Origin of the sequence: Robertmurraya mesotrionivorans, assembly GCF_050971805.1 — a bacterium.
Classification (GTDB): Bacteria; Bacillota; Bacilli; order Bacillales; family Cytobacillaceae; genus Robertmurraya_A.
The window spans coordinates 57,672-115,342 of the sequence record NZ_JBPCCH010000006.1 but is presented as its reverse complement, the minus strand read 5'-3'; the positions used below and the strand labels follow the sequence as shown (position 1 = coordinate 115,342).

The 57,671-nt window shown below is 39.3% G+C and carries 52 protein-coding genes (1 of these 52 only partly in view); 40 read left to right on the top strand and 12 right to left on the bottom strand.

Features of this window, described 5'->3' with window-relative positions; translation table 11 throughout:
• Nucleotides 1-13: 13 nt before the first annotated feature.
• The 4 genes from ACRX5O_RS12235 to ACRX5O_RS12220 all read left to right on the top strand — a co-directional run bounded on the left by ACRX5O_RS12235 (nt 14) and on the right by ACRX5O_RS12220 (nt 7,299).
• On the top strand, nt 14-1,351 hold the full coding sequence (locus ACRX5O_RS12235) for a glycoside hydrolase family 30 protein (RefSeq protein WP_433906211.1): 1,338 nt from the start codon (nt 14-16) through the stop codon (nt 1,349-1,351).
• A 288-nt stretch (nt 1,352-1,639) separates the two neighbouring features.
• Nucleotides 1,640-4,582, top strand: coding sequence for a carbohydrate binding domain-containing protein (locus tag ACRX5O_RS12230; protein ID WP_433906210.1), 2,943 nt, complete (start codon nt 1,640-1,642; stop codon nt 4,580-4,582).
• A gap of 460 nt (nt 4,583-5,042) precedes the next feature.
• Complete coding sequence (locus tag ACRX5O_RS12225) at nt 5,043-6,767, top strand: methyl-accepting chemotaxis protein (protein WP_433906209.1); 1,725 nt, start codon at nt 5,043-5,045, stop codon at nt 6,765-6,767.
• Nucleotides 6,768-7,128: 361 nt separating this feature from the next.
• Complete coding sequence (locus ACRX5O_RS12220) at nt 7,129-7,299, top strand: hypothetical protein (RefSeq protein ID WP_433906208.1); 171 nt, start codon at nt 7,129-7,131, stop codon at nt 7,297-7,299.
• 228 nt (nt 7,300-7,527) lie between these two features.
• On the opposite strand, the gene ACRX5O_RS12215 is transcribed toward ACRX5O_RS12220, so the two are convergent.
• The 4 genes from ACRX5O_RS12215 to dcuS all read right to left on the bottom strand — a co-directional run bounded on the left by ACRX5O_RS12215 (nt 7,528) and on the right by dcuS (nt 11,957).
• On the bottom strand, nt 7,528-7,740 hold the full coding sequence (locus ACRX5O_RS12215) for an alpha/beta-type small acid-soluble spore protein (protein ID WP_251521977.1): 213 nt from the start codon (nt 7,738-7,740) through the stop codon (nt 7,528-7,530).
• 581 nt (nt 7,741-8,321) lie between these two features.
• On the bottom strand, nt 8,322-9,518 hold the full coding sequence (locus ACRX5O_RS12210; protein ID WP_433906207.1) for an NAD(P)-dependent malic enzyme: 1,197 nt from the start codon (nt 9,516-9,518) through the stop codon (nt 8,322-8,324).
• A gap of 121 nt (nt 9,519-9,639) precedes the next feature.
• Entirely contained in the window at nt 9,640-10,353 is a 714-nt protein-coding gene (locus ACRX5O_RS12205; RefSeq protein WP_433906206.1) for a response regulator, read from the bottom strand.
• On the bottom strand, nt 10,350-11,957 hold the full coding sequence (gene dcuS, locus ACRX5O_RS12200; protein ID WP_433906205.1) for a DcuS/MalK family sensor histidine kinase: 1,608 nt from the start codon (nt 11,955-11,957) through the stop codon (nt 10,350-10,352). Before dcuS ends, ACRX5O_RS12205 begins: the two co-directional genes overlap by 4 nt.
• A gap of 252 nt (nt 11,958-12,209) precedes the next feature.
• Here dcuS and ACRX5O_RS12195 point away from each other — a divergent pair, with 252 nt between their 5' ends.
• The 19 genes from ACRX5O_RS12195 to ACRX5O_RS12105 all read left to right on the top strand — a co-directional run bounded on the left by ACRX5O_RS12195 (nt 12,210) and on the right by ACRX5O_RS12105 (nt 34,264).
• On the top strand, nt 12,210-13,472 hold the full coding sequence (locus ACRX5O_RS12195) for a dicarboxylate/amino acid:cation symporter (RefSeq protein ID WP_433906204.1): 1,263 nt from the start codon (nt 12,210-12,212) through the stop codon (nt 13,470-13,472).
• Nucleotides 13,473-14,391: 919 nt separating this feature from the next.
• Nucleotides 14,392-15,054, top strand: a complete 663-nt coding sequence (locus ACRX5O_RS12190; protein WP_433906203.1) for a DNA-binding response regulator — start codon at nt 14,392-14,394, stop codon at nt 15,052-15,054.
• A gap of 578 nt (nt 15,055-15,632) precedes the next feature.
• Nucleotides 15,633-15,908, top strand: coding sequence for an inner spore coat protein YmaG (locus tag ACRX5O_RS12185; RefSeq protein WP_433906202.1), 276 nt, complete (start codon nt 15,633-15,635; stop codon nt 15,906-15,908).
• Nucleotides 15,909-16,124: 216 nt separating this feature from the next.
• A complete protein-coding gene (locus tag ACRX5O_RS12180) occupies nt 16,125-17,435 on the top strand; it encodes an MFS transporter (RefSeq protein WP_433906201.1) in 1,311 nt (436 codons plus the stop codon).
• Between the two features lie 214 nt (nt 17,436-17,649).
• Nucleotides 17,650-18,684, top strand: coding sequence for a LacI family DNA-binding transcriptional regulator (locus ACRX5O_RS12175; protein WP_433906200.1), 1,035 nt, complete (start codon nt 17,650-17,652; stop codon nt 18,682-18,684).
• Between the two features lie 76 nt (nt 18,685-18,760).
• A complete protein-coding gene (locus ACRX5O_RS12170) occupies nt 18,761-20,956 on the top strand; it encodes an alpha-galactosidase (RefSeq protein WP_433906199.1) in 2,196 nt (731 codons plus the stop codon).
• A 236-nt stretch (nt 20,957-21,192) separates the two neighbouring features.
• Complete coding sequence (locus tag ACRX5O_RS12165; protein WP_433906198.1) at nt 21,193-22,365, top strand: hypothetical protein; 1,173 nt, start codon at nt 21,193-21,195, stop codon at nt 22,363-22,365.
• A 138-nt stretch (nt 22,366-22,503) separates the two neighbouring features.
• Nucleotides 22,504-23,451 carry an NAD-dependent epimerase/dehydratase family protein gene (locus tag ACRX5O_RS12160; RefSeq protein WP_433906197.1) on the top strand — a complete coding sequence of 316 codons (948 nt, stop codon included), beginning with the start codon at nt 22,504-22,506 and terminating at the stop codon, nt 23,449-23,451.
• The gene (locus ACRX5O_RS12155) at nt 23,435-24,376 is read left to right on the top strand and encodes a lysylphosphatidylglycerol synthase transmembrane domain-containing protein (RefSeq protein WP_433906196.1); all 942 of its coding nucleotides are present in this window, start codon (nt 23,435-23,437) and stop codon (nt 24,374-24,376) included. Before ACRX5O_RS12160 ends, ACRX5O_RS12155 begins: the two co-directional genes overlap by 17 nt.
• Nucleotides 24,373-25,830: an alkaline phosphatase family protein gene (locus ACRX5O_RS12150; protein ID WP_433906195.1), complete on the top strand. Its 1,458-nt coding sequence runs from the start codon at nt 24,373-24,375 to the stop codon at nt 25,828-25,830. Before ACRX5O_RS12155 ends, ACRX5O_RS12150 begins: the two co-directional genes overlap by 4 nt.
• Before the next feature lie 2 nt (nt 25,831-25,832).
• Nucleotides 25,833-26,633: a glycosyltransferase family 2 protein gene (locus ACRX5O_RS12145; protein WP_433906194.1), complete on the top strand. Its 801-nt coding sequence runs from the start codon at nt 25,833-25,835 to the stop codon at nt 26,631-26,633.
• 63 nt (nt 26,634-26,696) lie between these two features.
• Nucleotides 26,697-27,458: an MCP four helix bundle domain-containing protein gene (locus ACRX5O_RS12140; protein WP_433906193.1), complete on the top strand. Its 762-nt coding sequence runs from the start codon at nt 26,697-26,699 to the stop codon at nt 27,456-27,458.
• A gap of 27 nt (nt 27,459-27,485) precedes the next feature.
• A complete protein-coding gene (locus ACRX5O_RS12135; RefSeq protein ID WP_433906192.1) occupies nt 27,486-28,397 on the top strand; it encodes an FTR1 family iron permease in 912 nt (303 codons plus the stop codon).
• Nucleotides 28,398-28,467: 70 nt separating this feature from the next.
• Nucleotides 28,468-29,937: a hypothetical protein gene (locus ACRX5O_RS12130; RefSeq protein ID WP_433906191.1), complete on the top strand. Its 1,470-nt coding sequence runs from the start codon at nt 28,468-28,470 to the stop codon at nt 29,935-29,937.
• A gap of 268 nt (nt 29,938-30,205) precedes the next feature.
• Entirely contained in the window at nt 30,206-31,090 is an 885-nt protein-coding gene (locus ACRX5O_RS12125) for an AraC family transcriptional regulator (RefSeq protein ID WP_433906190.1), read from the top strand.
• An 88-nt stretch (nt 31,091-31,178) separates the two neighbouring features.
• Nucleotides 31,179-32,504, top strand: a complete 1,326-nt coding sequence (locus tag ACRX5O_RS12120; RefSeq protein WP_433906189.1) for a prolyl oligopeptidase family serine peptidase — start codon at nt 31,179-31,181, stop codon at nt 32,502-32,504.
• Nucleotides 32,505-32,593: 89 nt separating this feature from the next.
• On the top strand, nt 32,594-33,148 hold the full coding sequence (locus ACRX5O_RS12115; RefSeq protein WP_433906188.1) for a thioredoxin family protein: 555 nt from the start codon (nt 32,594-32,596) through the stop codon (nt 33,146-33,148).
• 59 nt (nt 33,149-33,207) lie between these two features.
• On the top strand, nt 33,208-33,456 hold the full coding sequence (locus ACRX5O_RS12110; protein ID WP_433906187.1) for a GlsB/YeaQ/YmgE family stress response membrane protein: 249 nt from the start codon (nt 33,208-33,210) through the stop codon (nt 33,454-33,456).
• Between the two features lie 340 nt (nt 33,457-33,796).
• The gene (locus ACRX5O_RS12105) at nt 33,797-34,264 is read left to right on the top strand and encodes a hypothetical protein (protein ID WP_433906186.1); all 468 of its coding nucleotides are present in this window, start codon (nt 33,797-33,799) and stop codon (nt 34,262-34,264) included.
• A gap of 45 nt (nt 34,265-34,309) precedes the next feature.
• Here ACRX5O_RS12105 and ACRX5O_RS12100 read toward each other — a convergent pair whose 3' ends face one another.
• From ACRX5O_RS12100 to ACRX5O_RS12075, 6 genes are all read right to left on the bottom strand, one after another.
• A complete protein-coding gene (locus ACRX5O_RS12100) occupies nt 34,310-35,221 on the bottom strand; it encodes a LysR family transcriptional regulator (protein WP_433906185.1) in 912 nt (303 codons plus the stop codon).
• 200 nt (nt 35,222-35,421) lie between these two features.
• On the bottom strand, nt 35,422-36,882 hold the full coding sequence (locus ACRX5O_RS12095; protein ID WP_433906184.1) for a DHA2 family efflux MFS transporter permease subunit: 1,461 nt from the start codon (nt 36,880-36,882) through the stop codon (nt 35,422-35,424).
• Nucleotides 36,883-36,894: 12 nt separating this feature from the next.
• Nucleotides 36,895-37,476 carry a TetR/AcrR family transcriptional regulator gene (locus ACRX5O_RS12090; RefSeq protein ID WP_433906183.1) on the bottom strand — a complete coding sequence of 194 codons (582 nt, stop codon included), beginning with the start codon at nt 37,474-37,476 and terminating at the stop codon, nt 36,895-36,897.
• Between the two features lie 699 nt (nt 37,477-38,175).
• A complete protein-coding gene (locus ACRX5O_RS12085; protein ID WP_433906182.1) occupies nt 38,176-38,310 on the bottom strand; it encodes a hypothetical protein in 135 nt (44 codons plus the stop codon).
• 23 nt (nt 38,311-38,333) lie between these two features.
• Nucleotides 38,334-38,498 (bottom strand): hypothetical protein, encoded by a 165-nt coding sequence (locus ACRX5O_RS12080; RefSeq protein WP_433906181.1) that lies wholly within the window; start codon nt 38,496-38,498, stop codon nt 38,334-38,336.
• 75 nt (nt 38,499-38,573) lie between these two features.
• Nucleotides 38,574-38,873, bottom strand: coding sequence for an ArsR/SmtB family transcription factor (locus ACRX5O_RS12075; protein WP_433906302.1), 300 nt, complete (start codon nt 38,871-38,873; stop codon nt 38,574-38,576).
• A gap of 296 nt (nt 38,874-39,169) precedes the next feature.
• On the opposite strand from ACRX5O_RS12075, the gene ACRX5O_RS12070 reads away from it, so the two are divergent.
• The 7 genes from ACRX5O_RS12070 to ACRX5O_RS12040 all read left to right on the top strand — a co-directional run bounded on the left by ACRX5O_RS12070 (nt 39,170) and on the right by ACRX5O_RS12040 (nt 44,948).
• A complete protein-coding gene (locus tag ACRX5O_RS12070; RefSeq protein WP_433906180.1) occupies nt 39,170-39,520 on the top strand; it encodes an ArsR/SmtB family transcription factor in 351 nt (116 codons plus the stop codon).
• A 12-nt stretch (nt 39,521-39,532) separates the two neighbouring features.
• The gene (locus tag ACRX5O_RS12065) at nt 39,533-40,831 is read left to right on the top strand and encodes an arsenic transporter (protein WP_433906179.1); all 1,299 of its coding nucleotides are present in this window, start codon (nt 39,533-39,535) and stop codon (nt 40,829-40,831) included.
• 15 nt (nt 40,832-40,846) lie between these two features.
• Nucleotides 40,847-41,266, top strand: a complete 420-nt coding sequence (gene arsC / locus ACRX5O_RS12060) for an arsenate reductase (thioredoxin) (RefSeq protein ID WP_433906178.1) — start codon at nt 40,847-40,849, stop codon at nt 41,264-41,266.
• A 90-nt stretch (nt 41,267-41,356) separates the two neighbouring features.
• Nucleotides 41,357-41,710, top strand: a complete 354-nt coding sequence (arsD, locus tag ACRX5O_RS12055) for an arsenite efflux transporter metallochaperone ArsD (protein WP_433906177.1) — start codon at nt 41,357-41,359, stop codon at nt 41,708-41,710.
• A gap of 20 nt (nt 41,711-41,730) precedes the next feature.
• The gene (gene arsA / locus ACRX5O_RS12050; RefSeq protein WP_433906176.1) at nt 41,731-43,497 is read left to right on the top strand and encodes an arsenical pump-driving ATPase; all 1,767 of its coding nucleotides are present in this window, start codon (nt 41,731-41,733) and stop codon (nt 43,495-43,497) included.
• Between the two features lie 319 nt (nt 43,498-43,816).
• Entirely contained in the window at nt 43,817-44,245 is a 429-nt protein-coding gene (locus ACRX5O_RS12045; RefSeq protein ID WP_433906175.1) for a protein-tyrosine phosphatase family protein, read from the top strand.
• 190 nt (nt 44,246-44,435) lie between these two features.
• Nucleotides 44,436-44,948, top strand: a complete 513-nt coding sequence (locus tag ACRX5O_RS12040) for a DoxX family protein (RefSeq protein ID WP_433906174.1) — start codon at nt 44,436-44,438, stop codon at nt 44,946-44,948.
• Between the two features lie 38 nt (nt 44,949-44,986).
• Here ACRX5O_RS12040 and ACRX5O_RS12035 read toward each other — a convergent pair whose 3' ends face one another.
• Entirely contained in the window at nt 44,987-45,295 is a 309-nt protein-coding gene (locus tag ACRX5O_RS12035) for a winged helix-turn-helix transcriptional regulator (RefSeq protein WP_433906173.1), read from the bottom strand.
• A gap of 193 nt (nt 45,296-45,488) precedes the next feature.
• Between ACRX5O_RS12035 and ACRX5O_RS12030 the strand changes: the two genes are divergently transcribed.
• From ACRX5O_RS12030 to ACRX5O_RS11990, 9 genes are all read left to right on the top strand, one after another.
• On the top strand, nt 45,489-46,340 hold the full coding sequence (locus ACRX5O_RS12030; RefSeq protein ID WP_433906172.1) for a VOC family protein: 852 nt from the start codon (nt 45,489-45,491) through the stop codon (nt 46,338-46,340).
• A gap of 256 nt (nt 46,341-46,596) precedes the next feature.
• Nucleotides 46,597-47,979 (top strand): Na+/H+ antiporter NhaC, encoded by a 1,383-nt coding sequence (gene nhaC / locus ACRX5O_RS12025; RefSeq protein ID WP_433906171.1) that lies wholly within the window; start codon nt 46,597-46,599, stop codon nt 47,977-47,979.
• 42 nt (nt 47,980-48,021) lie between these two features.
• Nucleotides 48,022-48,567 carry a cysteine hydrolase family protein gene (locus tag ACRX5O_RS12020; RefSeq protein WP_433906170.1) on the top strand — a complete coding sequence of 182 codons (546 nt, stop codon included), beginning with the start codon at nt 48,022-48,024 and terminating at the stop codon, nt 48,565-48,567.
• A gap of 132 nt (nt 48,568-48,699) precedes the next feature.
• The gene (locus tag ACRX5O_RS12015; protein ID WP_433906169.1) at nt 48,700-49,458 is read left to right on the top strand and encodes an NUDIX domain-containing protein; all 759 of its coding nucleotides are present in this window, start codon (nt 48,700-48,702) and stop codon (nt 49,456-49,458) included.
• Between the two features lie 12 nt (nt 49,459-49,470).
• Entirely contained in the window at nt 49,471-50,151 is a 681-nt protein-coding gene (gene pnuC, locus ACRX5O_RS12010) for a nicotinamide riboside transporter PnuC (RefSeq protein WP_433906168.1), read from the top strand.
• Between the two features lie 3 nt (nt 50,152-50,154).
• The gene (gene nadR, locus ACRX5O_RS12005; RefSeq protein WP_433906167.1) at nt 50,155-51,171 is read left to right on the top strand and encodes a multifunctional transcriptional regulator/nicotinamide-nucleotide adenylyltransferase/ribosylnicotinamide kinase NadR; all 1,017 of its coding nucleotides are present in this window, start codon (nt 50,155-50,157) and stop codon (nt 51,169-51,171) included.
• A gap of 86 nt (nt 51,172-51,257) precedes the next feature.
• A complete protein-coding gene (locus ACRX5O_RS12000) occupies nt 51,258-51,749 on the top strand; it encodes a MerR family transcriptional regulator (RefSeq protein WP_433906166.1) in 492 nt (163 codons plus the stop codon).
• A gap of 53 nt (nt 51,750-51,802) precedes the next feature.
• Nucleotides 51,803-53,098, top strand: coding sequence for a hemolysin family protein (locus tag ACRX5O_RS11995; RefSeq protein WP_433906165.1), 1,296 nt, complete (start codon nt 51,803-51,805; stop codon nt 53,096-53,098).
• A gap of 66 nt (nt 53,099-53,164) precedes the next feature.
• On the top strand, nt 53,165-53,980 hold the full coding sequence (locus ACRX5O_RS11990; RefSeq protein WP_433906164.1) for an undecaprenyl-diphosphate phosphatase: 816 nt from the start codon (nt 53,165-53,167) through the stop codon (nt 53,978-53,980).
• Between the two features lie 625 nt (nt 53,981-54,605).
• Here the strand turns inward: ACRX5O_RS11990 and ACRX5O_RS11985 are convergent.
• Nucleotides 54,606-56,045 carry a glycoside hydrolase family 1 protein gene (locus ACRX5O_RS11985; protein WP_433906163.1) on the bottom strand — a complete coding sequence of 480 codons (1,440 nt, stop codon included), beginning with the start codon at nt 56,043-56,045 and terminating at the stop codon, nt 54,606-54,608.
• Between the two features lie 591 nt (nt 56,046-56,636).
• Between ACRX5O_RS11985 and ACRX5O_RS11980 the strand changes: the two genes are divergently transcribed.
• Nucleotides 56,637-57,671 carry the 5' portion of a beta-glucoside-specific PTS transporter subunit IIABC gene (locus ACRX5O_RS11980; protein WP_433906162.1) on the top strand. 879 nt of this gene lie beyond the right edge of the window, so only the first 1,035 of its 1,914 coding nucleotides appear in the window; its start codon is at nt 56,637-56,639; its stop codon lies beyond the right edge, outside the window.

The window sequence follows — 57,671 nt, the reverse complement described above, 5'->3', positions numbered from 1 at the left end:
GGGGTGCAGATGGATGGAAATCAAGATGATTCAAACTGCAAAGAATACTGGAGAGCGTTTCACTGACAAAGGAAACCTAACGTGTACGGCTGAAACAGATGAGCAAGCAATCATGCTTAAGCTTGATCCTGAACAGACGTTTCAACGCTTTATGGGATTTGGAGGAGCCTTCACAGAAGCAGCAGCCTATACGCTTGCACAAATTCCCGAAGCAGACCGGGCAAGGGTGATCGATAGCTATTTTAACCCTGAAACAGGACTAAACTATAGCTTGGGCAGAACCCATATCCATAGCTGTGATTTTGCATTAGAGAATTACACGTATGTGGAAGAAAATGATACGGAGCTTAAAAGCTTTTCCATTGAGCGTGAAAGAAAGTATGTACTACCGCTCATTAAAGATGCTGTGAAAACAAGGGGAGAGGAATTGACGATTCTATCTTCTCCTTGGAGTCCTCCTGCGTGGATGAAAACGAATAATGAAATGAATAACGGTGGGAAGCTGAAGCCAGAATTCTACCACACTTGGGCTTTGTACTATACAAAATATATCAAAGCCATGGAGCAGGAAGGGATTCCAATCTGGGGTATTACTGTACAGAATGAACCTGAAGCGACTCAAGTCTGGGATTCCTGCAGGTATACAGCTGAAGAAGAAAGGGATTTTGTCAAAAACCATTTGGGTCCAGTTATGGAGCAGGAGGGGCTTCAGGACAAGAAGCTTATCATCTGGGATCATAATCGTGATGTTGCATATGAACGGGCAAAGATCATTTTGTCAGACTCTGATGCTTCCAAATATATTTGGGGCACTGGTCTTCATTGGTATGTTTCTGAGGAGTTTGAGAATTTAAGCAAAATTCATGATGATTTTCCTGATAAGCATTTAATTTTCACTGAGGGATGTATCGAAGGTGGAGTTAAGCTTGGAGCCTGGCATACAGGAGAACGCTATGCGCGGAACATCATGGGAGATATCAACAATTGGCTTGAAGGCTGGATTGACTGGAATATCGTCCTAAATGAACAGGGGGGCCCAAACCATGTAGGCAACTATTGTGATGCCCCGATTATTGTGGATACAAAGACGGGAGAGATTCACTATAATAGCTCCTATTACTATATTGGTCATTTCAGTAAATACATCAAACCGAATGCGACAAGAATTGCGCATGATCTTCATCACGAAACGTTGAAGGCAGTTTCCTTCCAGAACGAAGATGGCTCTATTGTTGTAGTCGTGATGAATGAGGAAGACAAGTCAGAAACAATCACAATATCACTTGAAGGGAAGGTTACAACGGCTGTACTACCAGAGCACTCTATTACTACTTATATTATAAAAAGCTAAGCTACTTTAAGGCGAAAGAGTATGAAGTGGAAATCAGTAGGCAATTTACACGGATAAAAACGAGAAACTAAAAATGGACTGCCTCCTTGTTAAAACAAAAAGCAACTGAATGATGTTCTATTAAGGAGGTGGTGTTTTTTTAGACTCTTTTGGAAACTTTCTTGTACATATAGTCTTCAAGAGTTTGCAAGTAGTTTCCGAAATTCTATCGGGAGAAAAGCTTATCTAAATAGTAGAGTCATGGTTACAGCAATTTTAAAAATCTTCTATTAGTAGGGAGGAATTGGATTGAAAAGAACACTTGCGATTTTACTAAGTGCAATGATGATTCTGCCTGGCACAAGTTTCGCTGGAACGAATGTCAAACAAGGAAATGGAAAAGCAATCTCAAATCAGGTTGTAAAACAGAACAAATCAGATTGGTCCCTTGTTTGGTCAGATGAATTCAGCGGTACAGATATTGATAGGACCAAATGGACTTTTGATATCGGGAACTGGATAACCGATCAAAACGGAAATGGTATCACTCCCGGATGGGGAAACAACGAGAAAGAATATTATACGGACTCAAATGAAAACGCTTTTATTAATGATGGCAAGCTTGTCATCAAAGCTAAAAAAGAGCAGGTTACAGACAAGTTTGGAACATATGATTATACTTCGGCTAAGCTCAAAACAAAAGGTCTATTTAGTAAGAAGTATGGTAGGTACGAAATAAAAGCAAAATTTCCTGTAGGAAAGGGATTATGGCCTGCCATTTGGATGCTTCCTGAAGAAGATAAATATGGTAGCTGGGCAGCCTCAGGGGAGATTGACATTGTCGAGGGATGGGGAAGCAGACCGTATAACGTTGCAGGTACAATTCATTATGGAGAAGGCTGGCCAAATAACAAGTACACCGGCAAAGAATATGAATTTCCTAAAAATAGAGGAATCGACAGCTGGCATACATATGCTCTAGAGTGGGAGCCGGGAGAGCTACGATGGTATGTGGATGGAGAACTCTATCAAACTCAGAATAAATGGTATTCAAAAGGGAAGGACAATGCAGCAAATTATTCCTATCCTGCTCCTTTTGATCAAGAATTCTATTTAATTATGAATCTAGCAGTTGGCGGTTGGTTTGATGGTGATCCAGATGAAACAACCCAATTCCCTAAACAAATGGAAATTGACTATGTTAGAGTGTATGACTTGAAGAAAAGAGACTACCGTGAGCCGGTAGAGCCGGTTTCAGGACCAGTTGTTTTGCCAGCAGATGCGAAGCAACCTTTGGAAGATGGCAATTTAATTTATGATCAAAATTATGAAGAAACGATTACAGAAGTCGATCAGTCAGGAGTGGAGCTTAATCCATTGTATTGGAACTTTGTCCATTTACCTGAGTTTGGTGGAGATGGAAGTCTTACTGTGGAAGAAATCAACGGTAAGAATTTTGCTCGAACGAATATTGTGAATCCTGGTTCACAGCTTTATTCTTTACAGATGATTCAGAACATCTCGCTTGTCAATGGAGGAAAATATAAAGTAAGCTTCGACGCCAAGTCTTCAGATGCTAGGAATATCATGGTCAAAGCTGGTGCTGGCCCTTCACGTGGTTGGGTGAAATATTCGAATGAAGAGTCGTTTAAGCTTACTAGTGATCTACAATCCTATGAATTTACCTTTGATATGCTGAACGAAACTGATATTGCAGCAAGGCTTGAATTCAATCTTGGTGGCAACGGAACCAACCCCGTCTGGATTGGTAATGTAAGAGTGGAAGATATTACAGGGGCTCCAGTAGATAACGATGCACCGAAGAAACCACTCCCAGATGGAAATCATGTTTATAATGGTACGTTTGATCAGGGGGGCATGGATCGGTTGATGTTCTGGAATTTTTCAAAAATCGATGCCTTAGCAGCAGCATCTGTTTCAGAAGAAACTCGAGAACTGCATGTATCGATTGAAGATGGAGGTAGCAATCCAGAAGCTGTCCAGCTTAACCAGAAAGGAATGTATTTGGTTAAGGGAAATGATTATAAAGCTACATTTAAAGCAAGGGCAGATGAACCAAGAACCATTCAAGTGGCTCTTTTAGATAAGGACGGCACGGTAAATTATTCTGGAGTGAAAAAGATTGAACTTACTTCCGCAATGGAAGAGAAAACATTTTCGTTCACAATGCCAGAAGAAGTATCTGATTCAGAAGCTCAAATCGTCTTTAACTATGGTGGTGGAAATGGAGATGTCTACATGGATCAGGTGGTCTTGCTCAAAACCTCCAACACACCAGATTATGGAAACGTTGACTTGTACCCATTAAAAAATGGCGATTTTATCAGTGGACTGACTTCGTGGACGAATTATATACACTATGATGCCGAGGCTGCTATTGCTGTCGAAAATGGTGAAGCCAAAGTAAGTATTGGCAGTGAAGGAAATGAAGTATGGAGTGTCATTTTGGAACAGCCGAATGTAAGCCTTGCTAAAGGAGTCGTCTATGAGCTTTCGTTTGCTGCACGTTCTACCAAGGAAAGAGACGTTGAGGTCACAGTTGAAAATGCCCAGTACACAAGATTTTTTAGTGAGACATTGAAACTGACTGATCAAATGCAGCAATTCACATATGAATTCAATATGCCAATAGATGACATAGCTTCCTTCAAGATGCTTCTTGGTAAAAATGTTTTGTCACCAATGGGCAGCCATGATGTATTCATTGACAATGTGGTTTTAAAAGTGAAGGATGCACCGTCTCAGAAGGAGCCAGTTTCTACACCTGGAATTGATAATGGGACATTTTCAGCTGGAACGGATGAATGGAACTCGTGGTGGGGAGACCAGTGGAGCGGATATGGAGAAGGAACGATGTCTGCTGAAAATGGAGAACTGAAGATAGCGATTGACAAAATCGGTCAAGCAACCTATTCACCTCAAATCTATCAGAAGGGGCTACTTTTTGAACATGGAAGTAGCTATACAGTCGAGTTTCATGCTAGAGCAGATTTTCCAAGGAAAGTAAATGTTAATATTGGCAAGGAATTAAGTACAGAACCTTGGTTCATTAGCTATATGCCTACTCAAACATTGGATTTAACTACAGAGATGAAACGCTATTACTTTACCTTTGTTATGTCTGAAGAAACTTATGAAGACGGCAAGATTGTTTTTGAACTTGGCAATATTCTTGAGGGAAATGCCACTACGAATGTTACCCTCGATAATGTCAGTATTCAACAGAATTAAGTTTCCAAAAGGGGGGAGAAAAGCAACCATTTTCTATCTCTTTTTCATCAGATTCATAGCGAGCATTTATTTAAATGATTGTTGTTATGTTGGGGTCAGATAGATAAACCACACTCTTAAAATTTTCATTTGCTTTCCAGAAAGGATAGTAAACGATTTTCCCAATGCTGAAAGAGAAAAGGAAAACCTAAATACCGATACATCTAATTCGAATACTTATATATCAGTTTAATTAGTAGGAATCTTACCATAAAAGTTTCAAATAGGGCATTAATCCATTTAGGATTTTTGCCCCGTATTGTTATAAAGGCAGTTTTTTTAGAAAAAGGATTAAAAGCTATATTTCTAAGGTGAATTTCCTTTTTTGAATTATCGGCTTTGTCGAACAACAAAGAATTAGATTAATTTCCCTTTTTTTAGTATAATAGTCCTATTATTGGTATTTAAGAGGGAGACATCTATGAGCAAGAGTATAAAATTGAAAATGATCGTTATTTTCTCCAGTTTAATATTACTATCTGGAATCGTAACTAGCTATGTATCTTTTCAAACGTCCCAAAATGTCATTACTAGTTCATTAGGGGACCAAGCGTTATCGATTACTGAAAATGCTGTAAAAGTGATTGATTTGGATCAATATGAGGAAATCTCACTAGAGTCAGGAGAAACGGATTACTATTTTGAATTGAGAGAACGTCTAAACGAAATACGAGAAACCAATGGATTAGTCTATTTATATACGATGAGTAGGCAGGAAAAGGATGGCAAGTATGAATATATCTACATGGTCGATGGAATGCCACTTGATACAGATGATGCCTCAGCTATTGGTGATGTTGAGGATGGAGTTGATGACTACCCATTACTCGTTAAGGCTTTTGAAACGGGCGAGTCACAAGTTGGGGAGCTGACTTATTCGGAAGAGTACGGTGCCTTAGTTTCAGCCTACATACCGATAAAGTCTGATTCTGGAGAGTTAATGGGGATATTAGGTGCAGATTTAGATGCTAGTTTGGTGTATTCGTCTCTGCAGGCGAGCAAAATAAAGTTAATGTGGATGACAGTTGGAATAGTAGTATTGAGTATATTATTGATTTCCTTAGCCACAGTGTCACTCGTCAATCCATTAAAACATTTAGCCAAGAAGGTCGAATTAATTGGAAAAGGTGATTTAACTGTTACCATTGAATCCAATAGGAAAGATGAAATTGGAAGTTTAACAGATTCATTTAATCACATGCTTCAAGAATTAAAGAGGATGATTGGGGTAATCAATCAAAGCTCGGTAACAATGAGTGGAACAACGTCTCAATTATTAGTAAGTGCCAACGAAACAAAAGGGGCAAGTAATGAAATATCGGTAATCATGGAACAAATGGCTTCATCTGTGGAAATCCAATATAAGAGCCTGGATGAAAGTGCAAAAATCATAGAAGAAATGTCAGAGAGTATTAACGACGTTGCCGTAAATTCAGCAGTTGTAACTGAACTTTCTTCCAAGACACAGAGCGAAATAGAAGTGGGAAATCAAAAAGTGAATGCTTTAGTGGAACAAATGAATACGATTAGTCGTTCAGTCAATGAATCATCAACCTCAATTATGGCATTACTAGCCCATTCCAAGGATATTGAATCGATTGTAGAAATTATTCAAGGGATCGCCTCTCAAACGAATTTACTTGCATTAAATGCAGCGATTGAAGCAGCACGTGCGGGAGAAGCAGGTAAAGGGTTTGCAGTGGTCGCTGATGAAGTGCGTAAACTAGCCGAGCAATCCGAAAGTTCAACCGTTAATATACGAAACATTATTGAAAAAATTAATAGTGATACGAATGTAACAGCAGAGAAAATGAAGATTGTTTTAGACGATGTAAAAGAAGGAATCCATTCGGTAGGAGAAACGGGAATGGTTTTTAAAAACATTCTAGGAGCCATACAGGAAGTGAATGTAAAGATCCAAGAAGTGACAGCAACATCTGAAGAAATGTCTGCAGCAACGGAAGAAATCACAGCATCAGCTAAAGAGACAGCAAATATTGCTGAGCAAGCATCAACTGAAGTAAGGAAAACCGTAGATATTACATTAGAGCAAGAACGATTGGTGTCACATATGACGGAGTCTATTGAAGAGCTTGTTATAATGTCATCCACCATGAAGGAAATGACGGGAAAGTTTAAATTATAAGAGACGAACGTAAAAACTGTCCAAAAACCTTGTCGCAAAATATTTTCTACTCCCAAGTCCTTTAAGATAATGTTCTTAAAGGACTTTTTTGCAAAAAAGAGGTATCTATGAAAACAGTTTTACAAGCTTTTATGGCTTCAATCATTCTACATATCATATATATATTAAGTACCATAGGAATAGGTTATATAAAAACCATGTACTATAAACCGGACATGCAAGGGGAGGTATACTTGCTCCAAAACGAAGTGGCTTTTGGTACGGTGATTTCCCCATATGCTTATATAATTTCATTACTAGGAGTTTCTATTATTTGTGCAAGTATTATTTTTTTATATAAGAAAATAAAAAGGAGAGATCTATGAACTTCATCTCTAAACATTCAACCGTCATCTTGTTTTCAGTAATTGCTGTAATGATCGTCAAAAATGTTCTTCCTATTCCTCAATTTTTTAAAGAAGTGTTAAGTATCGTCTCGCTCTTAGTGGTCCTATTGGTAGTAATAATCAAGAAAGGATATAAGAGAACGTAGTTGTATGAATAGAGGCTGATCATATGTTAATGGCGTTTCTTCAGTGTTTTTTGTGCATTTATCTAAGTACTGTTCACCGCTTAAGAACCGTGTCGAATATTTCCAAGGAAATTACGACTTATTTCCTCAAGTATTTACAAGATACTGGGAAACGCAACAAAATAAATGGGAGAGGTAAGTTAGATTACCTCTCCCAAGACATAAAACTAAGGATAAATTATTACAAAATTAGCGGAAGCTGCCGCCCATTGATTGTTCGGCCATTCTCACTAGGCGTTTTGTGATTTCTCCACCTACTGATCCGTTTGCACGTGCAGATGTTTCAGGTCCTAAATTTACACCAAATTCACTAGCAATTTCGTACTTCATTTGTTCAAGAGCTTGTTCTGCCCCAGGTACTAATAATTGATTAGAGTTATTTCCACGGTTGTTTCTGTCCATTTCAATCTCTCCTTTTCGTTGGTGTAGCTATATATTTTGTACCTTTTAAAAAAATATACATTCATATGAAAATTTTTTATAAAAGAAAAAACACCCAGAAATGTAACAGGTTCCGTTTCTTATCACAAACATAAAAAATGTAAGTTAATATGATTGCCAATTTGTTTATTTGGTGGAAATAACATATACAATTTATCTTTCAAAAAAATATGAAAATAAGCGGAGGTTTTCCGGTTAAAATGCAGAGTAGAGCTCTGTTCAGGGTATATAAGCGGAGATTTTCCGATTAAGCAAAGTAAAATTACCCATTTTTCCGTTTTTTGAGCAAATAGCCGGAATCTCTCCGTCTAATTATGCTATTTTCATTGCTATTAGACAATTAAGAGGAATTTCTCCGCTTAATTATCAAACCCTGCTGAATCCTGGATCCATCAGTTCGCTCTTTTATGGTTGGGAAGGGAGCTTAGTTCAACAGGCAAGCAAAAATGGCTCAGTATTGTGAACTGAGCCATGCAGTACAAATGGGGCTACATTTTTGATTTTGCAACAGGTAACGGAATCTGTGACCCGAAAAGGGCGTTTTACGATACTGATATCGAATTTTTGCTTTTGTTCTGCTGAATAGCAGCGGCCGAAACGGCTTTGGCCACCATTTTTGCCACTCTCTCATCCAGTGCGCTCGGAATGACATAGTCGGCTTTTACATCTTTTTCTGAAACAGCCTCTGCAATCGCATAAGCAGCAGCCAATTTCATCTCTGTTGTTATATCCTTTGCTTTTGCATCCATGGCGCCTCGGAATATACCAGGGAAGGCAAGTAAATTATTTACTTGGTTCGGGTAATCGGATCGACCTGTTCCTACTACAGCTGCACCTGCAGCAAGGGCTTCTTCTGGGTATATCTCTGGGATCGGGTTTGCCATGGCAAACACAATGGGATCCTTCGCCATTGACTGAATATGTTCTGGCTTCATAGCGCCGGGGCCAGATACTCCAATAAACACATCTGCTCCATGAATCGCGTCAGCTAATGTTCCGCGAACTCTTTTTAGATTGGTCACTTCCGCCATCTCTTTTTGGGCCGAATTCATCCAACTTTCGCCTTTGCTGACTACACCTTCAAGGCTCACAAGGGTGATGTCTTGAAACCCTGCCTGCATCAGCAGCTTTGCAATCGCAATTCCGGCTGCTCCTGCACCGTTAATCACAATTTTAAGGGACCGGTGCTGTTTATTGACTACTTTTACCGCATTGATTAAAGCAGCAAGAACGACAATGGCTGTTCCGTGCTGATCATCATGAAAAACAGGGATATCAAGTTCTTGCTTTAATCGTTCTTCTATTTCGAAGCAACGAGGAGCGGAGATATCTTCAAGATTTACTCCTCCAAAACTAGGAGATAGTGCCTTAATGATTCCGACGATCTCATCCACATTTTTCGTATCTAGGCAAAGTGGAAAAGCATCCACATTGGCAAACTTTTTAAAAAGAAGAGCTTTTCCTTCCATAACAGGGAGGGCTGCCTTTGGTCCAATATCACCCAAGCCTAAAACGGCTGTTCCATCCGTCACGATGGCGACCATATGTCCTCTGGATGTTAATACATCGACTTGTTCAGGATTCTCTACAATTGCTTTACATACGTCTGCCACTCCAGGTGTGTATACGAGACTAAGTTGTTCCTCAGTAGTTACATCAATTTTGCTGACAATCTCAATTTTCCCTAAATGTTTTTTATGAAGTTTGATTGCTTCTTCTTTTAGATTGCTTTTTATCAATGACATCTACCCCTTTGGTAATCGCTTTCAATCTTTCTACATCGTAAAGAAAAAGACCAAGGTTTGATAGATTTTGTAACTATACAACTTTATTAAATTAAAAAAAGTGGAAATGCACTTTTTAAAGATACATGTCCACTTGGTTTAGTTTTTCTTCTTGTAGAGTATATAAATATACTGGTCTACCAATCCCGTAGGTTAATGATTCCTTTAATACACCTAGCTGGGTTAAGAACTTTAAATATTTCCTTACTGATACACGTGAGATATACGTACTTTCGGAAATATCATCAGTAGAGAACGGGTTTGTTCCTTTTGTTTTCATCACCTCTACTACAACTTGTAGAGTACTGCTTGTTAATCCTTTAGGCAAATCAATGATTGGCTCTTCGATTTGGGTTTGCTCTGTACTCAGGATTCGATCATCAAGCTCTTCTTGTTTAAGCACAGCATGATTCGCGAAGAACAGATATTTATCTTGAAACTTCAGCAGTGCTTGTTGAAATCGATCAAATTCAAATGGTTTGATTAAATAATCAACGGCACCGAACCTAAGAGCTGTTTGAATTTTATCTTTCTCACCAGCAGCTGTAATGAGGATCACATCTATTTCTAGATGATGTTCTCTTATATATTTTAACAAAAGTAGTCCGCTATCACCTGGCATATATACATCTAGTAAAATAAGCTCAACGGATTCCTTTTGCAGAAATCCAATCGCATCCTTTACGGTATGGACCATGCCTGAAAGATGAAATCCTTTCATATCTTGGAGATAACGTTTATTAATTTCAGCAACCATCGGGTCATCTTCAACAATTAGAACCTTAATCACGATACCACCTCTTTGCTTTTATAAGGTATTTTTATATAAACATTGGTTCCTAACATCCATTTCGAGTCGATATGGAGTTCCCCACCAAGAGTTTGGACGCTTTTTTCCACTAAGTGTAGTCCGTACCCTCTATTGTCTCCTTTTGTGGAGTAGCCTTTTTCAAAGATTCTTTTTTGCGTTTCTTCAGGTATTCCTGGTCCGGAGTCCATCACTTCTATGTCTAGCCACTCACCATCATAGGCAAAACTCACTTCAAGCGTTTTTTCTTCGCTCTCGGTCATTGCCTCGATCGCATTATCGATCACATTGCCGAGAATGGTAATCAGCTCATGTGTGGTTTTTTGATCGGCTGGTTCAGGAATGACGGCCCCAGTTTCTATCGTGAGATTGACGTTTTGTTCCCTGGCATAACTCGATTTTCCTAGTATAAATCCTCCAAGAGCAGGGTCCTTGAAATGTTCGGTGATGTTTCCAAACTCTTGGTTTCGATAATTGACCAAGGTACGAATAAAATCTGTGAGTTCTCTGTAAGACTTTAACTCGATCATTCCTCGAATCACATGAAGACGGTTCATAAATTCATGTGATTGGGCACGAAGCGCATCTGTATAGGCTCTGACTCCTGTTAATTGTTCGGCAAGCTGATTGACCTCGGTTTTATCACGGAAGGTGGAAATGGCTCCGACCACTTGTCCATTGACCAACAGTGGGACACGATTGACGAGAATCGAGACACCGTTAATGTTCTGTTCTTCATCTAGCTCAGGCTCACCTGTCTGTAAAACTCGATCCAATCCAGTAGAAGGCATATAATCATGAATGTTCATCCCAACTGGATTGGAATCTAGGCCAGCTTTTTGAAAAATTTGAAGAGCCGACTTGTTAACGAGTGTGATCGTCGATTGATGATCCACCGCAATAATTCCTTCATGAACGGATTGAAGCATTGTGCTTCTTTCCTCTGTGATCTTTGCTATGGCAAAGGGTTCAAGCCCAAGTAGTGTCCTTTTAATATATCTCGCTAGTAAAATAGCTCCGATTACACCGACAAATAGTCCAAAAAACGTAACGATCAATATGCTCCGATGGCTTCGTCCAAGTGCAGTCTCTACACTTTTTAACGAAATTCCGACTGCCACTACTCCGATTTGTTCGTTATTTTTATTGTAAATGGGCGTAAATGCACGTACTGATTCACCTAACGTACCCTTTGAGATGGACACATACTCTTTTCCTTTTAGAGCCTGCTTTTCATCTCCTCCCACAAAATGCTTTCCAATTTCGTCAGGGTTTGGATGTGTTCTCCGTATCCCCTTCATATCCATAACCACAACAAACAGCATTTCTGTGGCTGTTTGAATATCATTTGTATAGTCTTGAACGGAGTTGGAGTACGTCCTGTTTTCTAACGCGTCTATAACTATATGAGACTTTGAAACGGTCCTCGCGACGATCCTCGCTTTTTCCTCTGAATTGGCTTGAATGTTTTTACTAACTGAATGGCTTATTAGTAGGTCAGTGATCATCAGTGAAATGAGAACGACCAGACAGACAAGGAAAATGATCACCGTACTAAGTTTAAAACGAACATGCCGTATACGCACTACATAACCTCCAAACCAAAGGACAAGTTGTTTATTTTTCACTATAAAATGAAATCGCTTTAAAATAAAGAATTAGTTTTTGGAAGGGTGGAGTGTTCAGTTTAATAACCTCATTACTATGTTACTTACATTAATTACAAAAAGATTTTATAAGTTTTATTAACTATTCTTAGTTTTCACAAAATTGTAACATGTGGTTAACAAAGTAAATGTAATCGTTTTCAAAATAATTTTATTTTAGGAGGAGACCACATGAGAATTAATTTTAAAAGTCTTACCACTCAAGTAATACTAGGTATTATTTTGGGGATTACCGTCGGGTTTGTGTTTCCAGAGATAGGATCACAGTTAAAGGTGATTGCTGATATATTTATTAAGCTAGTAAAAATGGTCATCGCACCAATTATTTTCCTAACGATTGTCATCGGGATTGCAGGAATGGGAGATTTAAAGAAGGTTGGTAAAATTGGTGGGAAAGCCTTGCTATATTTTGAAATTGTCTCAACGATTGCTTTAGCAATTGGAATTATTGTTGCGAATGTGATCAAAGCGGGTAAGGGAATTGATGCGGAAGCAGGAAAGGGAGATATTTCTCAATATACAAAGGCGGCTGAAGAAACGAGTCACGGATTTATGGACTTTGTTGTTTCCATCATTCCAGATAGCTTTATCGGTGCATTTGCGAATGGTGAGCTGCTACCGGTTCTTTTATTGGCTTGTTTGTTTGGAATTTCTCTTGCTCATTTAGGAAAGAAGGGAAAACCGGTTATTGAGTTTTTTGAAAAGATCACAGAAGTGTTCTTCGGAATTGTAAATATCATTATGAAGGTTTCACCGTTCGCTGCTTTTGGTGCAATGGCGTATACGATTGGTGAATTCGGAATTGGCTCACTTGTTTATCTTGGAAAGCTAATGGGATCCGTTTATATCACCATGGCTCTGTTTATTGTTCTTGTTCTTGGTGGAATTGCCAAAATGTTCGGTTTCAGCATCTTTAAGTTTATTGCTTACATTAAAGAAGAAATTCTTCTTGTTATTGGGACTTCCTCTTCTGAAGCGGCTCTTCCTAAAATGATGGAAAAGCTTGAAAAGTATGGGTGCTCAAAGCCAGTAGTAGGACTTGTTCTTCCAACTGGGTATTCCTTTAATTTAGATGGAACATCCATTTACCTATCGATGGCTGCATTATTCATTGCTCAGGCCTATGGAGTAGACCTAAGCATCTGGCAACAGCTGACCCTTTTAGGGGTATTGATGCTCACGTCTAAAGGGGCCGCAGGTGTTACCGGTTCAGGCTTCGTCACGCTAGCCGCCACACTAGCCGTATTCCCTTCGATTCCAGTAGAAGGAATGGCTCTTATCCTTGGGGTAGACCGTTTCATGTCAGAAGCACGAGCTATCACAAATCTCATCGGTAACGGTGTAGCAACGGTTGTTATTTCGAAGACAGAAGGGGAGTTTAATCCCGTTCAAGAGGTTGAGGCTAAGGTGAATAAAAAAGAAATTACTGCGTAAGTATTGTGAGCTCACTCAATAAGGATTAAAGGGTTCGTTTTCGGGTGCTTTCTTAATTAACAGACACAAGAAAAGATGTATGGGATTTGTCATACGTCTTTTCTTTATTTATTAACGTTTCTACGAAATCCCATTAATTTTGACACAGCAATTGACATCATTATGAAGATGGACAATAGTTATTGAACAATTAATAAAGAGGGTCAAAACTTATCGGTTGGGGGTTTAGGTTAAGCACCCGAGCTGATAAATAGACGGAGAAATTCCGCTTAATTAGAAATTATTATTAAAAAAAGCTTATATAGACGGAGAGATTCCGCCTATTGGCTCGAAAACTTCAAAAATAGGAGATTTTGCTTTACATAAGCGGAAAACTTCCCCTTATTTACCCCAAAACGAGGCTCCATTCTGCATCTAACCGGAAATTCTCCGCTTATTTTGCTTTTGCCTGCTCACTCGATTAAGGATAAGACATTTTATTTAGAAGAAAGTGATTTTTATCTCCAAAAATCCAAGAGAACCTCATTTTGATGCATGCTGAATGCCTCTCCTTAAGGATGGAGATTAAAAATGATAAGAATGGTATTGTAGAAACATAAAAAAATGGATTGACAAATGTAAGAATTCTATTAATCTAAAAATAGTTCTATCCCCAAGTTATTCCCAAAATAGTCTTTATTCTTTGCTACTCCGCAAGTCTTTATTTGTCGTTTACAATTCTCCAATTCTAGCCACATTAAACCTCTTTTTCACTTGCATTAACAATCATTATTGTTAATAATCTATCCGAAGTTCAATTGAATACATAATGGGATGATTCATTCATAGCACAGATTATGAATGCTATTAAATGCCCATGTTGTGGATGTTCTACATCAGTATATAAAAAGATATGACCATTAGATAGGAGGAGGATACTATGGGATTTGAAGAAGAATACCAGGCCTTTTTGAATGCTCACTTGCAAGCAAGAACCGGTGAACGGTTGCGGCGCTTACAAGAAGGTCACAATCAGGCTGAAATGTTGTTTTTGAAGCAAGTGTGGTGGCCTTTATATCACCATTTCAAGTATCTTCATCCAGAATATGAAGTTGATGATTTCAAGGATGGCAAAAGGTATTTGGATTTTGCTTATATTCGTCCCGCCATCCGGATTTGCCTGGAAGTCGACGGGTATGGCCCTCACCTAAAGAGCATAAGCAGATGGCAATTTTCTGACAACCTGGAACGTCAAAACCAGCTGGTGATTGATGGATGGACTGTGATCCGCTTTTCCTATGACCAAGTGAAAGAGCAGCCCCGTCGATGCCAACAGATTGTTCAGCAAGTGATTGGCCGATGGCTGGGTGATGAACTAGACCAGACATCTCTTTCCTTTCTAGAAAAGGAAGTGCTTCGGCTAGCGATTCGAAAAGGAGAAGTCATATCCCCTAAAGAAGTTGAGAAGTATTTGAAGCTAAGTGACAAGACGGTAAAAAAAATACTTTCTCAACTGGTCGATAAAAAAATGCTGATTCCCGCATCAGGGACTATGAGGGTTCGCTCTTATCGGTTGGGAGATCAGGTTAAGCACCCTATCTGATAAATAGACGGAAAAATTTCGCTTAAGTAGTAAATAAAATAAAAAATAGTCCTAATAGACGGAGAAATTCCGCCTATTGGCTCGAAAAACGTAAAAATAGGTGGTTTTGCTTTGCATAGCCGGAAAATCTCCCCTTATATGCCTCGAAACGAGCTTCCATCTGTATCTAACCGGAAATTCTCCGCTTATTTTACTTTTGCTGGATTCCTCAATTAAGGAATAACTGGAAGTGAGATGAAAACCTTGCTCAACCAAGAGACCCCTTATTGATACGTAGAGGTGAACCGTAAAACAGTAAGTAAGGTTTTTGTAAATAAGGTTACTTTGTATTCCTAATAAGAACTTGCCAATTTACTATCGCGAATTTTACTTTTTTATATGCCAATACAACTGTCATTTCGGCACGTATTTTATGAAAAGCACTCCAAAAACGATCCCCTAAATTAGGATGAGTCAGCTTTACTGTTGTAGATTCACGTCTAACAAAATCTTCTTCATAAAGGCGTTCACCCATACCGAATAGGCTGGCGCCGCATATCCTTTTATTGTATTTAGATTACAATAGAGGAGGAATTACCTTGAATAATGAACATCAAATGCTAACAAATGATGTACGAATTCGTCCTGGATTTGGATTCGGTCGACCTGGTTTTGGATTCGGCAGACCAGGATTTGGATTTGGTAGACCCGGTTTCGGTCGTCCTGGATTTGGAGGTTTTGGTCTAGGCTTCTTAGGAGGTTTAGCTGCAGGTGCATTACTAACTCCAGGTTTCGGCTATGGATATGCGTACCCTTATTATTATCCGCCTTACCCATACCCTTATTATCCGCCTTATCCATATCCTTATTATTAATAAAGTAAAACGTCTTCGAGTAACGGCTGTTTCGTAAACAGCCGTTTGTTTATGTAAAAAATGAAATTCCTTTCCTAAAAATACATATTTTGTATGATATGGTAGTCTTATATAATAGTGAGATGATGTTGGAAATAAGATTTATTATCTTACCAATTCATACCCCCAGTAGTATAATAGAGAAATCAGTACAATGGGAGAAAGGGGATTAGGAATATGTCAACTAAAACTGAAAACCATCCATCCTGGGTGCAGCCATACATCGACTCCAAAGAAAAGCAACAAGCGTTATACAAGCGAACGCTTCTTATCGTTGTGTTGTCTCAAATTTTTGGAGGGGCAGGGCTTGCTTCGGGCATAACAGTTGGTGCGCTTCTTGCCAAGGATATGCTCGGGACGGATAGCTTCTCAGGTCTTCCAGTAGCGTTGCTGACATTAGGGTCTGCGGGTTCGGCATTGCTAGTTGGTCATCTTTCTGACCGATTCGGACGTCGATTTGGTTTAGCTGCCGGATTTTTAGCGGGAGGACTTGGAGCGATCGGAGTTGTGCTGGCGGCGATTACTAGCAACATTCTCCTCCTTTTTGCTTCTCTACTAATCTACGGAGCGGGAACGGCAACGAATTTACAGGCGCGCTATGCCGGTACAGATTTGGCCAATGCGAAACAACGAGCAACAGCTATTAGTATTGCGCTAGTATCCACGACATTTGGAGCGGTTGCGGGACCCAACTTGGTTGGTCCAATGGGAGAGTTTGCTGCCTCTATCGGGGTGCCGACACTAGCTGGTCCCTTCCTATTAGGTGCGGCGGCCTTCATCTTAGCAGGTCTCATGATTCTTATTTTCCTACGGCACGATCCTCTTATTGTAGCAAAGGCCATTGATAAGAAAGAGAGTCAAAACAATCACCTTAACAGCGAGACTGCCACAACAGCCATTAATAAAAAAGGGATCATTGCCGCTGCAACAATCATGGTGCTCACTCAAATAGTAATGGTAGCGATTATGACGATGACTCCCATTCATATGGGTCACCATGGCCATGGCTTACAAGAGGTAGGGATGGTTATTGGCTTTCATATCGGTGCCATGTACCTGCCATCTCTTCTAACGGGTATGCTTGTTGACAAGGTAGGACGGACGACTATGGCGATTGCAGCTGGTAGCATTTTACTTGCAGCAGGGGTTATGGCTGCGTTCGCTCCGACGGACAGCATGCTTGTACTAACGGTCGCTCTCATTCTTCTGGGACTCGGTTGGAATATTGGTTTGATTAGCGGTACGACGATTTTAGTGGATGCAACAAATCTATCCAATCGCGCGAAGACCCAAGGAACCATCGATGTTCTTGTCGCGTTATCAGGTGCATCAGGTGGGGTGCTTTCTGGGGTAGTGGTTGCGTATTCTAGCTACGCCGCACTTTCTATTGCGGGAGGAATTCTTTCATTATTGCTTATTCCAGTGGTGATGTGGTCGCTGAAGAAGCCAGTAGTGGAGGAACAGCTTAATCATAAGGTAGGAATTTAGTAAACAAGAAGAGATCTTCCATTGGGAGATCCTTTTTTTATGCTTATAACTAGTTAACGTAACTAAAATAATTCGTTGTTTTACTAAGTGTTTACTATATTTTTATAAAGATAATCCAACTTTTTTATAAAAAACTATTGAGTGTAACCGCTTTTATTGATATATTCATAACAAGAATTTTAGTAAAGTTTACTTAATAAAAGGCTGTGGTCAAATGACAACAATCAAAGATATTGCGGTGCAAGCAAATGTCTCAACGGCAACGGTTTCACGAATTTTAAATAATGATCCTACGCTTTCTGTTTCTGATATCACACGTAAAAGAGTTCAGGAAGTTGTTCATGAATTAAATTATAAGCCTGTAAGAAAAAAGAGTGTGAAAGCGGAAAAGGGTACGGAAACACACAATATTGGGCTTTTACTTACTACAACAAAGGAGGAGGAGGCGCGAGATCCTTATTTTATGAGCATCCGCAATGGGGTAGAAATGGTCTGTAATGAATATGGGCTTAACATAACCTCCGTTTTTACTTTAGGACTCAGTGAATTAAATCCAGAGGTCATGGCTGGATTACAAGGACTAATCGTGATTGGTAGAGTGAATTCAGAGGAACTAAAAGCAGCTTTTAACGAAAAAAACCATGTAGTATATGTTGATTTTAATCCTGAAGAGAAGGATTTTGACGTGGTTATTTCTGATTTGGAAAAAGCAACTCTTGAGGTCATAGATAAGCTCTTTGAACTAGGTCATGAAGATATTGCTTATTTAGGTGGAGGGAATTTTTATAAAGGCTTGCTTCATCAAGGGTTTGTAGGAAATGAGGATGTCCGGAAAATTGTCTATGAAAAGACAATGAAGAAATATGGATTGTATAAAGAAGAGAATGTGTTAAACGGTGATTGGACTCCAAGTGGAGGGTATATTCAAATGAAAAGATTCATTCAATCTGGGAAATTGCCAAGTGCCATTATTATTGCTAGTGACCCGATGGCATTAGGTGCAATAAGATCTTTACACGAAGCAGGAATAAAGATACCTGAAGATATATCCGTTGTGGGTTTTAATGATATTGATGCAGCGGCTTATCTTCAGCCTGCCCTTTCTACCGTAAAAATACATACGACAGAAATGGGGAAAACGGCTGTGAAGCTCCTGTACGACAGAATAAAGGGAAGAGATCTTCCGATGAAAGTGGTTCTTCCAACGGAACTGATTTTAAGGGAGAGTACAGGAGAGAAAAGGTCATAATCAATTTTGGTGAGTAGAGCTAAGTGAAGTAGAAAATGGTTTTTATAATAAACTATTCAGTTAGGAGTGTTACTCAATGGGAATTCAATATCGTTCGGAAGATAGACTCTTTCATTTGCAGGCAAAAGATACAAGTTATGTAATACAAATCACAAAAGGTGGCTATTTGCTTCATTTGTACTGGGGTAAGAGAATTAAGGACTACCGTCATTCGAACTATATCCAACAGGTAGACCGTGGTTTCTCTGGTAATCCTTATGAACAAAAGGATGATCGTACGTTTTCATTAGATACCCTGCCACAGGAATACCCGCAATATGGAAATACGGATTTTAGAAAGCCCGCTTACCAGATTCAACTTCCAAATGGGTCGACGGTTTCTGATTTGCGTTATGATTCTCATGTGATTTTTAAAGGGAAAAAGAAGCTTGAGGGTCTGCCAGCTACATATGTTGAGGACGAGAACGAAGCGGAGACTTTAGAAATCACCATGAAGGATGAAGTAGCAGGACTAACTGTCATCCTGAGCTATACGGTTTTCGAACAGCTGAATGTGATCACGAGGTCGGTCAGGTTTAAAAATGAGGGCTCAGAAAATATGAATCTCTTGAGTGCACTAAGTATGAGCGTTGATTTTATGGATGCAGACTTTGATTTCTTACATCTTCACGGTGCACATGTGAAGGAAAGACATATTGCCAGACAGCCTCTTCGCCACGGCATCCAGTCCATTGAAAGTGCAAGGGGAGCAAGCTCACATCAGCATAATCCGTTTATCGCTCTGTTACGAAAAGGGACAACGGAAGAAGTAGGCGAAGTATACGCGTTTAATTTCGTGTACAGTGGAAATTTCCTGGCCCAGGCAGAAGTGGATCAGTTTAGCACGACGCGAGTGACAATGGGAATCAATCCATTTGATTTCAGTTGGAAACTTGAAGGTGGGGAAGAGTTTCAAGCACCAGAGGTTGTTATGGTGTATTCCTCTTCAGGTTTAGGAGATATGTCTAGAACCTTCCATGACCTTTATCGCACTCGTCTAGTAAGAGGAACGTATAGAGATAAAGAACGTCCAATTTTAGTAAACAACTGGGAAGCGACGTATTTTGACTTTAATGCAGATAAGATTATGGATATCGCCAAAGCAGGAAGTGAGTTAGGAATTGAGCTTTTTGTATTGGATGATGGCTGGTTTGGAAAAAGAGACAATGACAAGACATCATTAGGCGATTGGTTTGTTGATCAAAACAAGCTTCCAAAAGGGTTAAAGCATCTTGCCAACGAAGTAAATTCGTTAGGTATGCAGTTCGGGTTATGGTTCGAACCTGAAATGATCTCTGTGGATAGTGATCTGTTCCGAGAGCATCCAGATTGGTGCCTACATGTGCCACATCGTCCACATTCAGAAAGCAGAAACCAGTTAATCCTTGATTTTTCAAGGGAGGACGTGTGCGAGGAGATTACAAAAAGGGTATGTGATATTCTAGCAAGCGCCCCAATCTCTTATGTGAAATGGGATATGAACCGTCATATGACAGAAATTGGCTCCGCTCTTCTTCCACCGGACCGTCAAAGAGAGACCGCCCATCGATACATGCTTGGGTTGTATCAGGTGATGGAGAAGATTACTTCTTCCTTCCCAGAGGTGCTATTTGAAAGCTGTTCAGGTGGTGGCGGCAGATATGACCCTGGCATCCTGTACTATATGCCACAAACATGGACGAGTGACAACACAGACGCCATTTCTCGCTTGAAAATTCAGTATGGAACGAGCCTTTTGTATCCAATCGTATCGATGGGATCCCATGTATCGGCTGTTCCGAACCATCAGGTAGACCGAATCACCTCACTAGACATTAGAGGGGATGTAGCGATGTCAGGAAACTTGGGATACGAACTCGACCTAACCAAGTTGCCGGAAAGTGAAAAAGATGTGGTTAAAAAGCAGGTGGAAACATACAAGGAAATCAGAGGACTAGTTCAATTTGGACAGTTTTACCGGTTATTAAGTCCGTTCGAAGGAAATGAAACGGCGTGGTTGTTTACGAATGATGATCAATCGGAAGCTCTCGTGTTCTATTTCTCGGTTTTAGCAGAACCTGCTGCACCACTGAAGTTTTTAAAGGTAACAGGTATCGATCCGAACAAGCAATATCAGTTAGTTGGAACGGATGAAGTGTTTGGTGGAGACGAGCTCATGTATGTGGGCTTGAGTATTCCAGTGGAGCTTAGAGGAGATTTCCAGAGTTATAGTTGGCATTTGAGGGAAAAATAATTATATAGAGAAAAACATTTTTTGCTAATAGGTAGCAGTAGATTCGGGAAGAATCTACTGTTTTTTTATGGCTTTTTCCCTATATGTATGTCGAAACTATGAACGATGACCTAATTTATAAAATTATCTAAAAAATAGTATTGACGATGAGAATCATTCTCTATTATAATCACAAATGTGAATGAAAATCATTATCAATAAATTAAACATAAAAATGATCAACGGGGGATTATTTCATGAAAAAGAGAGAGTTAAAGAAAATTTTTGCAGGTTTCTTACTAGCTAGTTCAGTTTTAACAGCATGTAGCTCAACTACTTCTACAGAAAAGACAGAAGAAAAGAAACAAGAAGAAGTGAAAGAGGAAGAAGTACAAACGGAAGAAGTAAGCTATGGACAGGCATTCCAAGAAGCAGTTACAGAATTAGAAAAAGCGAAAGAAGACAAAGAAGTTGATTTCGATAAAGTGACTGAACTTTATACGACAAACCTTCAAGGTCTTGTAAAAGAAAGAGATGCAGAATTTGAAGATACGATTGACCAACATATTACTACGGCATTAGCGGCTGGTAAAGATGGCTCTATGGACAAAGTAGTTGTAAAACAACTTTTTGATAAATTAATGCAAAAGGTTTTCTATACAACGATTAAGCATGAGTTTACAGAAGTAACGGAAAACTGGGCTGATAAGGAAGCAGTAAAAGAAGAAGTTGAAGAAGCAAAAGAATACTACTCAATTATTCAATCGACTGTTGAAAAGCGTGATGCTGCTTATGGTACCAACATGGTAGATGCGATCGCAGGTGGATTTGATGAGATTGAGAAAGCAGTAGAAGCTGACGATCAATTAGGCTTCAACCTTGGGAAGCAAGTAGTGGACAAAACATTGATGAAGACTTTCTACTTTGCAACCGGCGCAGTTCCGAACGGATATGCAACAAAAGCGGCTGCTGCAGCGAAGGAAAATGTAGAAGAAGCAAAAATTGAGCAAGCTGAAGGATGGGCATTTTATCAATCAATTTTCACTTATCTAGATAAGCACGCTCAAGAAGATGCTGCATTCATCCTAAGTCAATTCGATCTTCAAACAGACGTAACAACACTCGATCCTGCAGCTGTAAACAAAGCGTTTGTACGTGGGTTCTCAAAAATTGCCTTACATGAGTATGAAGAGAGTGTGGAAACTTGGGGTGAAGACAAATCTGTTATCACTGCATTAGAAGGTGCTCTATTCATTGATATTATTGGTGAAGATATTAAGACAATTATCGGTGAAGCGGAGTTTACTGCTTTAACTGAAAAGGCGCAAAAATATTTAGAAGCAGCAAAAGCACAAGATAAAGCGACTGCAGATGCTACGCTAGCTGAAATTCAAGCGACTCTAAATACGGTCATTAACAGCGCGAAATAATTCACACAGATAGTTGGGAGAAAACCTTGGCATGATCAAGGTTTTTTCCTTTTCATTAATCCTCTCCTAGCAAAACTGCTTTCCATTCTTACTTAAGATATAATAATTGGTAAAGTGTAAAACTAGAGGTGTTGTTTTATGAAGATTATTGTAACGGGTGGAGCAGGATTTATCGGAAGCCATCTTTCTAGAAGATTATTATTAGAGCAACATGAAGTGTTTATCATTGATTGTCTTCATTCCTATTATTCTCCAGATAGAAAAAGAACGCATCTGGATGAAATAAAAAAGCTGGGTGCCTTTCATTTTTTTAATTTGGACCTGCTTGATCGAGAGGGGACGATTCGGCTATTAAAGGAAATCTCTCCTGATGTCGTGATTCATCTTGCAGCTCTTCCAGGTGTTGCATACTCCATAGATCAACCACTCGAATACGTGGATTATGATATCAAGGCAACGATTAATGTGTTAGAAGGAGCAGGAAAAGCTGGAACAAGACAGGTGATTTTTGCTTCCTCTTCCTCGGTTTATGGAAATCAAGATGGGCCATTCCTTGAAGAAATGGCGATTGGAAAAGTCATATCTCCATACGCAGCTGCCAAATACTCTGCTGAATCCTTCTGCCATGTGTATGAACATTTATATGGATTCCAAATGAATATACTGAGGTTTTTTACGGTATATGGCCCATGGGGAAGACCGGATATGGCGATTGGTCATTTTATTAAAAAGCTTATGAACGGTGAAAGCATTCGCGTGTTTGGCTCAGGGAGCGCACGTGACTATACGTACATTGAAGATATTGTAGAAGGAATCAACTTGACGATGATGAAAAGCAAAGAAAGTGAAACGTTTAATATTGGCTCAGGAAGACCGATTACGATGGAGCATTTGTTATCTGAGTTACACATCCATTTTCCGAACATGGTCGTGAAAAGGGAAGGCAATCGAGTAGGGGATGTTCATCAAACATGGGCGGACATCTCAAAAGCTGCAAATCAGTTAGGCTATCAACCAAAGGTTGAGTTTGCATTAGGGCTAGAGGAAACGGTGAAATGGGCGAAAGAGTATGAGAGTTCTCTCTAAAAAAATCGTTAAGAATAGCATCTCATTGATCATCATTTTGATCTTTATTGTGCTGACCACCATGTTTTTTGATGCTAGCCATGTATGGAATGCGGGTAAACTACTTGCTCAACATCCTTTTTGGCTTCTTTTCATGTTTGGTCTATATTTTCTTTCCTTTTGTTTAAAAGCGGTGGCTTGGAAGCTGTACCTAAAAGGGAAACCAAGCATTTTCTCTTGCTTAATAGGGATTCTTTATAGCTTATTTATTAATCACCTTCTTCCTATTAAGGTCGGTGATTTAGTTCGAGCGGAAGTGTTGAAAAACAGAGAAAAGCTAGTAAATAGAGAAGAAGCGTATCATTCTGTTATCGTCCTAAGGGTGATGGATATGTTCTGTTTAATCGGTATCACTTTTGTTGGGTTACTTGCTTTAGATATCTTCTACAGTATCCCAACATGGCTGATTCTCGGTGGGCTATTGCTTGTTTTGCTAGTTCTAATCATTAGTAGACAATTCTTTAGCAGGTTTTTACAAAGGCAATTTGTTTTAATGAAGAGTGCGTTATTAGGATGGAACGGATTTGTTATTATTATTGCCACATTGATTAGTTGGATATTAGAAGCAGGGGTATTGTACGGTACGGTACATATTCTTACAGAAAAGGCGAGCTTACTAGAGTTAGCTTTTGTAAACAGCTTGACGATTGCTGGGCAAGTATTTCAAGTGACCCCTGGAGGAATCGCCAACTACGAAAGTGTCATGACCTTTGGTTTAGGTATCATAGGAATTTCGTTGAAAGTGGGATACACAATTGCGGTCTTTAATCATGCCATTAAGTTCTTTTTTTCCTATATCGTTGGGGCATTTTGTTTTTGGATTCATCCAATCAATTTAGACACCATTAAGAGTTTGGCAAGATCGAGAGGAGTTAGTAGAAAGTGAAAAGTGCTTCAAAGTTTGAAAAAGTGGCAGCCCGATGTTGGAACTTACTTAACGAAGGCAAGCCCTTTACACCTATTTTTGTATTAGGAACGTTTCTTTTGTTTCATTTTAGGGATATGGCTTCGGTCGCGAATCTATCTTCAATCTTTTTATCATTACTGGTGATTATCCCAATTTTAGCCCTGTATTTTATCTTTGATTTTCCTTTATTTTTAAGAAATTATTTATGGATTCCTTTTATTGCTTATTTAATTGTATGGAATGATGTGCATCTTCCATTATTACTGTTTGCGATAGGTCTTTATTTCTTTTTTACCGTCTTTTTCTGGGGTACTCTTTATTATCATTTAAGAATTGGGACATCTTGGTTGAATTTCACCCGTTTTTGGAAGCTAGTTATGAAAAATAGTGATTCAACCAGCGGGAATGCGCAGGAACAATTGCCGAAGTTTTTACTCGTGTTATCTATTTGGCAGTTAGTTTATGAAAATTATCGTTCAGGTGAGCCTGTTGAGTATCTTTCCATCTTCGTGTTCTATGGTTTTATTTTCATTTTTGCTTGGATTTTACACCGCTACTTGTTTGATTGGAAGCCAGCGATGTATGCGGACTATACAAAGGATTCTACGGAGCCACCAATGAAAGCTCTCTCTGATAAAGTCGTTGTCATCGTTATTGATGGGATGAGAAAGGAACGATTTTACGAGGCAAATACGCCTTTCCTCGACTACTTGAAGGAAAACGGGACGGAGTATACGAATATGGAGACGGTGTACCCGGCAAGAACGGTCGTTTGTTTTACATCAATGTTTACAGGAACGTATCCATTTGAGCATGGGATTACGTCCAACATGGTTTGGAAGCTTGGGATCAAGGTAGAGAGCATTTTTGACTCGTTACGTAAGGTAGGGAAAAAAGGCAGGCTTTTAGGGATTGCCCATTTGGTTGATTCGATGGGAGACGATGTCGAAACCGTTACAGCTGTTATGCATAATGATGAGGCAGATCCGAACATTATGAAAAGAGCAAAAAAAATTATGAAGGAACAGGATTCGGACTTATTCATTGTACAAATGATCGCAACGGATCAAACAGGTCATTCAAGAGGGGTTCTGTATGATGAGTACATTCAAAAAATCGAAGAAGCAGACGCTTTGGTTAAGGACTTTGTTGAGTGGCTTGATGCAGAAGGGAAAATGGAGAATACGACATTATTTATATGCGCGGACCATGGACAGGCAGACGGAATTGGCGGTCACGGTCACCTCGATGAAGGGGAGCGCTTCGTTCCATTTTTTATGCACGGCCCACATATTGAGAGAGGCAAGAAAGTAGAGCAAAAGCATAGCCTTGTTTCTATGGCTCCAACATTAGCACATCTTTTAGGGGCACCATTCCCTAGCCACAGCCGTGGAAAAGTACTAATCGAAGCGATTAAGGAAAGTAGAGAGTAAAAATGAATAGACAGAAGGTAATCGTATTTTTACCAGCCTATAATGAGGAAGAATCGATTGGGGAAGTCATAAAAGGCATTCCCCGTGACTTCCATAATGCGGTCGAGGTTCGTGTATTAGTGATAGACGATGGTTCTACGGATGATACTGTCCAAGTAGCGAAAGAAGCGGGTGCTGATTATATCGTAAGCTTTGAAAAAAATCAGGGTCTTGGAGCCGCGGTTCGAGCAGGGATCAGGGAATGCTATAAGCACGGTGCTGATATTGGAGTCATGATTGACGCAGATGGAGAGTATCCAGCAAAGCAAATACCTGAATTGTTACAACCGATTTTTTCAGGAGAAGCGGATTATACGATGGGCTCACGATTTTTAGGAACGATTAAAGGGATGAAAATCCATCGTCGACTTGGCAATTATTGTTTCACTTTCATTCAAAGTCTGTTATTGAAAAAGTGGATATACGATGGCCAATCCGGAATGAGAGCTTTCTCCCGACAAGCTCTTGAGCATGCGGAGATCATTCATGATTATAATTATGCACAAGTGATTACATTAAATTTAGTGAGAAAAGGATTCCGTGTCCAAGAAGTACCTATTCAATATCAAGTACGAACGACAGGAGAATCATTCATCACCTTCAGAGGGTATCTTTCAACGGTACTTCCAGCAATTATAAAGGAAATAAGTAGACCCGTTCAAAAAGTAGAGCTCGATTACTCAGCTCACATAATCAGTCAATCATCAAAGGCTAGAAATCAGTTTATTCAGGGGATTTATCCATCAAATTTACACACAAAATAGACATAAAGTTTAAATTGACACTCAGAATGATAATCATTATCATTGAAGATAGGAGGCAGGTTTATGTTTAAGAAGCTTTTGTTTTTTAGCTTGTTAGTAATCCTTACTTTTACCAGTATGTATACAACATCAGCTAGTGCCTATACGTACGGAGATCCAAACAAAGAAGAGGTGGCAGAAGCCTATAAAGAAATTCTCATAAAGTTGGATCAAGATCCACCAAATTTTGCTGAGTCGAGAGAGATTTATGACTCAGTAAAGGAAGAAGTAGATATGCATATGGGAGCAGAGCCTTCGGAGGTTATTCTTGCTGGAATTGATTCCGAGGACAAAGAAGCTACCATTGAAAATATGGAAAAACTATTAGTGCTAAACATTGTAAGAAGAATGGAAAATATCGAGGGCAAATTTACCGAGTATGACACAAGTAAAAAGTTATTAGCGAAGGCATTTGCTACATATGAAGCATTGTCACCTAGAGTAGAAGCGGAAAATCCTGAATTAGACGAGGAATTAAAGGCTAGCTTTGACGAAGCGTTGAATGCGCTTGGTAATCCGGGACTATTCGGGGTTGGAAAGAAGGAATCAGACCTAGAGGCCTTTAAGACAAATAAGGAAGAAATCCTAATCAATTTGCAGAAGGAATTTCAGTTAAAAAGCTTGGAAGTAGGTCATTTTTCTGAAAGTGCAACAGAAACAGAGTCTGCTGGAAAGAAAGAATGGACGGACATCTCTAATATCCGAAATTGGATCCCGTTAATTCTGATAACTGCAGCGATTGTAGGGGTTATTGTCTTTACGATTCGAAAAAGAAACCGTAAATAAAAGTCATCATGGGGAAGGTGAAAAACTGTGGAAATTCAAGCATTGTTGATTACGTTTCGTGAAGTACTTGAAGCACTACTCATAATCGGAATCATCACAACTTATCTGAAAAGAATGGATCACGCGCAATACAATAAATATGTTTGGTTGGGTGCAGGTCTAGCGGTTATAGCGAGCGTTGGGGTTGCTATGCTATTTCAAGTGGTGTTTACAGGTTTTGCAGCAATGGGGAACGAAATCTATTTGAAAATAGGAATTATGCTCGTGTCCACAATTCTCTTGACCCAGATGGTTTTTTGGATGGCAGAACATAGTAAGGATATCAAAGGAAACATGGAAGGAAAAATGAACAAATTTATTTCGACTGGTAATATTGTTGGTATGGTCATTCATTCCTTCTTAGTTGTCCTCCGTGAAGGGGTAGAAACAGTCTTCTTTTTTGCGGCTATTACAGGTGGAAATATTGGAGCAGCCCTACAAGGCTGGGGTGCTCTTACAGGAGTCATTATCGCGGCTGTTGTGTCGTACTTCTTCTTTAAAGGTACGATGCGCATTTCATTAAAAACCTTCTTTAAAGTAACGGGAGCTTTCATTATTTTAATTGCGGCAGGATTACTCGTCCAAGCAATATCTATGATGCAGGATGTTGGAATTATCGGCAGTGTCATTCCACATGTATACGATATTACATGGTTTTTACCGGAGCACTCCATCGATCATGCGCATTATGTTAGAGACCATGGGGTTGAACCACTTCTGTCTGGTGATATAGGGATCTTCCTAAAAGCATTATTCGGATATTCATCCATGCCTTCAATAGAAGAAGTGATTGCTTATATTGGTTACTTTGTAGTGATCTATCTATTAACAGGGTATCAACCTAAGGAGAAGACAAAAAGTGCTGCGGAAGTAACTACTTTCAACGCACAGGTAAAATAATTTTGTAAGGGTACAAGGCACATGTCTTGTACTTTTTCTTTAGAAGTTGCTTGAAATAAAGGTGTGATTTATGTTGAAAAATGTGAAACCGAGTATCATTATTTCTCTGAGCCTAATGTTCATCATATGGATATTTCTATCACAGGTGACATATCTAAATTCATTTGCTTCTACCTATGATCAAGTCGACTTTGCTTTAGCACTTGAGCGTTATGATCTTTTAGCTATGCAGCCTCATTTTCCTGGATATCCATATTTTATTCTAGGGGGCTATCTCGTTCACCTTTGGGTACAAGATAAAGCGGCATCCTTGACGTTATTTAATATCCTTCTATACACCAGTGCCATGATCCCGATGTATAAAATATCGCGAGCTCATTTTTCCGGAGCGATAAGTGTTTTAGTCGCAACATTAACTTATTGTTCGGGGTTTGTTGTTCTTATGGTTAATCAGCCGATGTCGGAAGGGACAGCGATTGCGGTACTATGGTGGTATGTTTGGAGTATCCATGTTGCATGGAAAAAACAAAGCTTTTGGTCACAGGTTATTCCGTTATTCTTGTTAAGCATATTGCTAGGGATTCGATTATCATACCTTCCGTTTTCCATTGGTGTACTCTTTCTTTTGTATAAGCTATGGAAAAAAAACCAATTGCCACTGAAGGACATGGTGCCCCTAGGACTTCTAGCTGTTCTTTTTCAGTTGCTTTGGGTTAGTGGAGTCGCACTTACGGAGGGGGGCTTCGTCGGTTTTATGAAACTCGCTCTGTCTTTTACGAGCGGTCATTTCAATGATTGGGGTGGTGCAGCCACCTCGGTCGACCAATCATTTTTTAGCCGTATGTATCAACTAATCATCGAAAACATAGGCTGGACAGGGATTGGGATAAGGTCCTTTATTCTAATAAGTATGTTTGCAGTAATGTTTATTTATTTTTTTCGGGCTATCAGTTGGAAAAGAATCAAGTCAAACTATTTATTCCAACTTTTCACCATACTGATCGTTGTTTATTTTTTATGGGTGTTATTTGCACAGAATGTAGAAAAGCCAAGGCATATTATTCCTCTGATTACTCTAGGGATATTTTGTTTATTTTCGATGGTTTTTTCGAAATGGAAAACCACCTTTATGATCGCCTTTTCATTATTACTATTGTCTGTTCAAGCTTACCAAACTACGCTTTTATTAAAAGAGCAGGCAAACGAGCTTCCAGCGACCTATCAATTGGGGGCTTATTTGGAGAATCAAAAAGAACCTTTTGTTATTTATACTTGGGAAGAATCGAGGGTTTTTACGTATTTAGATACATCGTTTCCTCATAAGGAAATTAACACATACTCAAAATTCTTACATGATCAATCGTATTATAAAAATAAGGATATCTTGTTAACCAATAGTGTTCTCGAAGGATTTATATCACAAGGAGTAGATCTAACAGGTAAGGTGGAAGTAGTAGAGGAGTTTTCCTCAAACTCATTGTTTGACCCTGTATATCATCATATTATTTTGTATAGGTGGAAGGGAGGCAAGTACGAATAGTATCCCACTCATTCGAATTAACCTCATATATGGAAGGCAGTAGATATCTTATAGATTCTACTGCTTTTTTTCTAATCGTCAGTCTTGGACTAGGGAACGATGCTGGAATCCCTTGCTCTCTCAAACTCGTATTAAGAACTATCAAATAGATATTCCTATCATTATAGTAAAATCTTACACTGTTGAAAAAAAGGATTTTCCCAGCCTTCGAGCGAAACCTAAATAAGGTAGCTTTTAGGTCTGTTTGTATTTGTTGAGGGGGGATTAGATGGAATACGCGTATGAATGGGTGGAAACAGAAGGGCTCTTCCCAATTAAAATCATTTATCACGTATCGGACGAAGCAGGATATATCCCAAATCATTGGCATGAGAGCATTGAAATCTCTTATGTTCTTTCCGGAAAAATTGAAGAGATTTATGTTGATGGGAGGACCTATACCTCTCGTGAAGGAGATATTGTGGTTATTAATTCAAATTCGATCCATTCCTTTACGGTTGAAAGAGGTAGGGGAAAAAAAGCTTTATCGGTATTTATCCCTCCTGAGTTGTTAAAGGAGAAGGGTGTAAAAATAGATGAAGTGGCTTTTGATTGTGTATCAGTCGGGGAACAGGACGAAGACCGACTTCAACAGCTTCATGAGTTAAGGAAGATTTTAGACCAGATGACAGATGCCTACTTGAACAGAGAAAAAGACCATTTTTCTTATGTGAAAATAACAGCATTATCGTATGAATTACTGTACGTGTTATTAAAGTATTTTCAAGTCCCTAAGGAAAGTCACCCGAACATTCATTCAAAAAAGCATCTGGACCGATTGGCTCAGATTTTTGATTTTATTAAGGAAAACTATCAACAGAAACTATCTTTAACGATGATTGCCGATGAATTTGGGATTACTTCAGAATATTTATCTCGCTTTTTTACGAAGCATATTGGTGTCACCCTTCTGCATTATATCAATGCGGTTCGGCTCGAATATGCGCATCGCGATCTAGTGAATTCCGACCTTTCTATACTAGAGATTGCTTTAAAAAATGGCTTTCCAAATGAGAAGTCATTTAATAGAGTATTCAAGTCGGTGTATAAGCTCGCGCCTAGTCAATATCGCAGGGAGTCGAAAGTACCTAATCAAGAATTGACGTTTTTTTAGCTAGAAAAGGACAAGACGAAAACTTTTATTCCTACTAAAATCAAAAATGTAAACGCTTAAATAAATGATTTCGTAGGAGGAATTGTCATTGTTAAAGAGAATGAGAAAACAAGCAAGAAAGGCATTTCTATTATCACTAGTAGCATGTACGACTTTTTCATTTAGTAGTGGAGTGATGGCAAAGGACTTGAAAACACAACCAACCTCTTATCAAACCGTTACAGAAATTGAAGACTGGGGACCAGCGATTACGAAGGTCATTGTGGATTTAGGAAGACCTGTTCCGGTTAATTCTGTAACAACAGATACTTTTGAAGTAAATGTAAAAATCAGTGATGCTCGTTTAGCACAACCAGTGTTAAATGAAGGTAAACGTACAATCACAAACGCGTATGTAGCTGACAAAGACGGAAATCCAGCCGTAGCTACAGGGAAATACGTAGTGCTAGAAATGAAAATCGGACCTAATGAACCGCTAGGCAATGCCATGAACTATGACTGGCAAACAACAGGATTTAATGATTGGACAGACAACGAATATACGATCGAACAGCAAGAACCAATTGTCACACCAGCTGGAATGATTTCAAACTTAACTATTGATACATTCTCCGGTGGTGTAAGAGAGCTAGTGGATGAGTTCTCTACAGGTGAAGCTACATATGACGATGTGACACTCACTTATGCGGATTTTGAGCCGAAGAAGGATAACAAGAAAAATCCTCTCGTCATCTGGTTACATGGTGCAGGTGAAGGTGGAACAGATCCAACGATTCCGATTTCAGGAAACAAGGCTGTGAACTGGGCTTCCGATGAAATTCAATCATACTTTGATGGTGCTTACGTATTAGCTCCTCAAACACCAACATTCTGGATGGACGGTCTCACTGGCTTTGGTGATGGAACGTCAAAATATGAAGAAGCCCTAATGAGCTTGATTCAAGACTATGTATCTAACAATAAAGACATCGACACTGACCGAATTTATATCGGTGGAGACTCAAACGGTGGATACATGACGATGCTCATGATTCGTGATTATCCAGAATATTTCGCTGCTGCTATTCCAACTTGTGAAGCGCTAGCTGACACACTCATTACAGATGAGCAAATTGAAGATATGAAAAACGTACCAACTTGGTTTGTTACTGCTGCAAATGATCCAGTTGTAAATGTGAACAATTATACGGTTCCAACGTATGAGCGTTTAGTGGCAGCGGGTGCTCCAAATGTACACTTATCTCTATTCGATAACGTGGTAGATACTTCAGGCTTGTACAAAGATGTAGACGGTACGCCATACGAGTACAATGGTCACTGGTCATGGATCTACGTGTACAACAACGACGTAAAAACAACAATTGATGGAAAAGAAATCACCCTTATGGAATGGCTAGCAAGTCAGTCTAAATAAGATTCGAAAGCAGTGTGCTTCTAACAAGAATCACACTGCTTTTATTTGGTATAGTAAGTACATAGAATTAGAAGAGAGGTGCCTACCGTATGAAATCAGAACAGCAATATTTCGAAGAAGGAAAGTCGATTCAAGCATACATGGACGAAATGAGTACATTAAAAGAGGAAAGCTTTGCCGTGTATGAGCAATTTCAATTACCTGAAGACGGCTTGGTTGACACACTAAAACAACATTCACTTCACTTCTTAACCATTACAGAAGATTGGTGTGGAGATGCCATGATGATTAACCCAGTCATTCGCAAGCTAGCCGAAGAGGCAAACATTGACATGCGTGTCACCTTACGTGACTCTGACACCGATTTGATTGACCGACACCTAACAAACGGCGGACGTGCGATCCCGATGATTTTGATTTTAAATGAGCAAGGTGAGTTGGTAGGAAAATGGGGCCCACGCGCACCGGAAGTTCAACAAATGGTTGACGAGCTCCGTGCCACCCTGCCAGCCAAAGAAGACCCAACTTTTGCGGAAAAACAAAAAGAAGTCTTTGGCAAATTAAGAAAAAGCTATGTTGAAGACAAAACCCTTTGGTCATATGTGTATGAGAGCTTTAAGGGAAGAGTATTAGAAATTATCTAAGTTTAAATATTTGATGATCCGGGTACTAGTTTACTACCATCACAAAGGAGGACATACATATGGGATTACTTCTTTATTTGATCGTAGGCGGTATCATCGGGTGGTTAGCGAGTATAATTGCTGGAAACAATCTACCCTATGGGATCATTGGGAATATTGTTTGCGGAATCATTGGTGCTTGGATTGGTGGGATGCTACTAGGAGCTTGGGGACCATCATTTGCAGGCATTGCGATTCTACCAGCTTTAATCGGTAGTATTTTGTTTGTTTTACTATTGCGGGTGATCACAAACATCCTTTCCAAATAATGAGTGGAGGCAGCCTTAAGGGCTGTCTTTTTTTTGTTCTATATACAGGTATGAAGATCATTTCATCGGAATTTTCCCAAGCTAATGAAGTTCATCAGGGTTATGAAGATCATTTCACCGAGAATTCCTCAAGCTAATGAAGTTCATTAGGGTTATGAAGATCATTTCATCGAGAATTTCACAAGCTAATGAAGTTCATCGGGCTTATGAAGATCATTTCATCAAAAATTCAGCAAGCTATTGAAATTCATCGAGGATATGAAACTAAAAGATGGATTTTTTTGTTGGAATTGGACAATTTAATAAAAATAACTAAAACCGGTTGAGGTGAAATCGTTGCATGATCAAGAGGAGGCACTTGCTTTTTAATCTATCGATCATAGCCATTCCGTGGTTATCTTTATTGTTTATCGGAAAGAAAAGCTTCAAGCGTTATTCTTTCACCGGAATATTTATTGTGGTATTTGAAATCATTAATCATATTTACGGACACAGGAGGAACTGGTGGAAGTTTTACGATGGTTATAAATCTTTTTTTAAAGATGAACTTCCTTTTAGTATCGGCCCTTACATGCCTTTTACCATGTGGCTACTGAAGTATTCGTATGGGAATTTTAAAAAGTTTGTGCTACTTAATGTGATTTCAGATGGACTCTTTGCATTTGTTTTGATGGATATACTGAAAAAATTTAAAATCATCAGTTTAAACGGGCTAAGTCGTGTCCAGTTTTTTTTCTACATACACTATAAAGCGTATTTATTGTATGGCGTACAATATTTGATTGAAAAATATAGATTAAACCGCTAAGTTCGACATGGGGAAGGGGATTTTGATCCCTCCCCCTTTCTTATATTACGTTAAATACAAATCAATGATTTGCTTGAGTTCCTCTAAATACAATTTAGCGATCCGGCTAAGTTGTGTTTTTTTATTGACGACGCAGCCGACCGTAATCAGTTCGCCTTCCTCCAGAGGCACAGATACAATATCGGATCCATTTAAATCTTCACTTAAAATGCCAGTAGATATTGTATACCCATTCAACCCAATTAACAGATTAAAAAGGGTGGCGCGATCACTAACCTGAATGCTTTTTTTACAAGGAATCGTGCTAAATAGTTCTTCTGAATAATAAAACGAGTTATACTCACCTTGTTCAAACGTAAGACGTGGAAATTCTTCTAACTCCTCTAACGTAACCGTTGATTTCTTAGAAAGCGGATTTTGAGTACTGACAAATATATGGGGCTTTGCTTGAAAAAGAACTTCAAAATCTAACCCTCGCTCTTTTAGTAACGGCATCATTACTTTTTCATTAAAAGAACTCACATACAAAATGCCTATTTCGCTTCGTAAATTTTTGACATCTTCAATGATTTCATAGGTTCTTGTTTCTCTTAATGTAAATTGGTATTTATCCTCGCCGTGTTTCTTTATCATTTCAACGAATGCGTTAACTGCAAATGCGTAATGCTGGGTGGAAACGGAAAAGAGTTGTTCAGAAGGAGCTGTATTAAAGTAACGGCGCTCTAGCAATTCCGCTTGTTCCACTACCTGCCTAGCATACCCAAGAAACTCAGCTCCATCTGTAGAAAGCGTAATTCCTGTAGATGTACGAGTGAAAATGGTAATCCCTATTTCTTTTTCAAGCTCTTTAATCGCTTTTGATAAACTAGGTTGCGAGATATATAATCTACGCGCAGCTTCATTAATCGAACCACACGCCACCACTTCTATCACATATTTTAGCTGCTGTAACTTCATCTTTATTCCCCGTTTTACTTTATGGATTCTTTTTCGTTATTCTACTCTTGATATGAATATTTTTCAAAATTTTTATATGCTTAGTAGTTTAAAAGAGTGATGAACGACGCCAGGGAGCCAGATTGATGTTGTAATGCCCTTCAAAAGATAACAAATATGTTGCGTAAAGAAAAACAGAGCAATTAGCTCTGTTTCCTTGTTTATGAAGCTTGATGCTCCACATGAACTCTTTTAATAAACATACTAACGATAACCCCTACTACAGCAATAATAATCGCAAAAATAAAGGCATCCTGTACCCCTGAAGTAAAGGCTAGTAATGGATTGAGCGGATTTGTTGCATCTGTCACGTTCTTTAAATAATCTTCGGTACCAGATGATAAAATCGAAATCGCTATTGCTGTTCCAATCGCACCAGCCACCTGCTGCAGGGTATTCATAATGGCTGTTCCATCTGGATACAGTTCACGTGGCAATTGGTTTAACCCATTGGTTTGAGCTGGCATCATAATCATTGAAACGCCAACCATCATCAAGATATGCATCGCAATCAGAAACGCAGAAGACGTTTCTAAATCGATTGTTGAGAAACCGAATAATGAGCCAGTGACAATCACAAGACCTGGGATGACTAACCATTTTGGTCCAAATTTATCAAATAAGCTACCCATGACAGGGGATAGTAGCCCGTTCACAATTCCACCAGGTAAAAGAAGAAGTCCGGCAGCAAACGTACTTAATGCAAGAGATGTTTGTAAGTATAGTGGCAAAAGAATCATGGACGATAAAATAACCATCATACAAATCAAAACTAATAATAATCCAACCACAAACATCGGGTATTTAAACGCACGAAGATTAAGCATCGGCTGATTCATTTTTGTTTGACGGATACAGAATAAGAGAAGTCCGATCAAACCAATTGAAATGGCAGTAATCACGGTAGGATCTCCCCAGCCACCGCCTTCACCGGCAGAACTAAATCCGTACACCACTCCGCCAAATCCAATCGTTGATAAAACAATCGATAACACATCAATCTTAGGCTTCGTTGGTGTGGATACATTTTGCATATAGAAATATCCAAAAACTAGAGCAACGATTAATAACGGAAGGCAGATCCAGAAAATCCAGTGCCATGAAAGATTTTTTAAAATAAGACCAGATAGAGTGGGTCCTACTGCAGGGGCAAACATGATGACAAGGCCCATGAGCCCCATGATTTTCCCACGTTTATACGGTGGAACAATTAATAAAATCGTGTTGAACATCAATGGCAACATTACCGCCGTTCCCATTGCTTGCACCACACGTGCTAACATTAAGACAGCGAAGGTAGGGGCAACGGCTGCGATGAACGTTCCGATAATGGAGAGGGCAAGTGAAACAATGAACAATTGTCGGGTCGAAAACCACTGTAAGATAAGGCCTGAGACGGGAACTAAAATCCCAAGTGTCAGAAGGTAACCGGTCGTTAACCATTGAACCGTCGTTTCTTTGATTGCAAAGTCTTCTATTAAACTACCAAGTGCCATGTTTAAAGCTGTTTCACTAAACAGACCAATAAAGCCAGCGATAAGGAAGGAGACAAGAATCGGAAGTACTTTGTATTCTTTCTTTTCCATGACCTTCGTTTGGCCCAGTTGGGTATCGATATTCATATTATTATCCTCCTAGTTGTTCTTATTGCTGAGTAAAGTGGGAATATGGTTAGCAATCACCCGTAAAGTATCCCCATTCTTACTAGTTAATGAAAGGGTTGTTGCACCCTCAAGCATAGCATTGATGGTAACGGCAAGCTCTCGAGCCTTTGTGGTTTCGTAGCCATTTTGTTCAAGCTTTTCTGCGTAAAGATCCTGCCATTCTTTGAAGGTTTTTTCACAAGCAAGTCGAAGCGTTTCATGAGTATTCGCCGTTTCTGCAGCAAGTAGACCAATTTTTAACCCTTCTAAGCTGCATGGTGAATCAAAAAATAAAGCAATATTGTTCACATGCTGTTGAAAGGCTTGAATCAGATTATCTGTGGAAGCAAGATCCTTTGCGGTTTGCTTCAGAACATCCTGCTTCATCAAGTTAATCGCTTCTAAAGCAATTTCTTCTTTCCCTTTTGGAAAATGGTAATACAACGATCCTTTAGGCGTACCACTCTCCTCAATAATTTGATTAACCCCGGTCGCGCTATATCCTTGACGTTGAAACAAGCGAGAAGCTGTTTGTAAAATAATCTCTTTTGTATGTTCTTTTTTGATTTTCATCGTATGAAGTCATCCTTTTAGAAATTATAGAGATCGGTCTATATAAATATAGTTAGAATTTTAGGGAATGTCAATTAATAAGTTGAGTGTGTTGTTAACTTACTGAAGGGTTGGTGGGGGAGAGATGTTTGGACAGGTGATGCAAGGAAAAACCGATGCAAGTCGGAATGGGAGGGTGATTGGGACAGGGCTCGTAGGAAAATGAAGGAGAGAGTCCTAATGGGAGGGTGATTGGGACAGGGCTCGTAGGAAAATGAAGGAGAGAGTCGGAATGGGAGGGTGATTGGGACAGGGCTCGTAGGAAAAAGGAAGAGAGAGTCTGAATAGGGGGGGGATTGGGACAGGGCTCGTAGGAAAAAGGAAGAGAGAGTCCGAATGGGAGGGTGATTGGGACAGGGCTCGTAGGAAAATGAAGGAGAGAGTCCGAATGGGAGGGTGATTGGGACAGGGCTCGTAGGAAAAAGGAAGAGAGAGTCTGAATAGGAGGGTGATTGGGACAGGGCTCGTAGGAAAAAGGAGTAGAGAGTCCAAATGCAGTGGTGATTGGGACAGGAATTGACTGGAAAAAGGAGGAGAGAGTCCGAATGCATTAGGGATTTAGACAGATGAATGAGGAAAATGAAGGAGCAAGTCCAAATACCAAGCAACTAAAAAAGAATGGCACGAACATAACCATTCGAGCCATCCCCTATATATCTATTAACAACACTTCGTCTGATCTGCACCACCACAGCAAGCGCTATTCTTTTCATCCTTCTCACTAACTTCTTTAATTTCCACACCACAGCAATCTGAATTCTGATTGTTTCTTACTAATTTCTTCAAAAAGCTCATTTTGGATTCACCTCCTTTCAATATTAAGCGTTAGCCGGTGTGACACAGCAATTTGGATCTTTACGGGGAACGGGGATAGAGATTTTTTTTGATTCTTCTCTCTCAAAAAACTTCCAAGCGTGTCTTGCATTTCTTTCTACTTCCTGTTGCTTAAGCTTTGCGATAGCATGATAGTCTTGATAAAACATGTGATCGTCTCCTTTAATCAAAATATATTGATGTATTAATCAAAAAAAATTGATTTAATCTTTTTAAAAGAAAACCTAACAGCAGCTAGGTCTAAATAGGCAGCAAAGCTCAGGGGACAATAGGTGATTGATTTCTTCGGTGTTTACTTGGTAATAGCTCCATGTACCTTTTGTTTCTTTCGTGATTAAACCGGCATCAAGCAAAATCTTTAAATGATACGAAAGCTTGGATTGAGGCATGTCAATCAACTCACTCAAATCACAAACACAGCTCGAGTTTTGTTGAACCAAAAGGTGTAAGATGTATAGTCGTTTTTGATCTGCAAGGGCTTTGAATTTTGCTTCATATGTTTCAAGCTTGCTTTGCAGTGGGATCTCTTCATTAGTTGCATTTTTTGTATGAGTTACGTCCGTTAAGGGAATGAACTGTTTCACTTTTCGTTCTCCTTTAATCAAAAATACTTGATATACTGTATTATACTTCCAGTGGTAGGTATTGGCAACTATTTAATCAAAAAAATTTGATTTTATTTTTTACAAAAGCTTTACAAAAATCTGATTGAGCTGAATATATAAGTGTATTATTATATAAGTAATCGATTATATACTTATTAGCAACAAACATTTGGGAAAGATAAACGTATTCTAATGGCCAATTAGGAGGTGTTTCCATGCAACAAGAATCTGTCATTGAGATTGAAGAAGTCGCTAATGTCTTAAAGCTGCTAGGAGACAAAACACGATTAACGATCGTTAAAATTTTAGATTCCCATGATTGCTGTGTCTGTGAGTTTGTGGAAATGTTTAAAACCAGTCAGCCTGCGATTAGCCAGCATGTAAGAAAGCTAAAGGATAAGGGAATTGTTAAGGAATCAAGAAGAGGACAGTGGATTATTTATTCCTTAAATAAGGAAAGTGAATACTATCCCTTCTTGAGGGATGTTCTTAAGAATTTACCCGATCAAGGCTACAGACTGGATGAATTAGAAAAACAAGGTTTACGTATTTCTTGTTGTGAATAAGGAGGTTCATTTGTGACATCTATTGTTTTAGCATCAGTGATTTTTTTGCTGACACTAGTTTTAGTTATTTGGCAGCCGAAGGGGTTGTCGATTGGTTGGTCCGCATGTGGTGGGGCAATCCTGGCGTTGCTTGTTGGAGTGGTTGATTTTAAGGATGTTCTTGATGTAACAAGCATCGTTTGGAATGCGACCTTAGCATTTATCGCCATTATTATCATTTCTTTAATACTTGATGAAATTGGTTTCTTTGAGTGGTCAGCACTACATATGGCTCGGGCCGCAAAAGGAAACGGTGTTCTTATGTTTGTGTATGTTTCGATTTTAGGTGCGATCGTTGCGGCATTCTTTGCGAATGACGGAGCGGCATTGATTCTCACACCAATCGTCCTTGCGATGGTTCGAAACTTACAATTCAATGAGAAAATGGTGTTTCCATTTATTATCGCGAGTGGGTTTATTGCTGACACCACTTCGTTACCACTTGTCGTTAGTAACCTGGTGAATATTGTTTCTGCTGACTTTTTTGGCATCGGCTTTGCTGAATTCGCTTCAAGGATGATTGTTCCAAACTTCTTTTCGTTAGCGGCGAGCATTCTGGTTCTTTATCTATATTTCCGAAAAAGTATTCCAAAATCCTATGACCTAACGCAGCTGAAACAACCGGTGGAGGCGATACGAGATCAGAAGATGTTCCGTCTTTCTTGGTTGGTTTTAGCGGTTCTTCTGATTGGGTATTTTGCGAGTGAGTTTACAGGAATTCCTGTTTCCATTATCGCTGGAATTGTTGCGATTTTCTTCCTCTTTATGGGCAGAAGAAGTCCGGCTGTCAACACTCGTACAGTTGTAAAAGGAGCACCATGGGCCATTGTCTTTTTCTCGATTGGGATGTATGTGGTCGTTTACGGCCTGCGAAATGTAGGCTTAACGAATTTATTATCAGACCTGATTCAAGTAACGGCTGATCAAGGATTGTTCGCAGCCGCGCTAGGAATGGGCTTTATAGCTGCGATTTTATCGTCAGTGATGAACAATATGCCTACCGTGATGATTGATGCGTTAGCGATTGCTGACACAAATACAACGGGTGTTATTCGAGAAGCACTTGTCTATGCGAATGTAATTGGTTCGGACCTTGGCCCGAAAATCACCCCGATTGGATCGCTTGCGACTCTTTTATGGCTACATGTTTTATCACAAAAGGGAGTCAAAATTTCATGGGGTACTTATTTTAAAACAGGTATTATTCTAACCATCCCAACATTATTCATTACGTTGGTTGGGCTCTATATTTGGTTACTAATCATTCACTAAAAGGAGAAGAAAAACATGACGAAAAAAACAATCTACTTTTTATGTACTGGAAATTCTTGCAGAAGCCAAATGGCTGAAGGTTGGGCGAAAAAACACTTAGGAGAAGAGTGGGATGTGAAAAGTGCTGGACTTGAGGCACACGGTTTGAACTCGAATGCAGTAAAGGCAATGAAAGAAGCGGATATCGATATTTCCAATCAAACATCTGACACGATTGATCCTGAAATCTTAAATAATGCGGACTTAGTGGTCACTCTATGTGGACACGCGGCAGACCATTGCCCAGTAACTCCTCCACATGTGAAGCGTGAGCATTGGGGCTTTGATGATCCAGCGAAAGCAGAAGGAACAGAAGAAGAAAAATGGGCATTTTTCCAACGTGTTCGTGATGAAATCGGTGATCGAATCAAAACATTTGCTGAAACAGGTAAATAAGCATAATACCCCGGGGATGAATACATCTCTGGGATGTTTTCTGCTTTGTATATAAGTATATGCTTATAAAATTAAAAGGGAGTGTTTCAAATGACCAAAGTTGAAATCTTTGATCCTGCTCTTTGCTGTCCAACGGGTGTGTGTGGACCAAGTGTCGATCCTGAGTTAACAAGAATGGCTACTTCTGTATTTATTTTAGAAAAAAAGGGCTTTGATATTAAAAGGTATAACTTGGCGAGTGACCCTGGGAAGTTTGCTGAAAATACGAAGGTGAACCAATTTTTGCATGAAAAAGGGCCAGATTCGCTACCAATTACGTTAGTCAATGGGGAAATCAGTCAATCAGGAAGCTATCCATCAAACGAAACCCTTGCTCAGTGGTTTGGTATCGATATGACCGAATTAGAGAAGAAGAAGGTTACGAATAAAATCAACCTAATTTAACCGATGGAAGGTGTAAGGTGATGTTTCAACCATTTGATCCCAAAACTGCTGTTCATACGCCGTTTATGTTTTTTACAGGTAAAGGTGGAGTAGGGAAAACATCGACTGCCTGTGCAACGGCTGTCGCGCTCGCGGATGAAGGAAAGAAGGTTCTACTTGTAAGCACAGATCCAGCTTCTAATCTTCAAGATGTTTTAGAACTCGAACTCACGAATATTCCAGCAGAAATTCCACAGGTGAAGAATTTATTTGCTTGTAATTTAGACCCGGAACAAGCAGCGAAAGCATATCGTGAAAAGGTTGTTGGACCGTATCGAGGGGTACTACCCGATTCGGTCGTAGCAACGATGGAAGAACAATTATCCGGAGCATGTACGGTAGAAATTGCGGCATTCGATGAATTTACGAGTCTTTTAGCCGATTCAGCGCTTGTAAATGCCTATGACCATATCATTTTTGATACGGCTCCAACGGGACATACGCTTCGTTTGCTTCAATTACCATCAGCTTGGAGTGGTTTTTTAGAGGAAAGTACCCATGGTGCCTCTTGTTTAGGACCGCTGTCAGGACTAGGAGAGAAAAAGGATTTATATGCAAAAACGGTTCAAGCCTTATCCGATTCTGCTAAAACGATGCTCGTTCTTGTTGCTAGACCGGATGAATCATCCCTATATGAGGCCAATCGGGCAGCTAAGGAACTAAAAGAAATTGGCATACAAAATCAAGCGTTAATCATTAACGGAATACTAAAAACGTATTTTCCTGATGATAAGATTTCTACAGCTTTTTATAAAAAGCAAAGAAACGCGGTGAGTCAGTTACCAGTTGAATTAAAGCAAGCGGTCATCTACTCCTTGCCATATGTTTCGTATTCTTTAACAGGGTTAGAGCATTTGCGTTACCTGTTGAAGCATTATTCGATTCCACCTGTTCAATTGGCAGGAGAGCTTGAAAAAGGACACACACTTCCCGACTTAGAACAACTAGTGAATCATTTTTCTACTCAACAAACCCGAGTTATTTTAACGATGGGAAAAGGGGGAGTAGGGAAAACTACAATTGCCTCGGCCATCGCGGTGGGCTTAGTGGAAAAAGGTCATAAAGTGCATATAACCACAACAGACCCGGCGGCCCATTTGGAGCTAATGTTTGAAAACCAAGAATATCCCGATCTTACCATTAGCAGAATTGATCCAAAGCATGAGGTGGAGATGTATAAAAAAGAAGTGCTTTCGACTGCGGGCCAGAACTTGGATGAAGAAGGTCTTGCTTATTTAGAGGAAGATTTAAATTCACCTTGTACAGAGGAAATTGCCGTCTTTCGAGCGTTTGCTGAAGTGGTGGACCGATCGAAGGATGAAATCGTGGTGATTGATACAGCTCCAACCGGACATACTTTGCTATTATTAGATGCAGCACAGTCGTATCATAAAGAGCTTTCCCGTTCAACAGGAGAAGTACCAGAGAGTGTTCAAAAGCTTTTGCCACGCCTAAGAAATGATCAGGAAACAGCGGTTGTTATCGTGACGTTAGCGGAAGCAACTCCCGTATTGGAAGCACAGCGTTTGCAGGAGGATTTGAAAAGAGCAGAGATTGTCCCGCAGTGGTGGGTGATTAACCAAAGTCTTTATGCAACGGATACAAAGGATCCGGTGCTAAAGGGACGTGCCATCGCAGAGGAGCAGTGGATTCAAAAGGTAGAAGATATTTCAGCAAAATGTGCCATTGTTCCACTGATGAATGAGGAACGATCTGGTTACGAACACTTAAAAGCATTGGTGGAGTAAAACATACTAGAGAGGATGAATACGATGCAAATCACTAATGAAGCACGTGATCAATTAAAGCAAGTATTTGCAGAACAAGCGGCCAATGGTCTTCGCGTATATTTTGCGGGCTTTGGCTGAGGACGCCCACAAGTAGGGCTGGCTCTGGATGAGCCGGAAGAAAATGATAAAGTTGTTACCATTAATGAGATACAAGTAGCAATCGATCCGCATATAGAGGATCACATCGGAGATCTGATTTTAGGACTTAATGAAGAGCGAACCGCTTTTGTACTTGTTGGAAACGAAAGCGATTGTTGCTAACAGGAGGATACCCCAGATGAGTGAAAAAAACTATCAGGCTTTAATCAAGGATCGAATTTTTATCGGTGGAGCGGATCAAGTTGATCTTGTTATGGAAAATGAGAAAGTTGACGTGATCTATGATTTGCGCGCGGAGGCTCCAACAGAAGAGTCTAAATACAACCGAATTCATCAGCCAATTGTTGATGATGAAGAGCACCAAGAAGAGTCTGTAAAAAAGGCCATTGATGAAGTGATTTCTTCCTATAACGAAGGCAAGAAAGTGTATTTCCATTGTGGTGGAGGCAGCAATCGTACAGGTACAATAGCGATTGGTACCTTGTTAGGATTAGGGCATGCTGAGGAAATCGACAAGGCGGAAGAAATGGCTCAAGGGATTCGTTCGAAAATTAAGGTGAAGCCGGAGATGAAGGCAGCACTGAAAAAGATTTATCCGAATGCTTAATTTATAACGTACAGCTGACGTATAGTCGGCTGTATTTTTCTTTTATCATATATTGTGAATTTATTCACAAAAAATCCATAACTTTGTAGCAATTATTTGAACAATACTTTGAAGTAATGATATTTGAAATTGAGAATGTTAATCTTAGGGCATAGAAATAATACTTTTTATTTTTGAAAGGAAGATTCATATGATTAACAAATGGTGGAGAAATAATAACATTGCTGCAGGGATTGTTACAGTGATTCGATTGTATTTAGGATACGGCTTTCTAACAGCAGGTTGGGGGAAAATTAGCGGAGGGGCATTTGATGCAAGTGGCTTTATTGGAAATGCCATTAAAAATCCGGTGGTAGGTCCAGATGGAAGTGCAGTGTTTGGTGCGTATACGTCATTCCTAGAAAGTGTTGCTTTACCGAATGTGGAGCTGTTTAACTTTATGGTTCCATGGGGTGAATTTTTAGTAGGTTTAGGTTTAATTTTAGGTTGCTTAACAACAGCAGCTTCTTTCTTCGGAATAGTTATGAACTTTTCATTCTTATTAGCAGGGACGGTTTCTCATAATCCTACAGATATCTTAATGGGCTTTTTAATCATCACTGCTGGTGCAAACGCTGGTTTATTCGGACTAGATCGTTACGCATTGCCATATTTACGTAAGTTAACAAACAAAGGCAAAGACAGTAAAACCGTAACGAACTAATGAAAAAGGGTTGCAATCATTGAATTGCAACCCTTTTGTTATGCTTGTAGCCAGTTCTGTGACCATTTTTCTATATCTCTCATAAGAGGCTCCAGGGCGATTCCCTTATCAGTTAGTGAATATTCAATTCGAACAGGAGTTTCTGGGAATACATCACGCTTCACAATGCCTTCATTCTCCAGATCCTTTAACCTCTCTGAAAGCACACGACCACTTACACCAATAGATGATTCTAGGCTACAAAAACGCTGAGGGCCACCTAGTAATTGGTAAATGATTAAGCCGGTCCATCTTTGGCTTAAAATCCCCATCGCTTTTTCAAATCTAGGACAAATGGATTTATCCATGACAATCACTCCTTCCTTCTATTATAACCCCTTTTTTTAATAATTAAATTATTTTTTATAAAATACTTACTTGACGTTTGTTCATTATGAAAATATAATTACTTACATAAAGTAAGTTACTAACTTTTATTTAAAAGATAAACAGTAAATGATAACTATACATGAAGAAATATACTAAAGGAGAGATTGAAAAATGGGATTTCATCGTGAACCAAATACATTTGTTAGCCAAGTAAACCTAAAAGTAGCAAACTTAGAACGTTCGCTTACGTTTTACCAAGAAGTCATTGGATTACAGGTGTTACATCAAACAAACAGAACCGCTGACCTAACAGCTGACGGAAAAACAATACTTGTTTCTATTCAAGAACCGAATGATGTCGTTCCGAAGCAAGGACGAACGACTGGCTTATATCATTTTGCATTACTTTTACCAACTCGTGCAGATTTAGGAAGATTACTAAAGCATTTTCTCCAGGTACGTTATCCACTACAAGGCGCATCCGACCATTTGGTAAGTGAAGCGATTTATTTAGCTGACCCAGATGGGAATGGAATTGAAGTGTATGCAGACAGACCTGCTTCTGATTGGAGTTGGAATAATGGAGAAGTGGAAATGGCCACGGTTGCTTTAGATGCGGAAAGCCTTCTTGCTGAGGGAGAAGGAGAAGCGTGGAACGGAATGCCAGCAGGCACGATTATGGGTCATATCCATCTTCATGTGTCAGAGTTACAGAAAACAGAGGAGTTTTATACAAAGGGACTCGGATTCGAGGTTGTTACTCGATACGGAGGCCAGGCATTATTTATTTCTACTGGTAAATACCATCACCATATTGGATTGAACACATGGAATGGTGTGGGTGCCCCGCCTGCTGCTGAAAACAGCGTTGGCATGGAATCTTATACGATGGTGCTTCCTAGTGCAGAAAAGAGAGAGCAGATCATCTCTCAGTTACAAGGAATGGGCGTAGCGGTTACGGAGGAGAATGGCGCATTTATTACGGCAGATCCTTCGGGAAATCGAATTCGATTAGAGGTTTAATGGTAAAAGCAGTGAGGTTCTTCTTAGGACTCACTGCTTTTTTGTTTTACTCTTGACAGAAACCTAGTAAATTATTATATTAGTAACATACTTTAATGCTAAAAAGCGTTTAAGTAAAATAGTGACCTTCCGTATTTTATAAGGTGGAAAGTCTGCTATTCTTATATGAATTAGGGTGGTAACGCGGAGCTCCTTTGTCCCTATTGGCGTGAGGGCTTTTTTCTTTGGCTCAAAACCCTTATTGGAGGAAAACATCATGAATCAAGACAGCGTACTAACATTAAAACCAATTGAAGCTTTTATTATCTCCTTGATAGTTATCGGGGGAATCAGCTATTCTCTTATATTTGCAGGTGCAGTTCCTCATATTCCGATTGTTTTAGCGATCATGGGACTGTTTCTTTACGGTATCTATAAGAAGGTATCCGTTAAAGAATTGGAAGAGGCGATCATTAATGGAGCTAAATCTGGAGCAGGGGCCGTATTTATTTTTCTCTTTATCGGGATGCTCATTAGTAGTTGGATGGAAAGTGGAACGATTCCTACTTTTATCTACTTAGCGCTTGAAGTCGTTAGCGACAGATGGTTCTATGCGATTGTGTTTGCGGTGACCGCTATTATTGGCATGAGTATCGGGAGTTCTTTAACGACTGCAGCGACCATCGGCGTTGCCTTTATGAGTGTTTCCACTGCCCTGGGACTTTCAGATGCTATAACAGCTGGAGCCGTGATTTCTGGTGCGTTTTTTGGAGATAAAATGTCACCTCTATCAGATACAACGATTTTGGCATCTTCTACTGTTCACGTAGACTTGTTTGATCACATCAGAAATATGGCTTGGACAACGGTCCCGGCGTTTATCTTATCCTTCCTATTATTTGTTATCTTGTCACCGGCAGAATCTGCTGCGAACTTTGCCAATTTAGATCTTTTAAAGGCTAGTTTGAAAGACAATGATCTTGTTCATTGGTATTCTTTATTGCCATTTGTAGTGTTAGCACTGTTAGCGATCAAAAAAGTTCCAGCGATTATCACTTTAGCATCAGGAATTGGTACTTCTCTTTTTGTTACGTTATTTGTACAAAAGGAGATCAATCTGCAGGGACTAATGAACACCCTATTTGCTGGGTATTCTTCCAATACGGGAGTGGAGGAAATCGATTCCATGCTTTCTAGAGGTGGGATGGAGAGCATGATGTTTTCTGTTTCACTTATTCTTTTAGCGTTAGCCATGGGTGGATTATTTTTTAAACTTGGAATTCTTCCAGCTTTGCTTGCAGGAATTAGCGGTATGTTGAATAGGGTATGGAGTCTTGTGGTTTGGACGGCCGGAACAGCCATTACCATCAATTTCTTAGTCGGGGAACAATACCTCTCGATCCTTTTAACAGGAAGTTCCTTTAAAGATAGATACAAAAAGATGGGTCTACATGGGAAAAATCTTTCTAGAATTCTAGAAGATGCGGGGACGGTAGTCAATCCACTTGTTCCATGGAGTGTGTGTGGAGTCTTTTTAACGGGAGTATTAGGTGTAGAGACATTAGCATATCTTCCTTTTACGTTCTTCTGTTTGTTGAGTCCGATCATTACCGTTATATTCGGATTAACTGGTTTCAAACTTTCAAAGCTAGAAGATTAACTTTACAATGAAGGTACAACTAATTCCTGAGGAGTGTAAACGATGACGAAGAGAGCTTTGATTAATATCGATTATACGAATGATTTTGTTGTGGGTGCTTTGCCATGTGGAGAGCCTGGTATAGCCATCGAAGGAGAAATCACCAAGATTACTGAGGAATTTATCAACAAAGGCGATTATGTGGTGTTCGCGATAGACCTGCATAAAGAGGGCGATCATTTTCATCCAGAAACGGAACTGTATCCTCCTCACAATATTGAAGGAACTGAGGGCAGGCGTTTGTATGGGACGTTAAACACGTTGTATCTTCAAAATGAGAAGAAGGAACACGTGTATTGGATGGATAAAACACGCTACAGTGCTTTCGCTGGGACGGATCTAGAAATCAAGCTAAGAGAACGCGGCATCACAGACGTCCACTTGGTTGGTGTTTGCACGGATATTTGTGTGTTACATACAGCTGTGGATGCCTATAACAAAGGCTTCAAAATCGTCATACACGAAAAAGCAGTAGCTAGCTTTAATCAAGCAGGACATGATTGGGCATTAGAGCATTTTAAAGGAAGCATGAATGCACAAATTATATAATTCCTTTTAGGCGTAATCATCATTTTGGTGGTTACGTTATTTTTTTCCATTTTATTTCTTGACTATCGAGCGCATGGAGTTTATATTTTAATTAACGATTAACAAATTGTTAATTAAGAGGAGTTGAGATACATGACTTATACAACCCCAGATGGTTACACAAGTGATATTGCTGTTTTCACGATTACATCTGAAAGCAATGGAGATTATAAACCACCGATAAAAACATTAAAAATTCTACTTATAAAGAGAAGCGAACATAATCATGAAGGTAATCTAAATATTGAAGCAGGAAAATGGGCTTTACCCGGTGGATTTGTTCAACCAACGGAAACAGCAATGGAAGCTGCCGAACGAAAGTTATATGAAGAAACAGGAATCGACGGGTTAAAGATGAAGCATTTCGGAATATATGATGACCCCGAACGAGACAAGAGGGGCTGGATCATCTCGAATGCGCATTATGTAATAGCTAGTGAGAAATCTTTAGAAAAACGGAAAGTCTCAAAGGATGCGTCTGATATTCAATTGTTTTCAATAGAAGAGGCACTAGCATTTGATCTAGCTTTTGATCACCGAAACATCATCGACGATGCCCTTTGGTTTATCAAAAAGGATATGGCCTTGACCACATTGGCACAGCATTTTTTACCAGAGGAGTTTGTTTTGTCAGAGCTTCAAGGGGTGTTACTCACGGTGCTAGATGACCCAGCAATCTCATCAGATGCTGCCTTTTTTAGAAAAGCTCCCACACTTCCGTTTCTTGAAGTGGTGATGGAGGATGGGAAACCAAAGAAATCAAATCGTTATTCGAAAACACCTGCGCAGCTGTACCGATTTACGGATTTCCAACCAATGGTGTCCGTGTACAACCCAAAATTAAAAGGGTAAGGAGAGAGTAAGATGAAGGATTGGACTCGTTTTGAGATGGGATGGTTGGCAATTTTTACGATGATTAATATTTACCTTTTCTTTGCTTGGGAGGATTCCCTTATAGGCCTGATATCCTCAATTAGTGGAATGCTGTGCGTCGTGTTAGTTGCCAAAGGAAAAATCTCTAATTATTATTTTGGGATCGTTCAGACAGCAACTTACGCGTATATAGCTTACGGCTATGGACTTTACGGGGAAGCCATGCTGAATGGGTTGTTTTATTTTCCCGTTCAATTCATCGGGATTTATTTATGGAGTAAAAACAAAACTGAGCATGGAGTAAAAGGGGAAGACGTTGCGGTTAAAAGCCTTACCGAGTCAGGCTGGGTTACCACGGTGGTAACAGTAACGATATTCACGATTGCTTATGGGTTTTTCTTAAAATATTTAGGCGGAAACAATGTATGGACCGACTCAGCAACAAATGTACTGTCTGTGACAGCGCAAATCTTAATGTTAAAACGGTTTGCTGAACAATGGCTGTTATGGATTGCAGTAAATGTATTATCGATTTTCCTTTGGTTGAGCGCCCTTATTTCTCAAGGAGGAAATGATTTTTCGATGCTCGTTATGTGGTCTGCGTTCCTTGTGAATAGCATTTATGGATATATCAATTGGCGCAAGCTTTACTTGAAGCAAAGTGAGGTGTAAAACATGACTACTGGTTTTATTGGTGGCAAATTTCTGCCTTTACATCTTGGTCATGTGTATGCCATTGTTCATGCATCCTCGATGGTGGATGAACTGTACGTAGTATTATCTCACAGTGAAAAGCGGGACCTGGAATTATGTGAAGGGACAGAAATGAGCTATATTCCCGTACGTATTCGTTTGCGCTGGCTTTCTCAATTAAAGAAGGATATGCCCCATGTAAAAGTCATATCTATTGAAGATGATCAAGGGAATGAAGACTACGATTGGGTTCAAGGAGCTGAGAGAATCAAAGAAGAGATTGGAAAACCGATTGACTTTGTGTTTAGTTCAGAACTTGAGTACAGCGAGATTTTTGAAAAGTTATATCCAACATCTAAGCATATCCTGATTGATCCTAGTCGTAGACAGGTTGGAATCTCAGCGACAAAAATCAGAGAAGAAGGAGTTTTTCACCACTGGGCCTTCCTACCGGACTTCGTGAAGCCTTACTTTGTTAAAAAGGTAGTGATCGTCGGAACGGAGAGCTGTGGGAAGTCGACACTAACGAAAAATCTTGCCCAAATCTATAACACTAGCTATGTAGAAGAATACGGTCGGACGGTGTGTGAGGAGTTAGGTGGGTGTGAAGGGATTATAATAGAGGAAGATTATTTAAAAATCGCTTATGGTCACAAAATGAAGGAAATAGAAGCAATTGAAAAAGCAAATAAGTTAGTGTTTATTGATACGGAAGCAATCGTGACTCAATTTTATTCCCATCTATATAACGATGTGTATCAGCCAGTGTTAGACGAAATAGCTAAGCTGCAAAACTATGATTTATGGTTATTTTTAGAGCCAGATGTCTCATGGGTGGATGATGGGTTGCGCGTACATGGAGATGATACAGCACGAAATGAAAACAATCACCACCTCAAAAGGCTGTTAGAGCAGCATCAAATTAACTATAAAACGTTACATGGAAGCTATGAGAATCGGTTGAAGAATGCCCTCGTTTTCATTGAAGAGCTATTTTGAGTGCAAAAAGCGTAAGTTCTTTTAAAGGTCGAAAGGTTTTAGTTATTCAAACATAAGTAATTACCCCTCATGTAGGGGGTTTTTCTATGAAACTTTATTCCATATCGTGCGTATTAGTTGTTATAAAGCTAGACTCATTGTATAATTCATTTCATAACTATCACGTGACGGTTTGGAGGGGTTCCATTGGGACTGAGAAGTTGAAAATTGGTGAATTAGCTGACATAGCAAACGTTACAAAGAGAACCATTGACTATTATACCAATCTAGGACTGTTAAAAGTAGAACGTTCCACTTCGAATTACCGCTACTATGATCAATCGGCGATCGAACGGCTGCATTATATTGAACAATGTAAAAAAGACGGAATGTCACTGGAAGAAATAAAAGAAAAAGTGGTAGAAAAAGATGCAGAAGAAATCGATGTTCTTGAACTGAGACTGAAGATTCAAGGGCTGGAAAAAGAGGTCACAGATGTGTTGGCTCAGCTGGATCAAAAGAATTTAAAGAATGTAAAAAAGGATGTATCAAATGAGAGTCTTTCATTAATACAGACACTTTTGTTATTGATTAATTAAACTTTTGTTTTACTATATTGGGAGGTGTAGGTCTTACTTAGTAAGACCGATCGTTGACGACTGTAAATTTACTTTTGATTGCTTTATTAATTGCTTTAACTGCTTTTTTCGTAGCTACAGAGTTTGCTATTGTAAAGGTTCGTATGTCGAGAATTGACCAACTGATTGCGGAAGGGAAAAAGGGAGCACTATCTGCTAAAAAAGTGGTGACCCATTTAGATGAATATTTATCTGCCTGTCAATTAGGGATTACGATCACCGCGTTAGGTTTAGGGTGGTTAGGTGAACCGACTGTTGAAAAAATATTGCATCCTTTATTTGAGCATTTCCATATCAATGAGTCATTGACGGAAATATTGTCCTTCGGAATTGCCTTTGCCTTAGTCACATTTTTACATGTGGTTGTAGGTGAGCTTGCACCAAAAACCTTTGCTATCCAGAAAGCAGAGACGGTTACCTTATTATTTGCTGGAACAATTATTTGGTTCTACCGAATCATGTACCCGATTATCTGGTTCTTAAATGGATCAGCTCGGAAGCTTGTAGGGCTTTTCGGATTAAAGCCTGCTTCCGAACATGAATTAGCTCACTCAGAGGAAGAATTAAGAATCCTCTTATCCGAGAGCTATAAGAGTGGAGAAATTAACAAAAATGAACTGAAATACATGAACAATATTTTTGAATTTGATGAAAGAATTGCAAAAGAGATCATGGTTCCTCGAACGGAGATGGTATCCATTTCTATTGATGAGTCATATGCCGATATATTAGCAACCATTAAATCGGAGAATTACACTCGATATCCAGTTGAGAACGGTGATAAAGATAATATTGTTGGCTTTATTAACGTGAAAGAGCTTTTAACTGCTGATATTTCAGAGGAAGAGAAGCGAGAAGGCTTTTCGGTCCAGACCTATATAAATCCAATTATCCGTGTGATTGAGACCGTTCCAATTCATGACTTACTCGTAAAAATGCAAAAGGAACGTACACATATTGCGATATTAATAGATGAGTATGGTGGAACATCCGGATTAGTCACTGTTGAAGATATTCTAGAAGAAATTGTTGGGGAAATTCGCGATGAGTTTGATGAGGATGAATTACCTGACATTCGAAAGCTAAACGAAAATCACTATATCGTAGATTCTAAGTTACTGGTTGAGGATGTAAACCATCTGTTGGAAACCACTTTATCAAATGAAGATGTGGATACAATTGGTGGATGGTTCATGACTCAAGATATGGAAGCACAGGTTGGTACTGAGCTAGAAGCAGAAGGATTTGTGTTTAAAGTTCAGAAAAAGGATGGACACCATATTCAATATTTGGAAATTAAAAGAGCTTAATAGTATAATAATGTAGGGCTTGGATCTTTTCCAAGTCCTTTTCAATTTTTATTAAGGAGTGAGTCGGTGGAAGAAGTATTAATCATATTAAAATATGCATTTTTAGGAGCGCTTCAAGGTTTTACAGAACCCATTCCAGTCTCCTCTAGCGGACACTTGGTGCTCGTTCAGGAATTTTTAGGTATTGATGTGGCTGAAGGAGATTTTAGCTTTGAAGTATTAATGAATTTCGCTTCCCTTTTGGCTGTATTACTCATTTATCGAGACGATCTCATCAGATTAGTGAAAAACGGAAGCAAATATATGGTGCAAAAGGATCCGAGTGATAAGAATGATTTTCTCTTTATCGTTTATTTAATGATTGGTACCATTCCTGCTGGTGTAATCGGGATTCTGTTAGAAGATACGATCTCTGGTTTTTTCAGGGGAATTGCTCCGATTGGTGGAGCTTTAATCGTAACAGGGATAGCACTCTGGTTTATTAGAAATCTTAAGGGTACAAAGGGCGACCGAGGGTTAACGGTTAGAGATGCCCTTATTGTTGGTTTCGCTCAAGCGGTGGCATTAATTCCAGGGATTAGCCGCTCGGGTGCCACAATTGTGGCTGCGATGGGAATAGGAATGAAAAGAGAAACAGCCTTACGATTCTCCTTCCTCCTATATATTCCCGTTAGCTTAGGGGCGATTGTGTTAAAAGTAGGAGACATGCAATTGGGAGACATGCTTATTCCTTATATCGTCGCGTTTGTGATGTCACTTCTGTTATCTTATTTCTCATTAAAATGGTTTATGGGGATTATGGAGAGAGGGAATCTGAAGTACTTTGCTTATTACTGCTTTATTGTGGGGCCGTTGGTGTTGGTGTTATCGCAGTTTTCATAATAGGATCTGAAAGACAGAAGGATATTGGATCTATGAAGTTCATCAGGCTGATGAGGATCAAAAGGAGCGGTGAATCCGGTAGAAATGAAGTTCATAGGGCTTATGAAGATCAAAAGGAACGGTGAATCTGTTGGAAATGAGGTTCATCAAGCTGATGAAGATCAAAAGGAACGGTGAATCTGTTGGAAATGAGGTTCATCGAGCTGATGAAGATCAAAAGGAACGAAGAATCTGTTGGAAATGAGGTTCATCAAGCTGATGAAGATCAAAAGGAGCGGTGAATCTGTTGGAAATGAGGTTCATCAAGCTGACGAAGATCAAAAGGAACGAAGAGTTTGTTGGAAATGAAGTTCATCGAGCTGATGAAGATCAAAAGGAACGGTGAATCAGTTGGAAATGAGGTTCATCGAGCTGATGAAGATCAAAAGGAACGAAGAATCTGTTGGAAATGAAGTTCATTGGGCTTATGAAGATCAAAAGGAGCGGTGAATCTAGTGGAAACGGTCATCATCCTTTTTCCCCAGCTAATATCCAGAAAGTGAACCATTTCCCGAAAAAGCCAGCCTAAAAAACCACGCACAAAAAAGCATTGGCCCACCAAATGGACCAATGCTTTTCTTATTTATTATAGTTCTTGCCCGTTCGTAGCAATAACATTCTTGTACCAGTAGAATGACTTCTTCTTACTACGCTCAAGAGTACCGCTTCCGTCGTCATGCTTATCTACATAAATGAAGCCGTAACGCTTAGACAATTCACCCGTTGATGCACTTACTAGGTCAATACATCCCCAAGATGTGTAACCCATTAAATCTACACCGTCTTCAATTGCTTCACCCATCGCTTCGATATGCTCACGAAGGTAATTGATACGGTAGTCATCGTTGATGCTTCCATCTTCTTCAACCTTATCGTATGCACCAAGTCCATTCTCAACGATGAATAAAGGAACACGGTAGCGGTCATATAATTCATTTAATGCAATTCGTAGACCAGTTGGGTCGATTTCCCAGCCCCAATCACTTGCTTTAAGGAATGGATTTTTAACACCAGACATGATGTTTCCTGCTGATTTTTCTTCTTCTGTTTTCACTTTCTTTTCTGTACGTGACATATAGTAGCTGAATGAAATAAAGTCAACAGGATATTGCTTGATCGTTTCTAAATCGCCTTCTTGCATATTGATTGAGATGCCGTTTTCTTTAAAGTAACGCTTAGAAAATGCTGGGTACTCCCCACGAACTTGTACATCTCCACAAATATTGTTAAAGATTTGCGCTTCTTGTAATGCATACAAAACGTTCTCTGGATTACAGTCGATTGAGTAAACAGGAGCATAAATTAACATACAGCCGATTTGAGATCCAGGAATAATTTCGTGACAAGCTTTAACTGCTAGGCTGCTCGCTACAAATTGGTGGTGCAAGCCTTGGAAGCTTTCCTGTAGGCGAACATCTTCTGTAGCTGGAGAGAACCCAAGACCAAATATTGGCATATGTGTTGCTCCATTAATTTCATTAAATGTTAACCAGTATTTTACTTTGTTTTTATAACGGTTAAATAAAGTCGTTGCATAGCGCTCAAAGAACCCAATAACTTCACGGCTTCTCCAACCACCATACTCTTTAATTAAATATAAAGGCATTTCATAGTGAGAGATGGTTACAACAGGTTCAATTCCGTGCTTTAGGCACTCATCAAATACTCTTTCGTAGAATGCTAGACCTTCTTCGTTTGGCTCAAGCTCGTCTCCTTTAGGGAAAATACGAGACCACGCGATTGACATACGGTATGCTTTAAAGCCCATTTCAGCAAAAAGAGCGATGTCTTCTTTGTAACGGTGATAAAAGTCAATTCCGTCATGGTTCGGATACGTATATTTTTCCTTATCGATCTCAAAGTCAAAACCAGGAGTCATGATCAACTTCAATCGTACTTTTCCACCAGGCATTACATCTGCAAGGTTCATACCTTTGTTGCCTTCAAGATACCCACCTTCTAATTGGTTGGCAGCTGTTGCACCGCCCCATAAAAATCCTTCTGGAAATTGATATGTTTTAGTCATTTGGAAAAACCTCCATATATGTTTTTATGGCTACGCTTTCACTGGGGCAAAATAAAAAACCTAAACCACGTAGAGAAGACACAATAGTCTCATAGTTTACGTGATTTAGGTTTTGCCTGCATAACCAGTAACAATCCTAAAAAGGTTGTTTGTTTAATTGCGTTAACTATAACATGAATATTTTGTCGAAGCAAGAATTTTGTAAACGTTATTTTTAAATTGTCACTTGTGATTCATGAACAAGCCTTTATTACGAAGGAATACCAGCGAAGAGAATGGATCACAAGTGACATTTCCATTCTAGGTGGAGTAGTTCTAGAGTTTTTTTGCGTTTTTATATATATAAGATACAAGTCGGCAATCTATAAAAATATTAAAAAAATTTAAAAGAAAGCGTTGACACTTACTAAATTCCCGTGATAAATTACACGTATCAAATAAAACTTAATAAATTCCTTGAAGGAATGTTACCTTAAGTGGGCATAACCTGATCCGATTAGAACACGCTATTGCTAGCTGTGTGTGTTCCTAATTGGCTCAGGTTTTTTATTTGGAAAAATAAATATCATATAAAAGAAGGAAGGGTCAAAAATGAAATACGAGCAATTAGCAAAAGATATTATTGCCAATGTGGGCGGAAAAGAAAACGTTTCCAGTGTTGTTCACTGTATTACCCGTCTACGCTTTAAGTTAAAAGATGAAAGCAAAGCAAACACAGAAGTGTTAAAAAATATGGATGATGTTGTAACAGTTATGAAAAGCGGTGGACAATATCAAGTAGTAATCGGAAACCATGTACCAGATGTGTACAAAGCAGTGACAACTGTTGGTGGATTCCAGGCACAAACATCTGTCGAAGAAGAAGAGGAAGGTCCAAAGGGATCACTATTTAGTCGCTTTATTGACATGATCTCAAGTATTTTCACTCCGATTCTTGGTGTATTAGCAGCAACAGGGATGATTAAAGGATTAAACGCCTTATTTGTATCATTTGGATGGTTAGAAAATACTTCAGGAACGTACCAAATATTAAATGCAACAGGTGACGCACTGTTTTACTTCCTCCCAATCTTCCTAGGTTATACAGCTATTAAGAAGTTTGGTGGAACACCATTTGTAGGGATGGCAATTGGAGCAGCGTTAGTTTATCCAACACTGTCTACATTAACAGCAGGTGAGCCTCTTTATACATTATTTGCAGGTACCATGTTTGAATCACCAATTTTCGTTACATTCTTAGGTATTCCAGTTATCTTAATGTCTTATTCTTCATCAGTTATTCCGATTATTATCTCAGCTTTCTTTGCAGCAAAAGTAGAAAAATGGTTAAAGACATTTATTCCAGATGTAATTAAAGCGTTTGTTGTACCAATGTTAACATTATTAATTATCGTACCACTTACATTTATTGTTATCGGTCCGGTTGCAACATGGGCAGGAAACTTATTAGGGCAAGCAACGTTAGCAATATATAACGTGAGCCCACTAGTTGCAGGTCTATTATTAGGTGGATTCTGGCAAGTATTCGTTATCTTCGGTCTACACTGGGGTCTAGTACCAATTGCATTCAACAATCTAGCTACATTAGGTTATGACACAATACTTGCAACAATATTTGCAGCATCA

Coding starts and splice junctions, on each gene's coding strand:
- ACRX5O_RS12235 (WP_433906211.1), top strand. CDS start 14: ATGGAAATCAAGATGATTCAAACTGCAAAGAATACTGGAGAGCGTTTC.
- ACRX5O_RS12225 (WP_433906209.1), top strand. CDS start 5,043: ATGAGCAAGAGTATAAAATTGAAAATGATCGTTATTTTCTCCAGTTTA.
- ACRX5O_RS12220 (WP_433906208.1), top strand. CDS start 7,129: ATGAACTTCATCTCTAAACATTCAACCGTCATCTTGTTTTCAGTAATT.
- ACRX5O_RS12215 (WP_251521977.1), bottom strand. CDS start 7,740: ATGGACAGAAACAACCGTGGAAATAACTCTAATCAATTATTAGTACCT.
- ACRX5O_RS12195 (WP_433906204.1), top strand. CDS start 12,210: ATGAGAATTAATTTTAAAAGTCTTACCACTCAAGTAATACTAGGTATT.
- ACRX5O_RS12190 (WP_433906203.1), top strand. CDS start 14,392: ATGGGATTTGAAGAAGAATACCAGGCCTTTTTGAATGCTCACTTGCAA.
- ACRX5O_RS12180 (WP_433906201.1), top strand. CDS start 16,125: ATGTCAACTAAAACTGAAAACCATCCATCCTGGGTGCAGCCATACATC.
- ACRX5O_RS12175 (WP_433906200.1), top strand. CDS start 17,650: ATGACAACAATCAAAGATATTGCGGTGCAAGCAAATGTCTCAACGGCA.
- ACRX5O_RS12170 (WP_433906199.1), top strand. CDS start 18,761: ATGGGAATTCAATATCGTTCGGAAGATAGACTCTTTCATTTGCAGGCA.
- ACRX5O_RS12165 (WP_433906198.1), top strand. CDS start 21,193: ATGAAAAAGAGAGAGTTAAAGAAAATTTTTGCAGGTTTCTTACTAGCT.
- ACRX5O_RS12160 (WP_433906197.1), top strand. CDS start 22,504: ATGAAGATTATTGTAACGGGTGGAGCAGGATTTATCGGAAGCCATCTT.
- ACRX5O_RS12155 (WP_433906196.1), top strand. CDS start 23,435: ATGAGAGTTCTCTCTAAAAAAATCGTTAAGAATAGCATCTCATTGATC.
- ACRX5O_RS12145 (WP_433906194.1), top strand. CDS start 25,833: ATGAATAGACAGAAGGTAATCGTATTTTTACCAGCCTATAATGAGGAA.
- ACRX5O_RS12140 (WP_433906193.1), top strand. CDS start 26,697: ATGTTTAAGAAGCTTTTGTTTTTTAGCTTGTTAGTAATCCTTACTTTT.
- ACRX5O_RS12130 (WP_433906191.1), top strand. CDS start 28,468: ATGTTGAAAAATGTGAAACCGAGTATCATTATTTCTCTGAGCCTAATG.
- ACRX5O_RS12125 (WP_433906190.1), top strand. CDS start 30,206: ATGGAATACGCGTATGAATGGGTGGAAACAGAAGGGCTCTTCCCAATT.
- ACRX5O_RS12115 (WP_433906188.1), top strand. CDS start 32,594: ATGAAATCAGAACAGCAATATTTCGAAGAAGGAAAGTCGATTCAAGCA.
- ACRX5O_RS12110 (WP_433906187.1), top strand. CDS start 33,208: ATGGGATTACTTCTTTATTTGATCGTAGGCGGTATCATCGGGTGGTTA.
- ACRX5O_RS12105 (WP_433906186.1), top strand. CDS start 33,797: ATGATCAAGAGGAGGCACTTGCTTTTTAATCTATCGATCATAGCCATT.
- ACRX5O_RS12100 (WP_433906185.1), bottom strand. CDS start 35,221: ATGAAGTTACAGCAGCTAAAATATGTGATAGAAGTGGTGGCGTGTGGT.
- ACRX5O_RS12095 (WP_433906184.1), bottom strand. CDS start 36,882: ATGAATATCGATACCCAACTGGGCCAAACGAAGGTCATGGAAAAGAAA.
- ACRX5O_RS12090 (WP_433906183.1), bottom strand. CDS start 37,476: ATGAAAATCAAAAAAGAACATACAAAAGAGATTATTTTACAAACAGCT.
- ACRX5O_RS12085 (WP_433906182.1), bottom strand. CDS start 38,310: ATGAGCTTTTTGAAGAAATTAGTAAGAAACAATCAGAATTCAGATTGC.
- ACRX5O_RS12080 (WP_433906181.1), bottom strand. CDS start 38,498: ATGTTTTATCAAGACTATCATGCTATCGCAAAGCTTAAGCAACAGGAA.
- ACRX5O_RS12070 (WP_433906180.1), top strand. CDS start 39,170: ATGCAACAAGAATCTGTCATTGAGATTGAAGAAGTCGCTAATGTCTTA.
- arsC (WP_433906178.1), top strand. CDS start 40,847: ATGACGAAAAAAACAATCTACTTTTTATGTACTGGAAATTCTTGCAGA.
- arsD (WP_433906177.1), top strand. CDS start 41,357: ATGACCAAAGTTGAAATCTTTGATCCTGCTCTTTGCTGTCCAACGGGT.
- arsA (WP_433906176.1), top strand. CDS start 41,731: ATGTTTCAACCATTTGATCCCAAAACTGCTGTTCATACGCCGTTTATG.
- ACRX5O_RS12045 (WP_433906175.1), top strand. CDS start 43,817: ATGAGTGAAAAAAACTATCAGGCTTTAATCAAGGATCGAATTTTTATC.
- ACRX5O_RS12040 (WP_433906174.1), top strand. CDS start 44,436: ATGATTAACAAATGGTGGAGAAATAATAACATTGCTGCAGGGATTGTT.
- ACRX5O_RS12035 (WP_433906173.1), bottom strand. CDS start 45,295: ATGGATAAATCCATTTGTCCTAGATTTGAAAAAGCGATGGGGATTTTA.
- ACRX5O_RS12030 (WP_433906172.1), top strand. CDS start 45,489: ATGGGATTTCATCGTGAACCAAATACATTTGTTAGCCAAGTAAACCTA.
- nhaC (WP_433906171.1), top strand. CDS start 46,597: ATGAATCAAGACAGCGTACTAACATTAAAACCAATTGAAGCTTTTATT.
- ACRX5O_RS12020 (WP_433906170.1), top strand. CDS start 48,022: ATGACGAAGAGAGCTTTGATTAATATCGATTATACGAATGATTTTGTT.
- ACRX5O_RS12015 (WP_433906169.1), top strand. CDS start 48,700: ATGACTTATACAACCCCAGATGGTTACACAAGTGATATTGCTGTTTTC.
- pnuC (WP_433906168.1), top strand. CDS start 49,471: ATGAAGGATTGGACTCGTTTTGAGATGGGATGGTTGGCAATTTTTACG.
- nadR (WP_433906167.1), top strand. CDS start 50,155: ATGACTACTGGTTTTATTGGTGGCAAATTTCTGCCTTTACATCTTGGT.
- ACRX5O_RS12000 (WP_433906166.1), top strand. CDS start 51,258: ATGAAACTTTATTCCATATCGTGCGTATTAGTTGTTATAAAGCTAGAC.
- ACRX5O_RS11985 (WP_433906163.1), bottom strand. CDS start 56,045: ATGACTAAAACATATCAATTTCCAGAAGGATTTTTATGGGGCGGTGCA.